The following is a 57671-nucleotide window of genomic DNA, read 5'->3' on the forward strand; positions in this document are numbered from 1 at the left end:
CCTGTCGGTGGCCGCGCGGTTGGCGGAGCAGGGGCGTAAGACCACGCGTCTGCGTGTCTCGCACGCCTTCCACTCGCCCCTCATGCAGCCGATGCTGGACAACTTCCGCACCGTGGCGGAGGGGTTGTCGTACGCGGCGCCCCGGATCCCGGTCGTGTCGAACCTGACCGGCGCCCTGGCGTCGGCCGAGGAACTGTCCTCGCCCGAGTACTGGGTTCGGCATGTCCGTGAGGCGGTCCGGTTCGCGGACGGGGTACGGACGCTGGCCGAGCAGGGCGTGAGCACGTTCCTGGAGCTGGGTCCGGACGGTGTGCTGTCGGCCATGGCCCAGGAATCCGTACCGGACGGCGCCACGACCGTACCGATCCTCCGCAAGGACCGGCCCGAGGAGTCGACCGCGCTCACCGCGCTGGCCCAGCTGTACGTCCGGGGAGTTCCGGCGGACTGGCCGGTGCTCTTCGCGAGGACGGGGGCGCGGCGGGTCGAGTTGCCCACGTACGCCTTCCAGCGCACGTGGTTCTGGCCGGCGGGCCCGCTGGGTGGTTCCGGGGATGTACGGGCCGCGGGTCTCGGTTCCGCCGGGCATCCGCTGCTCGGTGCGGCCGTCGAACTCGCCGAGATCGAGGGCGCGTTGGTGACAGGTCGGCTGTCCGTTCAGTCGCATCCGTGGCTGGCCGATCACGCGGTGATGGGCCGGGTTCTGCTTCCCGGCACTGCTCTGCTTGAGCTGGCGATCCGGGCCGGTGACGAGGTCGGCTGCGACCGCGTGGAAGAACTGACGCTCGCCGCGCCCCTCACCCTGCCCGAGCGTGGTGCGGTGCAGGTGCAGGTCGCGGTCGGTATCCCCGACGAGTCGGGCCGGCGTTCGGTGGGGATCTACTCCCGGCCCGAGGACGGGGCGGACGGATCCTGGACGCAGCACGCCACCGGCGCGCTGACGACCGCCGACGCCAGTGCGGCGGACTCCGGGTTCGACGCGACGGTGTGGCCGCCGACCGGCGCCCATGCTCTGGATGTTGAGGGTTGCTATGAGCGGTTCGAGGAGATCGGGTTCGCGTACGGTCCGGTGTTCCAGGGCCTGCGCGCCGCCTGGCGTCGCGACGGTGAGATCTTCGCCGAGGTGAGTCTTCCGGAGAGTGCGGAGGCTGACGCGGCCAAGTTCGGTCTGCACCCCGCACTGCTCGACGCGTCTCTGCACGCTTCGCTTCTGGCGGGCGACAGTGACGGGGGCGGTGGTGGTCTGCCCTTCTCGTGGGAGGGTGTGTCGCTGCACGCGACGGGTGCTTCGGCGCTGCGGGTGCGGTTGGCTCCGGTCGGTAAGGACGCGATTTCCGTGGCCGCCGCCGACACTTCCGGTCAGCGGTCGTCGTGCTCGGACCGGACGTGCTGGGACTCGCCGACGGATTGGCCGATCGACGGTACGTCGTCCGAGGACGGGGTCGCGGAGTCGGCCCACGCGCTGACCGCCGAGGCCCTGGCCCTGGTCCAGGGCTGGCTGGCTGAGGACCGGTTCGCCGGTTCGCGGCTGGTGTTCGTCACCCGGGGAGCGGTGGCCGTGGACGGCGGCACTGTCGCCGACCTGGCGGCGGCCTCCGTACGGGGTCTGGTGCGATCCGCTCAGACGGAGAACCCGGGCCGCTTCGGACTGCTGGATCTCCCGGCCGACCTGACGTCTCTGTCCGAAGCGAGGAAGGCTCTCGGTTCCGACGAACCGCAGCTGATCGTCCGCGACAGCGCGATCCACGCGGGACGACTGACCCGCGTACCCGCACCCGTGTCCACCGGCGCCGACGCGAGCCAGGCCGCCGGACCGGCCTGGGACAGCGAGGGTACGGTCCTGATCACCGGCGGTACGGGCGGTCTGGGCGGCGTTCTGGCCCGGCATCTCGTCGCCGAGCGCGGTGTGCGCCATCTGCTGCTGGCCAGCAGGCGGGGTACGGACGCACCCGGCGCCGCCGAACTGGTCGCCGAGCTGACCGCGCACGGCGCGCGGGTCACGGTCGCCGCGTGCGACCTCGCCGACCGGTCCGCCGTATCCGGGCTGCTGGCCGGTGTACCGTCCGAACACCCGCTGACCACCGTGGTGCACACGGCGGGTGTGTTGGACGACGGCATCATCGGCTCACTGACCCCCGAGCGTCTGGCCCGGGTGCTGCGGCCGAAGGTGGACGCGGCGTGGCATTTGCATGAGCTGACGCGCGATCTCGGTCTGGCCGCGTTTGTGGTGTTCTCGTCCGTGGCCGGTGTGTTCGGTGGTGCGGGGCAGGGTAACTACGCTGCCGCGCACAGGGTGAAGTTCCCCCGCTGCTCAGGTCGTTGATCCGTACCCGCCGCCGTCGGAGCGCGGTCGCCGGATCGGCCACCGCCACCGCCACCGCCACCGGGCTTCTCGGCCGGCTGGCCGGGCTGTCTCCGTCCGCGCGGCACGAAGCACTGCTGGATCTCGTAAGGAGTCAGGTCGCCCTCGTACTCGGCCATGCCGACGCGGCGGCCGTCAACGCCACCTCTCAATTCCGGGAGTTGGGCTTCGACTCCCTCACGGCCGTGGAGCTGCGGAACCGGCTGAGTACGGTGACGGGTCTGCGGCTGACCGCCACGCTGATCTTCGACTACCCGACCGCGACAGCGCTCGCGGACCATCTCAGGGACGAGCTGTTCGGCACCGAGGCCGAGACCACGATCCCGGTCCGGATGCTGCCGCCCGTGGCCGACGATCCGATCGTGGTCGTGGGCATGAGCTGCCGGTACCCGGGCGGGGTGGCCTCGCCGGAGGATCTGTGGCGGCTGGTCACCGAGGGCACCGACGCGGTCTCCGGCTTCCCGGCCAACCGTGGCTGGGACGTGGACGGGCTGTTCAACCCGGACCCGGACCACGCGGGCACGTCGTACACCCGCTCCGGCGGATTCCTGGAGAACGCGGGCGAGTTCGACCCGGCGTTCTTCGGGATGTCGCCGCGCGAGGCGATGGCGACGGACTCGCAGCAGCGGCTGCTGCTCGAAGCCTCGTGGGAGGCGATCGAGCGGGCCGGCATCGATCCGGTGTCGCTGATGGGCAGTGCGACCGGTGTGTTCGCCGGTGTGATGTACAACGACTACGGCACCACACTGAACGGCAAACAGTTTGAAGGACACCAGGGCCAGGGCAGCGCGGGAAGCGTGGCCTCGGGCCGCGTCTCGTACACCTTCGGGTTCGAGGGTCCGGCGGTGACGGTGGACACGGCGTGCTCGTCGTCGCTGGTCGCGATGCATCTGGCGGCCCAGGCGCTGCGCGGCGGCGAATGCTCGCTGGCGCTCGCCGGCGGTGTGACGGTCATGTCGACCCCGGGCACCTTCGTGGAGTTCTCCCGGCAGCGGGGTCTGTCGCCCGACGGCCGGTGCAAGGCGTTCTCCGAGTCGGCCGATGGTGTGGGCTGGTCGGAGGGTGTCGGCATGCTGGTGCTTGAGCGGCTGTCCGACGCACGGCGCAATGGCCATCAGGTGCTGGCGGTGCTGCGCGGCAGCGCGATCAACCAGGACGGCGCGTCCAACGGACTCACCGCCCCCAACGGTCCTTCGCAGCAGCGCGTGATCCGTCAGGCGCTGGCCAGCGGCGGACTGTCCATGGACGACGTCGATGTGGTGGAGGCGCACGGTACGGGGACGACGCTCGGCCATGTCGACTGGTCGGCGGGCGCGGTGGAACTGCTGACCGAGCAGACGCAGTGGCCGGAGACCGATCGGGTACGGCGTGCGGGTGTCTCGTCCTTCGGGATCAGCGGGACGAACGCGCACGTCATCCTCGAACAGCCCGAGCCGGTGGCCGAGTTCGCGGCCGAGCCGGCCGTGACGGAGGCCGCGGCGCCCGCCGTGGTGCCGTGGGTCCTCTCGGGGAAGACTCCGGAGGCGCTGGCGGCCCAGGCGGCCAGGCTGCTCTCCTCCATCGAGGCGCGGCCGGCGCTGCGGCCGGTGGATGTCGGGTACTCGCTGGCGACGGGACGTTCGGTGTTCGAGCACCGCGCGGTGGTGCTGGCGAGTGATTCCGGCGGCTCCCATGACGTGGTTCGTGCACTGAGCGCCCTGGCGTCCGGTGACGGGGATGCGTCGGCGGTGTCGGGGTCGGTGCTCGGCGGCAGGACTGCGGTGCTGTTCTCGGGTCAGGGCAGCCAGCGGCTCGGTATGGGCCGCGAGCTGTACGCTCGGTTCCCGGTGTTCGCCGAGGCGCTGGACTCCGTACTCACCACGTTGGACGGCGAGTTGGAGCGTCCCCTGCGCGAGGTGATGTGGGGCGAGGACGCCGAATCGCTGAACGACACGGGCTTCACGCAGCCCGCGTTGTTCGCCGTAGAGGTGGCGCTGTTCCGGCTGGTGGAGTCGTGGGGCGTGAAGCCGGACTTCGTGGCGGGTCATTCGATCGGTGAGATCGCTGCCGCGCATGTGGCGGGGGTGTTCTCGCTGGAGGACGCCTGCGCACTGGTCGTGGCGCGGGCGAAGCTGATGCGGGCGCTGCCGGCCGGTGGTGCGATGGTCGCGGTACGGGCGACGGAGGACGAGGTCACCCCGCTGCTGTCGGGCGAGGTGTCGATCGCCGCGGTCAACGGTCCCGCCTCGGTCGTTGTCTCGGGCGATGAGGAAGCGGTCCTGGCCGTGGCGGCGCGGCTGGAGGAGCAGGGCCGGAAGACCACGCGCCTGCGGGTGTCGCATGCCTTCCACTCGCCCCTGATGCAGCCGATGCTGGAGCGATTCCGTGCGGCGGCGGAGCAGTTGTCGTTCGAGGCGCCCCGGATTCCCGTGGTGTCGAACTTGACCGGCGGCCTGGCGTCGGCCGAGGAACTGTCCTCGCCCGAGTACTGGGTTCGGCATGTCCGTGAGGCGGTCCGCTTCGCGGACGGGGTACGGACGCTGGCCGAGCAGGGTGTGACGACGTTCCTGGAGCTGGGCCCGGACGGTGTGCTGTCGGCCATGGCCCAGGAATCCGCGCCGGAAGAGGCGGCGATCGTCCCGATCCTCCGCAAGGACCGGGACGAGGAGCTGACCGCCCTCACCGCGCTGGCTCGCGTACACGCGCACGGTGGTGCGACGGTCGACTGGACCGGGTTCTTCGCGGGGACGGGGGCGCGGCCGGTCGAGTTGCCCACGTACGCCTTCCAGCACCAGTGGTTCTGGCCGGCCGGTTCGCAGTCCGGCGCCGCCGGTGATGTGCGCGCGGCCGGTCTCGGTTCCGCCGGGCATCCGCTGCTGGGCGCGGCCGTCGAACTGGCTGCGAGCCAAGGCGTGTTGTTCACCGGCCGGCTGTCCGTTCAGTCGCATCCGTGGCTGGCTGACCACGCGGTGATGGGCCGGGTTCTGCTTCCCGGCACTGCTCTGCTTGAGCTGGCGATCCGGGCCGGTGACGAGGTCGGCTGCGACCGCGTGGAGGAACTGACGCTCGCCGCGCCCCTCACCCTGCCCGAGCGTGGTGCGGTGCAGGTACAGGTCGCGGTCGGTACGCCCGATGAGTCCGACCGGCGTTCGGTGGGGATCTACTCCCGCCCGGCGGACGCGGCGGACGCACCCTGGACCCAGCACGCCACCGGGTCGCTGGCCGGCCGCTCCGAGGGGGCGGAGACCGGGTTCGACGCGACGGTGTGGCCGCCGACCGGTGCCGAGGCTCTGGATGTTGAGGGTTGCTATGAGCGGTTCGAGGAGATCGGGTTCGCGTACGGTCCGGTGTTCCAGGGTCTGCGGGCGGCCTGGCGGCGTGATGGTGAGATCTTCGCGGAGGTGAGTCTTCCGGAGAGTGCGGAGGGTGACGCGGCCGCGTTCGGTCTGCATCCGGCTCTGCTGGACGCGTCTCTGCACGCTTCGCTTCTGGCGGGCGACAGTGACGGGGGCGGTGGTGGTCTGCCGTTCTCGTGGGAGGGCGTGTCGCTGCACGCGACGGGTGCTTCGGCGCTGCGGGTGCGGTTGGCTCCGGTCGGTAAGGACGCGATTTCCGTGGCCGCCGCCGACACTTCCGGTCAGGACATTCCGGGGTCGGTCGTCGTGCTCGGACCGGACGTGCTGGGACTCGCCGACGGATTGGCCGCCCGGTGCCGGATGTCGTGCTGGTGCCCGTCCTGAGCGAACCGGACGGTGCCGGGGCAGTGGCTGTACCCGACTCGGTACGCGAGGTCGTCTCCCGGGCGCTGGGGCAGCTCCAGCAGTGGCCGGGCGAGGACCGGTTCGCCGGTTCGCGGCTGGTGTTCGTCACCCGGGGAGCGGTGGCCGTGGACGGCGGTGCTGTCGCCGACCTGGCGGCGGCCTCCGTATGGGGTCTGGTGCGGTCCGCGCAGTCGGAGAATCCGGGCTGCTTCGGACTGCTGGATCTCGAACCGGCGGCTGGTGCCGCCGCGTTGACCCCGCTGGCCCGCGCTCTCGGTTCCGAAGAGCCGCAGTTGGTGCTCCGCGGGGGCGAGGTCAGGGCCGCCAGGCTGGACCGCGTACCCCTCCCCGAGCCGGTCGCCCCGACCGATGGGGAGACAGACGGTGAGACAGCAGGCGCGGGAGAGAGCTGGGAGCGGGGCGGCACCGTACTGATCACCGGCGGAACCGGCGGTCTGGGCGCCGTACTGGCCCGGCACCTGGTCGCGGAACGCGGCGTACGCCGGCTGTTGCTGCTCAGCCGGCGCGGTCCCGGCGCGGAGGGAGTGGGAGCCCTCGTCGAGGAGCTGGAGACGCTCGGTGCCGAGGTCACGGCCGCGGCCTGTGATGTCGCCGACCGGGGAGCGCTGGCCGACGTGCTGGCCGCCGTACCCGCCGCCCATCCGGTCTCGGCGGTCGTACACGCCGCCGGCGTGCTGGACGACGGCGTGATCGGTTCGCTGACGCCGGAGCGGCTGGATACGGTTCTGCGGCCGAAGGTGGACGCGGCGTGGCATCTGCATGAGCTGACGCGCGATCTCGGTCTGGCCGCGTTTGTGGTGTTCTCGTCCGTGGCCGGTGTGTTCGGTGGTGCGGGGCAGGGTAACTACGCTGCCGAGGGCGAGATCCCGGCCCTGCTCAGCGGTCTGATCAGGACCCCGTCCCGGCGGTCGGCGACGGCCGCTCCGCGGTCGGCCGAATCGCTCGGGCAGCGGCTGACCGGACTGACCGACGAGGAGCGCCGTGACGTTCTTCTGACGCTGGTCCGCGATCAGGCGGCCGTGGTGCTCGGACACGCGGACGGTACGGCGGTCGGCGCCTCGCGGCAGTTCCAGGAGCTGGGCTTCGACTCCCTGACGGCGGTGGACTTCAGGAACCGGCTGAACGCGGCGACAGGGCTGCGGCTGCCGGCCACCCTGCTGTTCGACTACCCCACCCCGGCCGCGGTCGTGGACCATCTCCACTCCCAGCTGGTGACCGAGGAGGTCACCGGGGCCGGTTCGGTGCTCGCCGTTCTCGACCAGTTGGAGAAGGCGATCACGGAGATGACGGTCGACGCGCAGGAGTTCAAGCACGTCGCCGGACGCATCGAGGTGCTCAGGACGAAGTGGGCGGCGCTGCGGCAGGAGTCGGCGAACGGCTCCGGCGAGTTCGATCTGGAGGCGGCGTCGGACGACGATGTGTTCGCGCTCCTCGACGACGAACTCGGTCTGTCCTGAACCACGGGGGGTCCGGGAGACGGCTCACGTCTCCCGGACCCCCCGAACGACCGGCGAATCGAAGGCGGTTCCTTCACTCACGAGTGGGTTCCGTCACCGATGTCCCTGCAGAGACTAGGGAATTTCCCACTGTCCGTCCTAGTGGAATGGGGTGGTCGGTCACCGGGCCGACACGTGGCGGTCGGTGACGGAGAGAGCGCGAGTCGGGTGATGTGAGTCGTCCGGCCGCTCTGTTGGGTAGGAGTGCCGCATGGAACGTTCGGTCGCGTCGGTGAGATCATGGCGCCCGCGGTGTGTCACGTCCCGTCATGTCCCGCTGTCACCGGCCCGGAGGCCCGGACCGCAGCGCGGTCCGGATCGCTCGGCCCACCCCTAGGAGGATGCAACACGATGACGACGTCCACCGAGGAGAGCCTTTGGGCGCGGTGCTTTCATCCAGCGCCGGCCAGCTCGGAACAACTCTTCTGTTTCCCCCACGCGGGTGGCTCGGCGTCTTTCTACTTCCCGGTCTCCGCTCAACTGTCGTCCGTGGCCGAGGTGTTCTCGGTGCAGTACCCCGGCCGTCAGGACCGGCGCAAGGAGACCAGCCCCGGCGATCTCGGGGTCATGGCCGATCAGATCTACGAGGCGCTGCGCAAGCAGCTCCGCGCCCGGCCGACCACGTTCTTCGGACACAGCATGGGCGCGACGATCGCCTTCGAGGTCGCGCGGCGGTTCGAGGCCGATGGCGGTGAGCTCTCCCATCTGTTCGCCTCCGGCCGGCGCGCCCCGTCGCGCCACCGGGACGAGAGTGTGCACCAGCGCGACGACGACGGCATCGTCGCCGAGCTGAAGCTGCTCTCCGGTACGAATACGGCGCTGCTCGGCGACGAGGAGATCCTGCGGATGATCCTCCCGGCGATCCGCAGTGACTATCAGGCCATTGAGACCTACCGCTGCGATCCAGCGACGAGGGTCCGGGTCCCGATCTCCGCGCTGACCGGCGACAACGATCCGAAGACCACGCTGGACGAGGCCGAGGACTGGCGTGGCCACACCACGGGAGCCTTTGACCTGAAGGTCTACCCCGGCGGGCACTTCTTCCTCAGTTCCCAGGCGCCGGCGGTGATCGCGCTCCTGCGGAAACATCTCTCCGCTCAGGCATAGTCCGCCGATCCCGCTGAGCGACCGATCTCGCTGAGCGACCGACCCGTCTGTGCCGCCCACCCCTGTGATCAGGGGTTCCGAGTGGTCAACATCTCTCGGGTGATCAACACCATCGGGTGGTGTGTGCCCCCTGAAGAGCCCCTCAGCCGTGCATTGGCGCGGTCGCCCTTATCGCTCTGGAAGAATGTCTTCTCGTGCGGTCATCCGGATCATCCGGTTATCCGGACATCCGGGTTTCCGGAGTGGGGTGCTGCCCGGAGTGCGGGGGGCGCTCCGGGCGGGCGCGCCACCAACTCCCGGACGGTGCAGTGGCGTCCAGCGGACAGTAGTGCTTGATCCAGTTCGCGCTGGGTAGTCCCCAAGTGCCGAAACGGGCTTCGTGGGCTTCGTGGGTTGCGGGATCCTGTGATCATGCAACCTCGCGCCGTCGATCGTGGAACGTTCAGCTGTTTTTGCGAGTTGTGCGGGATGCTGCGGGACGCGGCGACGAGTCATCGCGTCTGTTGTGTCCCCCGAGAGGCGAGGAGACCATGATGCTGGACCAGGCCGATCTCTCCGGTTTGTCCAGCACTCTGGTCGGACGCGCCCGTGAGCTGCGGGCGCTGAGCCGCCATGCCGAGGCCGCGCGCGCCGGGCGGGCGGGCCTGGTGATGCTGTCCGGCCCCGCGGGCATCGGCAAGACCAGCCTTCTGCGGGCGTTCCTCAAGAGCGACGCGTGCCGCAACATGGCCGTGCTGTACGGCTCGTGCGGCGAAGTCGCCGCGGGCGCGGGATACGGCGGCGTACGGGAGCTGTTCGGCTCGCTGGGGCTCAGCGGCGAGGACGCCAGGAACTCCCCGCTGCTGCGCGGTCTCGCCCGTCGCGCGCTGCCCGCCCTCACGGCCGGACCGTTCGAGCAGGAGACATTGGGCGCGTCCGCCACCTATCCGGTGCTGCACGGGCTGTACTGGCTCGCGGCGAATCTGATGGTCGACCGCCCGCTCGTGCTCGTACTGGACGATGTGCACTGGTGCGACGAACGCTCCCTGGGCTGGGTGGACTTCCTGCTGCGGCGCGCGGACGATCTGCCGCTGCTGGTGGTGCTCGCCCACCGCAGCGAGGCCGAGCCGGTCGCCCACTCCGCGCTGGCCGACATCGCCGCGCAGCGCCGGCCAGCCCTGATGCGGCTGGCGCCGCTCACGCACGCGGCCGTCGGCGAGATGGCCCGGCAGATCTTCCAGGCACCCGTCGAACCGTCCTTCACCGAGCGCGCCGCCGCCGTCTCCGGCGGCAACCCCCTCACTCTCAGCCGGCTCCTGGGCGAGCTGCGCGCCGAGGGAGTGCAGCCCGACGAGAAGGGCGTACGGAGAGTCGCCGAGGTGGGCGGCCAGGTGATCGCGTCCTCCGTGAGCGCGCTGCTGGACAATCAGCCGCTCTGGGTGCGCGAGGTGGCCCGGGCGATCGCGGTCCTCGGCGAGGAGTCCCCCGATCTGGTCGGCATGCTCGCCGACGTGCCCTCCGCGCTCGTCGCCGAGGGCGTTGTCGCCCTGCGGCGCGCCGAGGTGCTCGCCGCGGACCGGGCTGACCTGGTGCATGACGTGGTGCGCTCGGCCGTACTGGAACCCCTCGGCGCCGAGGCGCTGGCCGGGCTGCGCACCAGAGCCGCCCTGCTGCTGAGTGATGCGGGCCGGCCCGCCGAGGAAGTCGCGGGCCGGCTCATGCTGTTGCCCGCCCTGACCCAGCCGTGGATGCCGGCGGTGCTCCGCGACGCGGCCGTCCAGGCCGAGGGCCGTGGCGCTCCCGAGGCCGCGGTACGCTATCTGCACCGCGTGCTGGAGATGGAGCCGCACAGCGTGCCGGTACGTATCCAGATGGCCACGTCCCTCGCGGAGATCAATCCGGCGGAGGCCATCCGGCTGCTGGAGGAAGCGCTGTCGCTGGCCGATGACCCACGCGCCAGGGCCATGGTCGCCGTGCGGTACGGACTGGTCTGCCTGGCCGTTCAGCGGTCGCCCGCCGGCGTACGGGTCCTCGAAGAGGTCCTGGCGGAGCTGGAAGCCGAGCTGGGCCCGGGCCCGGATCCCGCCGACCGTGAACTGCACACGCTGGTCGAATCGGTCCTGCTGATCGTCGGGGCGGACGAGAAGGCGACCGTCTCCGCGACCCTGGACCGCGCCGCGTTACTGACCGCGCCTCCCGGCGATACGCCCGCCCAGCGCCAGATGCTCGCGATGATGACCGTACTGACCGCGATGGACGGCCGCTCGGCGGAGCTGACGGTCGAACAGGCCCGCCGCGCGCTGAGATCGCCCGGGGCGGAGCTGGAGAGCTGGCCCCTGCTCGCCTCGTCGTTCGCGCTCAGCCTCGCCGACGAGGTCGACGAGGCGCTGGACGCGCTGGACCGCATGCTCCAGCACAGCCAGGACAACGCCGCCGTCTGGACCTTCGTGCTCGCGCTGTCCACCCGCGCTCTGGTGCTGCACGGCGCGGGCGCGTTCCCCGACGCGCTGGCCGACGCGCAGACATCCATCGAGATCATCGGCGAGGAGAGATGGGGTGACGGCGCCGCGCTGCCGCAGATCGCGCTCGCGACGATGCTCGTCGAACGCGGCGAGGCCCAACGGGCCGAGGAAGTGCTCCGCGGTATCAAACGGGGCGGTCTCGACCGGTTCGTCATCGAATACCACTGGTCGCTGATGGCGCGGGCCCGCGCCCGATGGGCGCTCGGCGACCGGGAGGCGGCGCTCGGTCTCTACCTCGAATGCGGCAGATCGCTGGAGGAGTCCCGGTTCAGCAATCCGGCGTTTCTGCCGTGGTGGTCCGAGGCGGCGTGTCTGCTCGCGGTCATGAACCGCGGCGACGAGGCCCGGGAGATGACCGAGTACGGCGGCGAGCTGGCCCAGCGGTGGGGCACCCCCCGCGCCCTCGGACTCGCCGCGCTCGCCCGCGGCGTGATCGCCCCCGGCGGCACGGGCATCGAACCGCTCACCGAAGCGGTCCTCACCCTGGCCGGCTCGCCCGCCAGAGCCGAGCACGCCAAAGCGGAATTCGTCCTCGGCCGCGCCCTGCTGAAGACCGGCGACCAGCGCGGCGCCCGGGAGCATCTGCGGACCGCCACCGACCTCGCCCAGCGCTGCGGGGCCCTCGCGCTCGCCGCCGTCGCCCGCAGGCTGCTGGTCACCGCCGGCGGCCGGATGCGGAAGATGAGCGCCTCACCGCTCGACATGCTCACCGGAATGGAACGCAGGGTGGCCGGCCTCGCCGCGGCGGGCGCCAGCAACCGCTCGATCGCGGAGACCTTGTTCGTGACGGTACGCACCATTGAGACACATCTGACCAGCGTGTACCGGAAACTGGGCGTGAGCGGGCGCACCGAACTGGGCGCCGTTCTGCGCACGCCCGATGTCCCCGATGGGCAACCACCGGGCTGGGTATCCGAATCACGCTGGCGACGCTGAAGCGAACGGGGCGAGGCGGTGCGTGTGACTGGCCGGAACGACAATTGTCTGAGCACGCGGTCCTTGGAGTGGACATACGGACCGGACACCCGTCGAGACGGGGTGGACCTGCTCGAACGCGGTCGCGAGCAGGCGGCGCTGACCTCCCTGCTCACCTCGCTGGGCAGACGACGCGCGGGCATCGTGACCCTGACCGGGAGACCGGGCCACGCACAGAACGCTCTGCTGAGATGGGCCGCCCGGCGCGCCCAGGGCGGCGGACTGGGTGTGCTGCACGCCCAGGCGGCCCCGGCCGAACGTGAGGTGCGCTACGGCGTGATCGCGCAACTCATGACATCGATGGCAGGCCAGGGCCAGGCCGATGGCGGCCCGGCCGGCTGCTCGCTGCGGGAACTGATGGAGCACCGGCAGCCCGGTCCGCTGCCCGGACTCGACGGAACCCTTCACTTCGCACAGACGATGCCTACCCTGCTGGTCATCGAGGACACCCAATGGCTCGATCCCGCCTCCCTGCGCTGGCTGCACGCGCTGGTCCGGCGGCTGACCCCGGACACACCGGTCGCGGTGCTGGCGAGCGGGAGCGGCGTGTCGGCCAAGGGCCGGGACTGGCTCAGCCTGCTGCCCGCCTCCCCGGTCCCCAGCAAGCAGCTCGTGCTGCGCGGACTGACCGAACACGGCGTCGCCACCGTGGTGGAGACGGTCTGCGGCACCCCGGGCGACCAGCGGTTCACCGCGACGGCCGCGGCGGCCACCGAGGGCAACCCCGCCGTACTGCGCGAGGTGCTGCGCCAGTTCACCGACCAGGGCCATGAACCGGTCGCCGCCCGGCTGCCCGAGCTGCGTACGATCACCGCCGCCGTCGTCGGCGACCACGCGACGCGCTCGCTCAACGGCCTGCCCGCCGAAGCCGTGGCGCTGCTGCGGGCGCTGGCCGTCTGCGGCGAGCTGCTCAGCTTCCCCCTCGTCCGCGCGCTGGCCGGGCTGAGGCCCGTACGCGGCCAGGAACTGCACGTGATGCTGGAGGCGGCGGGACTCACCGTTTCCGGAGGAACGAAAACACAGGTACGCCACCCCGCGGTGAAGGCCCGGCTGCTGGAGGACATGGCCACCGAAGAACGGGCCCAGCTGTACTCCCGGGCCGCCGAACTGGCCCACCGTGCCTGGGCGAACGACGAGGACGTCGCGCAGATCCTGCTCCGTACGCCGCCGCTGGGAGCCCCCTGGGTGGTCAGCACGCTGTGCGAGAGCTTCACCGCCGCCCTGAACGCGGAGGACCACGGCCGGGCCGCCGCGTATCTCTCCCGCGCGCTGCGCGAACCGCTGGAGCCGCGCGAGCGCGCCCGGCTCACCCTGGAACTGGCCGCCGCCGAAGCGATGTCGGCGCCCCTGGCGGGGGACCGAAGGCTCGGCGAACTCGTCCGGGGCGGCAGCGGCGCCCCCGAAGGACTGCGCGCCCGCGCCGTCGACCTCGGACTCGCCCGCGGCAACAGCGACTGGGCACGCCGCGCGGCGGCCGAGGCGCTGTGCGACGTCCGGCCCGGCGAACGCGACAGTCTGATCGCGCTGTTCTGGCTCGCCGACGAGTCCCGGGACGACACCGAACCGATGGTGCCCGAGGTGCCCGTACTGCCCGGCCGCCCCTCGACCCCTGTCCAGAGCGGCGTACGCGCCTGGCAGCTCGCCGTACGTGGCGAGGACCTGGAGACGACCAGGACGCTGGCCCGCGCCGCCCTCGCGGGCGACGGCCCCGACACCCCGCTGGTACTGCCCCGGCTCGCCGCCTGCCGGGCGCTGATCCTGACCGATGACCACGAAGAGGCCGCCGCGGAACTGGACGCGCTGCTCACCGTCGTACGGCGCGACCACCGCAGAGCGGCCACCGCGCGGATCCTGACGGCGCGCGCCGAACTGTCCCTGCGCGCCGGCCGGCTCGACGCCGTCGAGCGGGACCTCGACGCCGCCGAACGGGCCCTGCCGATGTCGAGCAGACATCCGCTGATCGCCCCGAGCCTGACGGCCCTGCGTATCTCGACCGCGGTGGAAGCCGGCCGCCAGGAGTGCGCGCGGGCGCTCGCCGCCGCGCCCACGCCGCCCGGGGCGGAGGAGGGCGTGGCCTGGTCCGCCCTGCTCTTCGGCAGGGCGCGCGTCGCCGCCGTCGACGGGCGCTGGACCGATGCGATGGAGCTGGCGAAGGAGAGCGGCCGACGGCTGCTGCGCAGACAGTGGAACAATCCGGCGCTGCTGTGCTGGCGCCCGCAGGCGGCCGAGGCCTGTTACGCCCTCGGCGACCGCGAGGAAGCGGCGCGGCTGAGCCTGGAGGAGCTGAGACTCGCCCGCCGGTGGGGCTCGGCGAGCGCGCTCGGCCTCGCCGAGCTGTGGACCGCCCCGATGACCGGCGCCGGCGGCAGGCCCGTGATCGCCGCCCGTGAGGCGGTCCGCGTCCTGGGCGACTCACCCGCCCGGCTGACCTACGCGTGGGCGCTGGCCCGACTGGCCTCCTGCGAGCTGGAGGAGGGCGACTGCCGGGCCGCCGCGCTCTCCCTCGCCCGGCTCTCCGCGTTCACCACGCCTCATCCGTCGAGCCGGCTGGCAACGGCGGTGCGCGGGCTCACCGAACGGCTGGAGAGGCCGGCCGGACCGGTGCCCCCCGCCCTGCCCCGGGAGTGGACCACGCTCTCGGAGGCCGAACAGCGCACCGCGACCTTCGCCGGACGCGGCCACGGCAACCGCGAGATCGCGGAGCTGCTCTCCGTGAGCAGACGCACCGTCGAGCTGCGGCTGAGCAACACGTACCGAAAGCTGCGTATCACCGGACGCGAGGAACTGTGCGTGCTGGTGCGGAACATGGGAGAGCGGCCGAGCGATGCTTCTTGAGCGGGAGTCCGAACTGTCGCGGGTGGGGGCCGCGTTGAGCGCCGCGGACGAGGGCACCTCATCGGTGATCCTGCTGTGCGGACCACTCGGCATCGGAAGATCCGCCCTGCTGCGCCGACTGCCCGGTGTCGTCTCCGGTACGGACGTACGAGTCCTGCGGGCGAACGCCGCCCCGATGGAGCGGGACTTCGCGTTCGGTGTGGTCCGGCAGTTGCTCGACAGTCTGCTCTCCGGCGCCTCGCAGGCGGACCGCGAGCGCTGGGCGCGCGAACCCGGCCGGGCCTCCGGCCTGATGTTCGGCGCCGACGACACTCCGGCCGGCCGGCCGCTCGCCGAGGACATGCCGATGGGGGAGGCGCCCGACGGCGCGGGCGCCGGGGGCCCGGCCGGCGCCGCGTCCGAGGCGACCCTGCACGGTCCGCGCTCGCTCCTCGCCGACATCAGCGAACACGCCAGGCTGCTCATCCTCGTCGACGACCTCCAGTGGGTGGACATCCCCTCCCTGCGCTGGCTCGCCTACCTCACCAAACGGCTGCGGGGGCTGCGGGTCGTGCTCGTCTGCACGCTCCGGGACGGGGACCAGGGCGCCGGACACGCCCTGGTGCGCGAGATCGCCGCCTCCTCGACCCAGATACTGCGCCCCGCCCCGCTGTCGCGCGACGCCACCCGAGCGGTGATCCGCGAACGGTCCGGCGCACCCGGGGACGAGGAGTACGTACGCGCCTGTCATGAAGTGACCGGCGGCAACCCGCTGTTCCTGATGTCCCTACTGCTGGGCATGGAGGCACGGGGCCACGAGCCGACCGCCGACCACGCCGACCGGGTACGCGCCCTGCGGCCCGCGGGGCTGCGGGAGCGGCTGGCGAGCTATCTGCGGACCCGGCCACGGGCGGTACGGGACACGGCCGCGGCGATCGCCGCCTTCGGCGGTCACGGAGACCCCGAGCTCATCACGGAACTCGCCGGACTGGACGAGATCGGCTTCGGCGCCGCCCGGCGGGCGCTCCGCGAGGCGGGGCTGCTGGCCGACGCGCGCGAACCGCGCTTCATCCACCGCGTCGTCCAGGACGCCATCGAATCCGCGATGACCGTGGCCGAACGGGAACGCTGGCACGCCGCCGCCGCGGACCTGCTCTACCGCAGCGGCCGTCCCGCCGAGCAGGTCGCCGCCCATCTGATGGCCGTCACCACCTTCGGCCGCCCCTGGTCGGTGATGGTGCTGCGTGCCGCGGCCGACACCGCGCTGCGCCGGGGCGCGCCGGAGACCGCCGCCCGTTATCTGCGCCGCGCGCTGCTCGGCCACCGCCCCCAGGACGAGAGCCGGGCCAGACTGCTGGTCGAACTGGCCACCGCGGAGCGCGGGTTCGACCCCGAGGCCTGTCAGCGCCATATCGTCCAGGCGATGCCTCTGCTGACCACGGTCAGGGACCGGGCCGCCGCCGCGCTGCGTATTCCGCCGCCGCTGCTCGGCGCCGTACCCCCCTCCACCGCCGCGCTCCTGCGCGGCGTCAGCGACGAACTCGGCTCGCCCGCCGAACTGGACGGTCAGGCGCGGGAAATGGCCCTGCGGCTCGAAGCCCGGCTCAGGCATTGCGGGCACGAGAACCCGGGGGAGCTGGCCTCGGCCATGGAACGCCTGCGCGAACTGGGGGAGGACCCCCCGCTCGGCTCCGCGGCCGAACGTGAGCTGATGGCCGTGCTCCTCTTCTCCGGCACTCTCACCGGCCGGCTGTCCGCGGCCGAGGCGGCGCGCACGGGCGGCCGCATCCTGGAACGCGAACCGGCCACCTCGGCGGGCGCGCACACCGCGCTGCCGCTGGTCGTCGTCACCCTCTTCGCCGCCGAGTCGGTACAGGACGTGGGCTCGTGGCTGTCGACCGAGCAGCAGACCCGCTGGCAGAACGCGACCGGCGCCGACAGCGTCCTCCTCCTCGCGGAACGGGCGTTCGTCCTCGTCTCGCAGAGCAGGCCCACCCAGGCGCGCGAATATGTCGAGCGTGCCATGGGGTCGGCCGAGACGGACTGGCGCGAGGCCTCCATCATGATCCTCTCCACGGTCGCACTCGAACTGCGTGACCCGGCGCTCAGCGAACGGATCCTCGCCAGGGCCCGCCGGCGCCGGACGGCCGGGCTGGCCCTGACGGCCGCACTCCAGATACTCCAGGCGTCGGTGGACGCCCAGCGGGGACTGCGTTCCAGAGCGCTGGAGAGCCTGCTCGCCTGCGGCCGTCAACTGGACGTCTCCGGCTGGCGGAACTCGGCGCTCTTCCCATGGCGTCCCCACGCCATCGGCCTCTACCAGCGGCTCGGCGACTCCCGGTCCGCGCTGCGGCTCGCCGAGGAGGAACTCGCCTGGGCCACGGCATGGGGAGCACCCGCCGGGCTCGGCCGCGCCCTGCGGCTGAAGGGCTGGCTCCAGGGCGCGCAGGGCGTCCCGCTGCTGCGCGAAGCGGTCGCCGTACTGCGCGACTCGTCCTTCGAACTGGAACTCGCCAGGACACTCGTGTTGTTGGGCCGGCAGCTGGGCGGCGGCCCCGAGGCGGAGGCGGCACTACGGGAGGCGGGCACCCTCGCGGCGGCCTGCGGTGCTCCCTGGCTGGTCGAGCGGGCCGAGCACGGCCTCGGTACGGCCTCCGCGCCGAAGACCGCCGTCCTCACCCGCAGCGAGCGCAGGGTGATCACTCTTGTCGGCCGCGGGCTCACCAACCAGGAAATTGCGGGTGAACTCGGCGTGAGTTCACGTGCCGTCGAGAAACATCTAACGAATTCCTATCGGAAGCTCGGCATCTCGGGCCGGCATGAGCTGGCGGATGCTCTTCCCGCGTAGACTCCCGCGGGTAACTGTTAACAGCATGCTACGCGCCGCTGTGGCCTGTGCGGCGCCTGCGCGGCTTGGTTCGGCCCGGCATGCTACGCGAACCTCAAGAGAACCTCAAACAAGGCTGAATTGAGCGGATGCCTCGCCAATCCGTCCCGCCCGGCATGCCGGGTTTTTCCCACCGTAGACATCGTCATTGCGGACCGAACCTTCCCGGGGTGGGACCACAGCTTTAGCCATGTGAACAGGGGTCTTGTTGACGGGCCACCACAAAGCTACCTACTCTCAATTCAGTAAATGGATAACCCGCCAATGAGGTCACGTGAGACCGACTGCCGGTGTTATCCGACCCGCATAACGATGTTGAGTATTCCCAATGAATCGGGGGGACCCGAAAGGATGGCGGTCTCGTGGCGATTGCTGCACTCGCAGATTCGGCGCAGGTCACAACCAGCGACCTCAAACCCGACCAGAACGGGCACGGACGCGCCCAGCAGTTCGACCAGCCGGGGCTGTGCATGGCCTCGCTCGACCCGGCTCTGACCATCCAGCAGGCGAACGAGGAGTTCTTCCGCCGGTTCGGCGACTCCTCGGCAGGCGTCTGCGGCCGTAGCTTCCGCGATCTGGTGCATCCCAGCGTCCAGCAGCCGCTGATGCGCCAGTTCTCCCGCCTGGTGGAGGGCAAGCGCCAGCGGTTCGCCTCGCATGTGGTGGCCGTGGGACCCGAGGACTCCGCGTTCGCGGGGACGCTGACGGCCGCGGCCGTCAGCGGGGAAACCCCCGACGTGGCCGCGATCCTGGTGCTCATGCGCTCCTCGGAGGGGTCCGAGGACGCGGGCGTGCTGACCAACCAGAAGAAGATCCTCACCGAGATCGACGCGCGCATTCTTGAGGGCATAGCCGCTGGTCTGTCCACGATCCCGCTGGCCTCCCGGCTCTATCTGAGCCGGCAGGGCGTGGAGTACCACGTGACAGGGCTGCTCCGGAAGCTCAGGGTGCCCAACCGGGCCGCGCTGGTCTCCCGGGCCTACTCGATGGGCGTGCTGAACGTCGGCACCTGGCCGCCGAAGGTCGTCGAGGACTTCATCAAGTGACCACGGCGGCGGAGCCGGCCGCCAACGGCTCTGTCCGCCGCGGTTGATACCGCCTATATCGCGGGAATCCGCCGCACCGCGCAGCCACCCGCCGCACCGCGCATCGACCCGCCGGACCGTGACGCCTCGACCGGGCGCCACGGTCCGGCGGGTTTCCGCGTTCTTGTCCGGCTTCCTTCACCGATCCGCTCCGCCGGCTATTTCGCCCGGTATCCGTCGCGCGTTCGGTTGGTCATGCGACCGTAAAATCCCTCTCGCCGAGTCCGCTTGTGCCGTCCCGGTTGTCTGTTTGCCGGGGCATTGCCGAAGACCGCGCCGAAGGCGTGTGCCGCCGCCGCGCGGTGAGTGAACCCGGCGGCGTGGCGATAGTGGAGTTCACATGTATGTGCTATTTCGCGTCGATGGCGTGCGAAAAACGTTTCACTTCGTCTCTACGACAGGTGCCCCGCGCCATGGAGAGTGAGCGGCCCACAGTAATTGTGCTGTGCGGCACATTTCGAAGCCCGATGTTCGAAGGGAATGGTTACCGTGTGGGTTTGGCCACCGCCGCGTGTGGTTTTGCTGACCGATTCGACCGGCGATTCCGGACGGGGCAACTGCGGTCGCGGATACTGTCGGCCGGAATCAGCCGGAAAATGTGGCCGAGAAGTGCCGGGTGCATAGTCGGGCGCCGTGGATTCGCCGGACGGCGCCTTTCCCCTCACGCCCTGCTTTTAATCCCCCGGCCGCAACCGAATCCGGACCGACCGTGGCTGAGCCACGGCCGGTCCGGAAGAGACCTCGATACGAGAGGCGGACACAGGTGCTGTGTGGGGGGCGATCAGACGGATCCTCAGCCGGCGGACGCCTGGTAGAGGCCGCGGCCGGCGCGGTGGGCCCGCGAGGTGCCGACGAGCCGGTCGAGGGTGCTGCGTACCGCGTTGATGCTGCCGGGGGTGCCGTCACGGCCCAGCGCCTGTGCCACATCGCGGGCACGGACGGGGCTGCCGGCGGACGCCGCGAGCACCGCGAGGATCTGCTCGGTCAGTCCGCTCGCCTGCTCGTCCGCCGCGGCGGGGGCGGCCGTCTTCTTCGCCGCACGGGTCTTCGTGGCCGTGGCGGGCGCGGACTTCTTGGCCGGGCTGCTCTTCCGCTCCTTGGGCGCCTGCGACTTCGCCCCGGAACCCCCGCCGGAGGTGCGCGCCGACGCCGACGCGGACTTACGGGACTTGCCCGCCTTGGCGGGTGCGGGCGCCGGCTTCTCCTCGGCGGGTACGGGGGCTTCCTCGGTGGAGGCTTCCTCAGCCGGTGCCTCCGTGGCGGGAGTCTCCGCCACAACGGTCTCCACGACGGGAGCCTGCGCGGCGGGAGCCGCTACGGCCGACGGTTCCTCGGTCCGCTGCTCCGGCACGGTCTCCAGCGCCTGGGGGGCATGGGTGAGTGCCTGCAGGGCGCCCAGGGCGGTACGTACCGACTCCAGGCGCTCGGTGACGCCGGCCAGTTCCCGTTCGAGTGACTGCTGCTGTGTTTCCAGCTGCGGCAGTTCATCGCGCAGGAGCGCCGTCGTGGTTTCGATGCTGTCCGGTGTGTTGGACGGGGATGTCATGGTGAAGCCCTCTCGTTCCGTGTCACCGCTGTTGTTGCCCCCGTTGGTGACCGCTGGAGAGCAGACTAGGCTCTGTTGCGTTGTGACTGGTAACGGATGAGCGCCGTACGGCCCGGGGTTCGGGGTGTCGAGCCCGTGCGCCGAGGTGTGAAACGGCCGCCTCGGCAGCCCAACTCCCCCTTGACGCAAGGGTGGTGTGAGACCGAGGAGCGAAGCGCCCGCCGAGAAGATGCCGTGGGAATTGGTTCCGCGGCCAGGCAGTGTGGCCGCACGTGGAACCCGGCGGTCGGTCGGAGCCGGGGGCCTCGGCGGCCGGGAGCCGCACAGCCCTGGAACGCGTGCGACATCCGCGCGTAACAGAACGGCAGCTCGAAAGACAAGCGTTGGTGTTACGGTCGGGGACACGCGGTCGCTGCTGCCCGCCGGTCTGCTTCCCTCGCTCGACAAGGCCGGTCGTACAGGAGACTTGTGTCCGCACCGCTTTTCCCCCGCCCCTCTGCCTCCACCGGGCGGTCCATGCCCGCATGGCTCACGCACCCCCTGGGCTGGCGCTCCGCGCCCATCCCGTGGACCGCCGCGCTCCGCGGCGCCCTGAGCGCCGGACCGCTGCTGGCGCTCGGCCTGCTGACCGGACACCTGAGCCAGGCGGTCCTCGCCGGGCTCGGCGCGATGCTCGCCGGTGTCAACGACCGGCCGGGTACGCGGCGTACCGGCGTGGTCCACATCGGTCTGCCCGCCGTCGGCGGCGCCCTCGGACTGCTGTGCGGGGGACTGCTCGCCGACGCCGGGAGCCGCTGGAGCGCCGTACCCGCGCTCTTCGCGGTGGGCTGGCTCTCCGGCGCGCTGAGTGTGACCGGCCCGGTGTGGTCGGCGGCGGCCATGCAGTGTCTGGTCACCGCGGCGATCGGCGCGGGGATGCCGATACCGGGCCCCGCGTGGCTCAAGGCCGTCTGCTATCTGGGCGGCGCGGCCTGGCTCCTGCTGCTCCGGTTCCTGCTGCGCGCCCCGCGCCACATCCTGCGGCGCGGCGCCCGCCGCGAGGGGGAACGCGAAGCCGTCGCCGCGGTCTTCGACGCGCTCGCCGACGCCCTCCACGCCCTCGGCGGACCCGACGCGGAGCCCGCCCGAAGGCGGCTGATCGCCGCACAGCACCGCGCGGACGAGTCGCTGCGCCTGATGCGGCTGCTGCCCTTCCCCAGGCCCTTCCCCAGGCCCTTCCCCGGGGCCTTCCCCGGCCGGCGCGAGGGCCGCGGCTCCGCCCAGGCGTACCGGATAACGGAGCGCTTCGCCGCCGCCACCGCCCTGTGCGAGGCCGGGATCGCGCTGCTGTGGGAGGGCAGGCCGCTGCCCCGGCAAGTGGCGGACGCACCGCGCCTGCTGGCCGCCGCCGTACGTACCGACTCCGCCCCCGGCGCGCTGGCGAGCCCCGTCTCCGACACGGTCCAGCGCGGCGCGTTCGACCGGGCGCTGCTGGCCGCCGCGGTGACCTTCGACCGTACGGCGCCGGGGCGGACGCCCGTACCGTACGAGCCGACGCGTCCGCCGCGCCCCCCGCGTCCGTCCCTGAACACGCGCGGCGCCCGCCGGGCGCTGAAGGAGCTGACCGCGCCCGGCTCGCTCCGTACGCTCGGCCGCGCGTTCGCCCCCGCCAGGCGCGAGAACGCGCTGCGCGTGGCGCTCTGCGTCGCGGCCAGCGCCGCCGTCGCGCTCAGCCTCCATCAGACCCACTGGTACTGGCTCCCGGCCACCGCGGCGTTTCTGGTGAAGCCCGATCTGGGGCCGCTCTTCTCCCGTGTGGTCAACCGCGTCGCCGGCACCGCCACCGGCGTGCTCGTCTTCACGGTCCTCACCCTGGCCATGGCGGGACTCGGCGGCCTGTGGTGGCTGGTCGCCGTGGTCGTGGCGGGCGGTGCGCTCATCCCGGTCGCCACGCGCCACTTCGGCTTCCAGACCGCGGTGGTGACGCTGCTCGTCCTCTCCTTCGTATACGCGGTGGGTGACACCGAGGCGACCGCCGCCCGGCTGCTGGACACGGCACTCGCCTGCGGGATCGTGCTGCTCGTCGGCCACCTTCCGCATCTGACGGACCCGCGTGTGCGGGTCGGCCACCGCTTCGCCGTCGCGCTGCGCCGCACGGAGCGGTATCTGCGGCACGTACTCGACGACCCCGGGACCGCACCCGCCACCTCCGTACCCGCCACCTCCGTACCCGCCACGTCCGCGGGCGCTTCGGGCACAGTGGCGGCGCCCCGTGGCGGAGACGCGACGGGCATCGCGCTGCGGTACGCGGCGTACCGGGCGCTCTCCGAGGCGCGGGCCGCCGCGGAGACGGCCGCGGCCGAGTTGCCGGGGCCCCACCGCGCACACCGTCACGACTGGCTGGCCGTCATGGCGCGCGCGGAGCGCATCGTCGACGCCGCCACCGTCTGCGCCGTACGCGTCGAGCAGGGGGTGCCCCGGCCCACGCCCACCGAGGCGCGGTGGGTGACCGGAGCGCTGGCCGCGATGGCGGACGCGCTGGAGGGCGGCCGGGATACCCCGATGCCCGTGCTGCCCCCGGTCCCGAAGGACTGCCGTTCGCTGCGCGATGTGATGACCGAGCTGCACGGCATCCAGTCCCTGACCACCGTCGCCTGAGACGGCGCCGGTCATCACCACCCCGGCAGGCGGACGCGTCCTGTCCCGTACGGTCTCGTACGAACCCGTCCCGTGACACCGTTCACACCGTCATGCCGTCATGCCGTCAGGTGACGGTGACGGCCGGGACGGCGGCCGACCGTGGCTGTTTGCGCCGGGTGAGCGGCTTCTCGATGAGGTAGTGGGAGGCCGTGGCGGCGGCGAAGCTGGCGGCGACCGTGGCGGTCGCGTGCCACGCGGCGTCCACGCCCAGATCGGAGACCAGCCGGCTGAGCGGGTAGTGCCACAGATAGAGGCCGTAGCTGAGGTTGCGGCCGACCCAGACGAGCGGGGCCAGGGACAGTCCCCGGGAGAGCCAGGTACGCGGCTGGAGTTCCAGCGCCGCCACCACCGTCGCCGACAGCACGGCGGTCACCAGGAAGCCGACGGTGTACCAGGGCATCGTCCAGGCGCTGGCGCCGGTCATCGGTACGTACCAGACGATCAGCGCCAGGACCCCCAGCGCGGGCCAGGCCAGCCGCGCCGACCATCGCCGCAGCGCGGCCAGCCGCGGGTCGTCCGTATGCAGCCGGGCCACCAGGACCGCGAGGACCGCACCGGCCAGCAGCTGGTCCGCGCGGGTGTCGACGCCGTTGTAGATGCGGTGCGCCGCCGTCGGGTTCCACAGGATGAAGCGCCAGACCAGTGGCAGCAGACACAGCGCCGTGGCGCAGAGCAGCACGGTCCGCGCGCCGACCCGCCGCAGGAGCAGCACCAGAACGGGCGGCCAGAACAGGTAGAACTGCTCCTCCACACTCAGCGACCAGGTGTGGGACAGCAGAGAGGTGTCGCTCGAATAGGTGCCGGGCTGGGCGGCCCTGACGATATTCATCAGGAAGGTGGCGGCCAGCACGATCGCCGCCCACGCGCCGTCGAAACTCGGCAGCCGCGTGGTGAGCGCAAGGACGGCGCACACCGCGCAGACCGCCAGCAGGGCGGGGACCAGTCGCAGCCAGCGCCGCCAGTAGAAGGACCGCATGGCGACGTCGCCGGTACGGGCGAACTCGGCCAGCAGCAGCCGCGTGATGACGAAGCCGCTGATGGTGAAGAAGACATCCACCCCCAGGGCGCCGCCCGGCAGCAGGCCCGGTTCCAGGTGGTAGACGATGACCACCCCGACGGCCAGCGCCCGCAGCCCGTCCACGCCCCGGACCCGTCCGTCGGCCCGCAGCGCGGAGGGGAACCCGCGCCCGCCCCTGACGAGCCGGCCCTCGACCCGTCGTGGGAGGAGAGCCAGAGCGACACCGGGCCGGGCGGCGTGGTGTCCGGCCCGGTCGGGTAGGTGTACGGCAGCGGTGCCCGCGCTGCCTCGTGCGTCCGCGGTGGGTGGGGTGTCCATTCAGTGCCCGTGCCCAGGATGCGGCGGCGCACGCGACAGTTAACGGAAATCTCAGAAACACCACACGTCCGCCGCGCACCGGCGTGAAAGCCCGGTGTCGAAGGGAGCGGCTACTTCAGCGGCTCGGCGAAGAGCGGGACGACCTTCTCCAGCGCGTACGCCACCGAGAACACCGAGTCCGTCGAGAAGGCCGCACTGAGGGTCTCGTCGTCGAACACCACCGAACGGCCCGCCTTGACGGAGGGGACGGCCCGGTACAGCGGGTCGTCGGCGATCTTCGAGGCGGGGATCCCGATGGGGGTCATCACCGTCAGATCGGCGTCGAGCAGATCGAGGTTCTCGCGGGAGACATCGATGTAGAACGACGCGCCTGCCTTGGCGTCGACCTCCGGGTTGTTCTTGAAGCCGAGGCGCTCGACGAAGTCGACGCGGCCCGTGCCGTGCACATACGCGCCGAACCCGTCGCTGGTCCGGGAGCCGAGGGTGATGGTCTTGTTCTTGAACTCGGGGTGGGCGGCGGCCGAGTCCTGGAACTTCTTCTCGGTCTCGGAGATGAGCGCCTCGCCCTTCCCGGGAACACCGAGGGCGGTCGCGACCATCTCGGTCTGCTCGCGCCACGAGATCTTGTACTGGTCGCCGCCCTTCGGGACGCCGACGGTGGGCGCGATCTTGCTGAGCGTGTCGTAACGGGACTGATCGCCGCTGGACTTGGTGTCCAGGATCAGATCGGGCTTGAGGGCCGCGATCTTCTCGAACTCCGGCTCCAGTGTGCCGATCATCCGGGGGCTCTTCTTGTAGAGGCCCTTCGCCCAGGGGCCGACCCCGTCGCCGCCGAACGCCAGCCAGTCGCTGGCTCCGACGGGCTGACCGCCGAGCGAGAGCACGGCCTCGGCGTCGCCCCAGCCCAGCGCGACGACGCGCTCGGGCCGCTGCTTCAGGGTGATGTCGCCGAACTTGGTCGCGACGGTGGCGGGGAAGGCACCGTCCTCGGCACCGGACGCGGCCTCCGGTGAGGCGCTGCCGGAGTCCGATGTGGTGCCGCAGGCCGTCAACCCCACGACGAGGGCGGCGAGTACGGCCCACAGCGCGACGGAAGCCGGCCGGGAGCGGTGTGCGGGGGGAGCGGAGGGGTTCTTTCGCGATGCCATGGATTTAGGTTAGCCTACCCTAAATCATGCCTGAACCGGGGTGATGTGATGACGCCCGATCGGTACGATCATGGGCGTGCCCGAGGCGGGGTCCTCGGCGACCGAACAGCGCATCCCGAACACCTCCGTGACCAGCTCCGCCGTCACGATCTCCGTGGGCGCGCCCTCCGCCACGATCCGCCCGTCCTTCATCGCGACCAGCTGGTCGGCGTACCGGCAGGCCAGATTCAGATCGTGCAGGACGACCGCGATGGTCGTGCCGTACTCACGGTTCAGATCGGTCAGCAGGTCCAGTACATCGAGCTGGTGGCTGATGTCGAGGAACGTCGTCGGCTCGTCCAGCAGCAGGATGTCCGTACGCTGGGAGAGCGCCATCGCGATCCACACCCGCTGCCGCTGGCCACCGGACAGCTCGTCGACCGGCCGCCCGGCGAGCTCCAGCACATCGGTGGCGAGCAGCGCCCGCGCCACGGCCGTGTCGTCCTCGGCCGTCCAGCGGCGGAACCACCCCTGGTGCGGATAGCGGCCGCGGCCCACCAGATCGCTCACGGTGATGCCGTCCGGCGCGACCGGGCTCTGCGGCAGGATGCCGAGCACCGACGCCACTTCCTTGGTCGGCATCTCCTGGATGCTCCTGCCGTCCAGGAGCACACTGCCCGAGGACGGCGCCAGCAGCCGGGCCATCGAACGCAACAGGGTGGACTTACCGCAGGCGTTCGGGCCGACGATCATGGTGATCGCGCCGGGCGGTATGTCCAGACTCAGCCCGCTGACGACCTCGCGGCCGTCGTAGCCGAGCCGGACGTCCCGCGCCGCCAGCGTGTGTTCCGCACCCATGCGCAGATCCTTCCGTTCCATCGGTCAGCCGCCCTTCCCCACACGGTTCGAGCGCGCCAGCAGCCACAGCAGATACGGGGCACCGATCATGCTCGTCACCACGCCCACCGGGAACTGCACGGAGCCCAGCAGATGTTGTGCCGCGAAGTCCGCGACGCTCACGATCAGCGCCCCCGTCAGCGCGGCGGGCAGCAGCGCGGCGCCCTGGCGCGGCAGCAGCCGGCGTGCGATCGGCGCGGACAGGAAGGCCACGAAACCCACCGGGCCCGCCGCGGCCGTCGCCACCCCCGCGAGTGCCACCGCGCAGCCGATCAGCGCCGGCCGGCCGCGCTCCACCCGGGTGCCGAGGCCCCGCGCGGTGTCGTCCCCGAGCTGCATCGCCGGCAATGAGCGCGCCGCCAGGAAGGTCAGCGGTACGAGCACCACCATGGCCCCCAGCAGCGGCCACATCTGCTCCCAGGACCGGCCGTTGAGGCTGCCCGTCAGCCACGCGAGGGCCTTCTGCGCCTCGGTCACCGCCGAGCTGGTCAGCAGATACGAGACCAGGCTGGACAACCCCGCCCCGACGCCGACACCGACCAGCACGAGCCGGTATCCGGCGACGCCTTCGCGCCAGGCCAGTGCGTAGATCGCCACCGCGGTCAGCAGCGCTCCCGCCAGGGCGCAGACCGAGAGCGGGAAACCGCTGACGCCGAAGACCGCACTGGCCAGCACACCCGCGGCGCTCGCGCCCCAGGTGATACCGATCATGTCGGGGCTGGCCAGCGGGTTGCGCAGCAGCGTCTGGAACACCGCCCCGGACAGCCCGAACGCCGCCCCCACCAGCAGACCGGTCAGCGCGCGCGGCAGCCGCAGCTCGATGATGACGAACCGGGAACCTGCGTCGCCCCCGCCGGCCAGGGTGGCGACGACCTCGCGGAGCGGTACGACGAAATCGCCCACGGACAGCGCCAGACACAGCGCGGCGAACGCGGCGGCCAGCAAAGCGGCGGAGACGGCGGTGGCACGGGCCCGGCCCGCCCGGCGGACCAGGGCGACCTCCCGTACGGCACCGGCCAGCCGCTCCTCCGTGAGCGCACCGCCCGGGGGTCGTATCTCTCCGGCCGTGTCACCCGTCACGTCCGACGCCAACTCCCTCACAGCTCCACCAGATTGCGGCGGCGCACCAGCATCACGAAGGGCACCGCACCGATGGCGGCCGTCACGATCCCCACCTGTACCTCGCCGGGTGAGGCGATGACCCGCCCCACGATGTCCGAGACCAGCACCAGAACGGGCGCCAGAAGCAGGCTGTACGGCAGGATCCAGCGGTAGTCCGGGCCCGTGACGACCCGCGCGGCATGCGGGACGAGGAGGCCGACGAAGCCGATGGGCCCGGCGATCGCGGTGGCCGCGCCGCACAGCAGCACCACAGCCGCGGCCGACGCCAGCCGGGCCGCCCCCACGCGCTGCCCCAGCGCCCGCGCGAGGTCGTCACCGAGCGAGAGGGCGTTCAGCCGTGGACCGAGCGCCAGCGCGAACACGGCGCCCACACCGATGAACGGCAGCGCCTGCCAGAGCACGTGGGGATCCCTGTCGGCGAGCGAGCCGACCTGCCAGAAGCGGAACTGATCGAAGGTCTGACGGTCCGTCAGCAGCATGGCGGTGGTCAGCGAACCGAGTACGGCGCTGGTCGCCGCGCCGGCGAGAGCGAGCTTCACGGGCGTGGCGCCCTCCCGGCCGAGCGAGCCGATGCCATAGACCAGCAAGGCAGCGCCGAGCGCACCGAGAAACCCGAACCAGATGTACCGCGACGGCTCCGTCAGCCCGAGCACACCGATCGCGAACACCACGACCACCGACGCACCCGCGTTGATCCCGAGGATGCCCGGGTCGGCCAGCGGATTACGGGCCACCCCCTGCATCACCGCCCCGGCCAGGCCCAGCGCCGCGCCCGCCAGCAGACCGGCGACCGTACGCGGAATACGTACCTCCCGCACGATCAGCTGCCCCTTGTCGGACAGATCGGGATCGAGCAGCGCACGGACCACATCGCCCGCGCCGGCGTCTCCCGAACCGACCACCAGACTCGCCCAGGTCGCCACCGCGAGCACACCCGCCGTCAGCAGCAGACCCACGGCGAGCAGCGGACGGCTCCGGACCGCACGACCGGCTTTCCCGGTCTCCACGCCGGTCAGCGAGTCCGCCGTCACGCCCCGCGGGCCTTCGAACCGATCGTGCCCTCGCGCATGTGTGCCGCCCTCACTGCCTCTCCGCGACCGGCTGTCCACCGGGCGGAACCTCACCATCCAAAAAGTAAGGTGACCCTAACATTGAAGCGCGGGCGTGCGCGCACCCCTCCGGGAGAGCTCACTCACGGCGCGCGTACGGGCTCTCCGGCCGCGGATGCGCGGGCTCACCGGGGCGGCTGATACAGCTCGGTCAGAAGGGTGACGGCGGCGTCCGTCGCCGGGTGGGGGTCGTGCCGGGGCCAGATGAGCCGGACCACGATCGGCGGCGCGTCGCGCAGCGGCCGGAAGACGATCCCATGGCGTCGGTACTGGCTGACGGTGCTCTGCGGGGTGATGCCGATGCTGCGGCCGGTGGCGATCAACGCCAGCCAGTCGTCGATGTCCTGGGTGAACTCCACCGTCGGCCGGGCGCCGTCCGGCCAGAGACCGGCCGTGGTGGTGCCGGTGCGCCGGTCGACGAGGATCGTCCGCTCCCGGACTTCGTCCAGCCCGAGGGAGCGGCGCTTGGCCCAGGGGTCGTCGGCGGCCAGGGGCGCGTCAGGCCGATCCGCGCCGCACCAGTTCGGTGGGGAGAATCACCGTGGACGTGTCCTCCCCGCCGATCTGCGCGAGCAGCACCCGCACCATCTCCGAGCTGATCCGGTCCCACGGCTGCCGGATCGTGGTGAGAGCGGGCCGGGTGTCCAGCGCCGCCGGTGAGTCGTCGAACCCGCCCACCGCCACATCGTCGGGCACCCGGCGGCCCGCGTCCCGCAGCGCGCTCAGCACGCCCTGAGCCATCAGGTCGGACGCGACGAACACCGCGTCCATGTCCGGTGCCCGACGCAGCAGTTCGGCGGCGCACGACTCGCCGCTCGCCCTGCTGTAGTCCCCGGTGGCGACCAGCCGTTCATCGGCCTCGATACCGGCCTCGGCGAGCACGTCCCGGTACCCGGCGAGCCGTTCGGTGCCGCCCGGGGTGTCGAGCGGACCGGTCACCGTGGCGATCCGCCGGCGTCCGCTCCGTACGAGATGGCGCACCATCTCCCGCGCGCCGTCCCGGTCGTCGGCCGCGACATAGCTGACCCGCGAGCTCTGTCCCAGCGGCTTGCCGCAGGCCACCAGCGGGACGCGCGCCGCGCGCAGTTGCTCGGCGACCGGGTCCCCGGAGTGACTGGACACCAGCAGCACACCGTCCACATGGCCGGCCGTGATGTACCGCGTGATCCTGCGCCGTTCGTCCTTCGTACCCGCGATCATCAGCAGCAGCGGAATGTCGTGGTCGGCCAGCGCCTGCGTACAACCGCGCAGCAGCACATTGAAGTTGGGGTCCTCGAAGAAGCGCTCCTGCGGTTCGGTGAGCAGAAAGGCGACCGAGTCGGACCGGCCCGTGATCAGACTGCGCGCGTGCCGGTTGACCACGTAACCGGTCTTGCGGATCGCGGCGTTGACCGCCTCCTCCGCTGCCGGGCTCACATAGTGGCCGCCGTTGAGCACGCGCGAGACGGTGCCCCGTGAGACACCCGCCTCCCGTGCCACGTCATGGATCGTGGGCGGCTTGCGCCGGCCGTTGCTGCCCGTGCGGCTCATACGTGTCGTTCTCTCATGATCGTGCCTGTCGCGTCAGGACTTTACGGCCCCGGACAGCAGATCCAGGCTCCAGAACCGCTGGATGACCAGGAACAGCGCGATCAGCGGCAGCACCGCGAGCAGAGCACCGGTGATCACCAGAGTGTAGAGGGCGGGGGTGTTGGAGCCCTGCTGGAGCAGGGTGTACAGACCCAGGGTGACGGGGAACTTCTGGTCGTCGCCGAGCATGATGTACGGGAGCAGGAAGTTGTTCCACACGGCGACGAACTGGAAGAGGAACACCGTCACCAGACCCGGCACCATCATCGGCAGCGCCACCGACCGGAAGATCCGCCACTCGCCGCCGCCGTCCATCCGCCCCGCCTCCACCACATCGGGCGGCACGGCCGCCGCCGCGTAGATCCGGGCGAGATAGACCCCGTACGGCGAGAGGATCAGCGGGAGCAGCACGGACAGATAGCTGTCCGCCATATCGGCCTTCGCCATCAGCAGATACTGCGGTACGGCCAGGATGACCGGCGGCATCAGTACGCCCGCCAGCAGGACGTTGAAGAGGGTCTCGCGGCCCCGGAAGCGGTAGACCGCCAGCGCGTAGCCGCTCAGCGCGGACACCGCGGTCGACAGCAGGGCGCCGAACCCCGCGTAGAAGAGGGAGTTGAGCATCCACCGCCAGTACACCCCGTCGCGGTACGCGGACAGGTCGGCGACATTGTCGGTGAAGCCGGTGCCGGGCAGGAAGGTGAAGGTGGAGAACAGCTCACGGCCGGACTTCGTCGCCGCCACCACGACCCAGGCCACGGGCAGCAGGCAGTACAGGGCGCCGACCAGCAGCGCCACGGTCGGCACCCAGGCGATACGGCGGGTGGCGGGAGCGGTCACTGGGTCTCTCCCCGGTTCGAACGGGAGCCCACGGTCTTGAGGAAGCCGAAGGACAGTACGAGGGTGATGACGGCGATGACCACCGAGGTGGCCGCCGCCGAATAGATGTCGTTCTTGACGAAGGCGTCCTGATAGACCTTCATCAGCGGGGACCAGGTGGTGGACAGCGAGTTGGTCAGCGGCTTGAGCGTCGTCGGCTCGCTGAACACCTGGAGCGTCGCGATGATCGAGAAGAAGAAGGTCAGCACCAGCGAGGGCGCGACGATCGGGATCTTGATCCGCAGGGCCGTCTGGAGCTGCGAGGCGCCGTCGAGCCTGGCCGCCTCGTAGATCTCCACGGGGATCGAGCGCAACGACGTATAGATGACGATCATGTTGAAGCCGGTGCCGCCCCACAGCGCGATATTGGCCAGCGCCACATAGAGCGGCCCGCCGTCCAGCAGATCGGGCGCCGGCAGACCCGCCCTGTCGAGCAGATAGTGGAACGGGCTGACGTCCGGCAGATAGAGGAAGCCCCACATCAGCGCGGCGATCACCCCGGGGACGGCGTACGGCAGGAAGATCGCGAGCCGCGAGAAACCGCCGAGCCGGGTGCGCTCGGCGTCCAGCATCAGCGCCAGTACGAGCGCGAGCCCCAGCATCGACGGCACGACGATCGCGCCGTAGCCCAGCACGCGCAGCGCACTGGAGAGCAGCTCGGAGTCGGAGAGCGCGGCGGTGTAGTTGGAGAGCCCCGCCCACACCTCCTGTCGCGCTCCCGAGCCCAGCCCGAGCCCCTTGACCTCGACCTTTCGCAGGCTCAGATAGAGGGCGTAACCGATGGGCAGGGCGAAGAAGAGCGCGAACAGCGCGACGGCGGGCAGGAGAAAGGCGTACGGGGCGCCCCGCACCCGCCACCTGCCGGGACGCGGCCCACCGCGACGGAGGTCCGTGGCCATCAGCCGGTGACCTCGAAGCCCTGCTTCTTCAGGTCGGCGACGGTGTCCCGCTGTATGACGCCGAGGGCCGCGCCGAAGTCCGACTTGTTCTTGGCCGCCGAGGCGAAGGAGTCACGGAACGCGGTGTACGCGACATTCACATTCGGCCCCCATGCGGAGGGCGCGGTGGTCTTCGCGATCTCGGCCGCCTGTGCGTAGAAGTCCGGCTGGTTGGGGAAGAAGCCGGGGGCCGCGCTGAGCGCGCCGCCCGTCTGCGCGGCGGTGGCGGCCGGATAGATCCCGCCCTCCTTCACCAGCGCGGCCAGTGCCCGGCTGTCCGTGTTCAGCCAGGCGGCGAACCGCGCGGCGGCCTTCTTGTGGCCCGAGTCGTTGGTGACACCGGTGGAGGAGCCGCCCCAGCTGCCGGTCCTGTGCTCTCCCGCGTTCCACTGCGGCAGCGGGGCCATCGCCCACTTCCCCTTGGTGTCCGGCGCCGCGGTGGTCAGAGTGCCGGGCGCCCATACCGCGCTCACCCAGGCGAGTTGCTTGCCCGTGTTGAGCGCCTTGTTCCAGGAGGGCGTGTACATGGGCTGGTTGTCGATGGCGCCTTCCTTGACCAGACCACCCCAGAAGTCCGCGACCTTCGCCGTCGCGGCGTCGGCTATCCCGACCTTCCAGGTCTCGCCCTGAGTCGTCCACCACCTGGCGCCCGCCTGCTGCGCCAGACCGGCGAAGAGCCCCGCGTCATTGCTGGAGAAGGTGGTCAGCGCCTTGGAGGGGTCCTTCTTCTTCAGGGCGCGGGCGGCGTCGGCGAACTCGTCCCAGGTGGTGGGCACCGTCAGCCCGTACTCCTTGAAGAGGTCCTCGCGGTAGTAGAACATCATCGGCCCGGAGTCCTGCGGGACCGCGTAGACGGCGTCCGTGCCGAGCGTCGTCTGCTGCCAGACGCCCGGGGCGAACTGGCCCTTGGCGTCGCCGACTTCCGAGGAGATGTCCGCCAGTACGTCATTGCTGACGAGCGTCGGGAGCGCCTGGTACTCGGCCTGCACCAGGTCAGGGGCCTTCTTCGCCTTGGCCGCGGTGATGATTTTGGTGACCAGATCGTCCCCGGACGCCTGCTTCTTCACGGTGACCGTGACGCCGGTCTTCTTGCCCTCCGTCGTGTTCCAGATGTCGGCGACCTTGTCCATGCCGGGCGCCCAGGCCCAGTAGGTGAGCGAGACGGGACCGTCCGACCCGGACTCCGCGTCGTCTCCGTCGCCCGAGCCGCAGGCGGCGAGGGCGGTGGCGCCGAGCGCGAGGGTGAGGCATGTGGCCATGAGGCGTCCGCGCGTGGTGAATTGCATGGTGTTTCTCCCCTGACGATGGTCCCCGACCTGGCTGCGGCGGACCGGTCGTGCTCTGTGAGCGTTCACAGTAGAGAAACGTCCCGGACACTTGTCAATGGTTGTTCCTGTGCGGTTATGTTGGATCTGCGTCGCCGCCCATGTGTGTGCACGTTCCCACAACCCGTTCCCACACCTGCGTTCCTCAGCGCACGCAGCACAGGAGGCATTTCCATGCCGGACACCGCACCCGAGGGTCTCGAAGGGCTCGCGTTCGGCGGGGACTACAACCCCGAACAGTGGCCGGAGGAGGTCTGGCAGGAGGACGTCCGCCTCATGCGCGAGGCCGGCGTCAACCTGGTGAGTCTCGGCATCTTCTCCTGGGCCCTGCTGGAGCCCGAGCCCGGCCGCTACGACTTCGACTGGCTCGACCGGATCATCGGCCTCCTGCATGAACACGGCATCCGTATCGACCTGGCCACCCCCACCGTCGCCCCGCCCGCCTGGTTCTACCGCGCCCACCCCGACGCGCTCCCCGTCAGCCGGGAGGGCACGCGGTACGCGTTCGGCTCACGCGGCGCGATCTGCCACAGCTCACCGGCGTACCGCGCCGCCGCCGCGGCCATCACCGAACAACTCGCCCGCCGCTACGGCAGCCATCCCGCGCTGGCGCTCTGGCACGTCCACAACGAGTACGGCGTCCCTGTCAGCGCCTGCTACTGCGAGAACTGCGCGGTCCACTTCCGCCGCTGGCTCGGCGCCACGTACTCCACGGTCGACGCCGTCAACGAGGCGTGGGGGACCGCCTTCTGGGGCCAGCGCTACGGCTCGTTCGACGAGATCGAACCGCCCCGCGCCACCCCCACCGTCTGCAACCCCGCCCAGCGCCTCGACTACGCCCGCTTCGCCGACGCCACCATGCGGGAGAACTTCGTACGGGAGCGCGACCTGCTGCACCGGCACTCCCCGGGCATCCCCGTCACCACCAACTTCATGACCGCGCTCAGCCAGTGCGACTCCGTCGACTACTGGGCCTGGGGACGCGAGGTCGACCTCGTCACCAACGACCACTACCTCATCACCGACGGCCGGCGGACCCATGTGAACCTCGCCATGGCCGCAGACCTCACCCGCTCCGTGGCGGGCGGCGCCCCCTGGCTGCTGCTCGAACACTCCACCAGCGGCGTCAACTGGCAGCCGCGCAACCCGGCCAAGGCGCCCGGCCAGATGGCCAGGAACAGCCTCGCCCATGTGGCCCGGGGCTCCGACGGCGCGATGTTCTTCCAGTGGCGCCAGTCCCGGCGCGGCGCCGAGAAGTTCCACTCCTCGATGCTGCCGCACGCGGGCACCGACAGCCGCGTCTGGCGCGAGGTCGTCGGACTCGGCGCCGCGCTGGGGGGCCTGGCGACGGTACGCGGTACGAGGACGGCAGCCGACGCCGCCCTGGTCTGGGACTGGCAGTCCTGGTGGGCGCAGCGCCTCGAATGGCGCCCGAGCGAGGACCACGACGCCCGCGAACGGGCCGACACCTTCTACGAGGCGCTCTACGACCGCCATCTCACCGTCGACTTCGCCCACCCGGAAGCCGATCTGTCGGGCTACCCCCTCGTCGTGGTGCCCGCCCTCTATCTCGCCGGCGAGGCCACGGGACGCAACCTCCGTACGTACGTCGAGAACGGCGGCACGCTCGTCGTCTCGTACTTCTCCGGAATCGTCGACCAGCACGACGCCGTCCACCCCGGCGCCCATCCCGGCGTCCTGCGCGAGGTCCTCGGCCTCACCGTCGAGGAGTTCTCGCCCCTCGGCGAGGGCGAACGGGTCCGGCTCACCGCGGCCGACGGCGCGGAGCTGACCGGTGACGTCTGGAGCGAGTTCGTGGTCCCGCGCGGCGCCGAGACCGTCTGGACCTACGCCGACGGGCTCGCCGCGGGGCGTCCCGCCATCACCCGGCACCGGCTGGGCCGGGGTACGGCCTGGTACGTCTCCACGCGGCTGGACTCCGGCGCGCTCGACACGATCCTCGACGCCGCCGCCGAGGACGCGGGCATCGCGCCGCGCACCGGCCTGCCGCGCGACATCGAGGTCGTACGCCGCACCGGCGAGGGCGGCGACTACCTCTTCGCCGTCAACCACACCGGCACGGACACCAAGGTGCCACTGCCCGCGCACGGCACCGAACTCCTCACCGGCGAAAGGGCGGCGGGCCGGCTCGGCCTGCCCGCCGGAGCGGTACGTGTCGTGAAGCTCGACGACTGAGCCCCGTCACCCATCGAAGGGACATCGACGATGCACCTCGCACCTCGCACCTGGACCTGGCGCTCGCCACGCGCCGCCGCCGCGCTCTGCGTGCTGGGCGCCCTGCTCCTCACCGTCCTGCCCGCCCAGCGGGCACACGCCGCCGACAGCCTCGGCAACGCCGGATTCGAGGCCGACCCCACCGGCACCACCACCCCGGCCGGCTGGAGCACTTACTCGGCCACCGGCCAGAACACCGCCTCCTTCAGCGAGAACGGCGGCTACAGCGGCAGCCGCCGGCTCACCCACTGGTCGGCCTCGGCCTACAAGATCGAGACGTATCAGTATCTGACGGGACTGGCCGCTGGTACGTACACACTCAGCGCCCGGGTCCGCTCCAGCGGCGGCCAGAGCGCCGCCTATATCGCCCTGCGCAACTGCGGCGGCGCCGAACAGCGCACCGACCTGCCGCCCACGCCGAACGGCGAGTGGATCCGTATCGTCACCTCGGTACGGGTGAGCGGCGGGAACTGCACCGTCAGCCTCAACTCCGACGCCCACGCGGGGGAGTGGGCCAACTTCGACGATCTCACCTTCACGTCCGGCGCCACGGGTCTGGCCGTCAAGGGCGGCGACCTCTCGACGCTCGCGAAGAACGAGGCGTTCGGCGCCACCTACCGCGCCGCCGACGGCACGAGCGCGGACGCCCTGCGGATCCTGCGCGGGTCGGGGATGAACTACGTACGGCTCAAGGTCTGGGTGAACCCGGCCGACGGCTACAACAACAAGGCACGGATCCTGGCGATGGCGAAGCGGGCCAAGGCCGAGGGCATGAAGCTCCTGATCGACTTCCACTACTCGGACCGCTGGGCCGACCCGGGGCAGCAGAACAAGCCGGCCGCCTGGGCCTCCCACACGTACAGCCAGTTGCGCACCGACGTCTACGACCACACCTTCGATGTGCTGAACGCCCTCAAGGCCCAGGGCACCACCGCCGACATGGTGCAGATCGGCAACGAGATCAACGGCGGCATGCTGTGGCCGGAGGGCTCCACCGACAACTGGACCCAGCTCGCCGGACTGCTCACCTCCGGGGCCCAGGCGGCGAAGGCCGTCTCCTCCACCACCCAGGTCGCCCTGCATCTGGCCAAGGGCGGTGACAACGCGGGCACCCGCTGGTGGTTCGACCAGGCGGTCGCGCGCCAGGTGCCGTTCGATGTCATCGCGCTGTCGTACTACGGCTACTGGCACGGCCCGCTCTCCGGCCTTCAGGCCAATCTGGACGATGTGGCCGCGCGGTACGGGAAGCCGGTGCTCGTGGCCGAGACTGCCTACGCCCACACACTCGCCAACGGTGACTTCCTGGAGAACAACGTGTCCTCCACGAGCCAGCTGCCGGCCGGCTATCCGGCGACTCCGGCCGGCCAGGCGGCCAATCTGCGCGATGTCATGAACGTCGTCGAGGCGGTCCCGGGTGGTCGTGGTCTGGGCGTCGTCTACTGGGAGCCGGCCTGGACCGCGGTGAACGGGAGCGGCTGGGACCCCCAGGACCCCTCCTCGGGCAACGCGTGGGAGAACCAGGCGCTCTTCGGATACGACACGCGACTGCTGCCCGCCGCGGGGTGGTTCGCACACCGGTAGAACCGGCGGGGGCCGAGCGCCGGACGGCATCTACCATGGTGGCCGTGACCGTGATTGATGCCGAGGAAGTCCGCCGTATCGCGCTGTCCCTCCCACAGACAGTGGAGAAGGAGGCGTGGAGCATGCCCACGTTCCGTGTCGCCGGGAAGATGTTCGTCACGGTCCCGGACGATCAGACGTCGTTCGCCGTACGCTGCCCCCGGTACGAGCGGACGGAGCTGATCGCGGCCGAGCCGGAGAAGTTCTGGGTGCCGCCGCACGAGGCGAGTTCCGCGTGGGTGCGGGTACGGCTGAGCGCGCTGGAGGATCTGGACGAGCTGCGCGACATCCTCGTGGACTCCTGGAGGCAGGCCGCGCCGGACCGTCTCGTGGAAGCGTTCCCCACCCCGGAACCCGGTACGGGAACGGACACCGGGACCGGGACCGAGAAGGACTGAGTCACACAGGCTGGGCCGCACAACGCCGCACAACAAGAACGCCCCCTCCGTCGGAGGGGGCGTCGTGCTGCTCGATCACGTCGGCCGGGGCCGGCGGCGGGATTCGTACCCGCGAACTGAGAAAACCATAGCCCGCGATCGCCGCTCAGTGGTGAAGTTCGACGGACAGACCGGCCGACACGGGGGTGAATTCACCCATTCGGCCGAGCGGCGGGCGGTATTGATGCCGGTGGGGCCCGGGACGTAGGTTCCGATCCGTGGGACGGACGGGATCGACGGGGTAGAGGGGGCCGGGGTGGAGAAGTCCGGGATATCGGTCGCGGAAGACGCGAAAGACGCGGGAAACGCGGAAGACGCGCAGGTCGTGGTCGTCGGGGGCGGACCGGTCGGCATGCTGCTCGCCGCCGAGTTGGGGGCGTACGGCATCGACACCGTGGTCCTCGAAGTCCGTGCCGCCACATCGGACCGGCCCAGGGCCACCACCGTGCACGCGCGGACGGTGCAGTCCCTGGCGCGGCGCGGCTACTTTCCGGCGCCCGACGCGGCGGCGGACGGCACCGTCTCGCGGCCGTTCCATTTCGCCGGCCTGCCGGGGCTCCGTATCACCGCCCCCGCGTCCGAACCCGAGCCTCTCCTGAAGGAATCCCAGGCGGCTCTGGAGCGGTCCTTCGAGGCGGGGGCCCGAGCGGTCGGGGTGCGGGTATTACGTGAGCACCGGGTGACCGGGGTGCGGCAGAGCCCCGAGGGCGTGGAGGTCATGGCCGAAGGACCGGAAGGCGTACGGGTGTTCCGCGCCGCGTACCTGGTGGGAGCCGACGGTTCACACGGCGCGGTCCGTACATGGGCGGGCATCCCGGCGGAGACTCGCCCCGCGACGGTGTCCGCGCTGATGGGGCTGGTCCGCTTCACGGGGGAGCGGATCCCGCCGCTCGGCTGGCACCGTACCCGCCGAGGCTGGATCGTCACCAAGACCATGGCGGACGGGCGCACTCTGGTCCGTACGCTCGACTGGACGGGCGGGCCCGGCGACCGCAACACCCCGGTCACGCCGGCCGAGTTGCGCGATCGGGTGTCGTGGATCGCCGGATACGACGTGGAGATGGCGGCCCCGAGCCGGCTGAGCCGGTTCAGTGACTTCGCGCGGCTGGCGGACAGATACCGCGCCGGGCGGGTGCTGCTCGTCGGTGACGCGGCGCATGTGCACTTCCCCATCGGCGGACAGGGCCTGAGCACCGGTCTGCTGGACGCGCTCAACCTGGGCTGGAAGCTGGCGTTCACCGTGCGGGGCACCGCGGGCGCCGGTCTGCTCGACACGTATCACCACGAACGCGGGCCCGCCGCCCGCCGGGTCATCGACAACACCCGCGTCCAGGTCGCCCTGATGCGTCCCGGCCCCGAACTCGACCCGCTGCGCGCGTTGTTCGCCGGGCTGCTCACGGGCGACGAGGAGAAGGAGGGAGACAGCGGGGACGGAGGCAAGGACGGGGCTCGGCATCTCAGCGACATGATCAGCGGGCAGGACACAGTGGTCGCGCCCAGGCCGGGCCGTTCCTCGCGGTGGGAGGGACGGTTCCTGTGGAACACCGCGCTGGTGACGGAGGCGGGCCCGGCGGAGGTGATCGGGCTGCTGCGCGGCGGCCGGCCGCTGCTTCTGCTGTTCGGCGAGCGGGGCCTTCCGTACGCGGCCGAGGCCCGCGGCTGGGCCCATGTCCTCCGGGTGGTGCGGGCCGAGCCCGTACCGGCGCTGCCCTGCGACGCCTTGCTGGTACGCCCCGACGGCTATGTCGCCTGGTCCCCGGACGACGGTGCTCCGGGCGCTGCTTCGGACGGTGCTCCGAGCGGCGCGGCTGCGGACGGTGCGGGTCTGGGCGAGGCGCTGCGCGACTGGTTCGGCGGGCCGAGGTGAGCGCCCGCGTCGGACGGCCGTACTCCGTCAGCCGGTGGCCGGTTCCCGTTCGGTGGCCGGGCGTGGAGGGTCCTCCGTGTCGTCCTCGATCTCCGCGATGACGGCCCCGCCCCGCTGGGTGGTCAGATCCACGGAGGTGAGGACGGAGGAGAGAGCGATATTGGGCAGCAGATGGCGCAGCCACGCGGAGACACGGTTGTTGAGATCCTGATAGCCGGTGAGCGCCTGGGACATGGCCTGGATGCCGGCGAAGGAGCCCACGATGACATCGGCCGTCTCGGCGGGCTTCACATGGGGGAGCAGCTCGCCCTGTTCCCGTGCCTTCTCCAGCAACCCGCCAATGACACGGCTCCAGTTGAGAAAGGGGCCGGTGCGGTCGAGTCCGTGTGCCTGCTGGTCGAGGGAGAGTCGCACCCCGGCGCGGACCATGGGGTTGGTCTGGAGCCGGTGGGCGTGGAGTGTGATGACATCGACGGCTTCCTGGATCTTGCAGGCGCGCGCGGGGACCGTCAGCCGCTGGTCCTGTTCGCTCAGTACGCCGAGAGCGAGGTCTTCCTTGGACGGGAAATGGAAGTAGAGCGCGCCCTTGGTCATGCCCGCGGTGGTGAGGATCTCCGTGATGGTGGCTGCCTGGTATCCGCGTTCTTCGAATACCTTCGCCGCCGCTGTCAGGATGGTCTGACGGGTACGGATGGCGCGGTCCTGTCTGGCCATGCCTCCACCTCCCACGCACAGGGTTCATAAACTGTTCGACAGTGTGAAACAAACCGTCGAGTCCGTATCTTACAGAGCGTGGTTCGCGGGAGGTCGGGCCGGAAACGCGGCGGGCTGTACGGCGGGTCCTGACCGAGCCCTGGCCGGGCCCTGTGACGCGGAGAGCGACGTGGGGGAGAGGGACCGGCCGGCGCCTCGGGGGACGACGTCAGTGACCCGGAAGCGGTGCGGTCATCACGGTGGAGGTGAAGACGGGTAAGCCGTTCTGGTGGCCGGTGACCAGGACCGTGCGCGCGTCGCCGGAAGCGATGTGGTGCGCTTCGATCAGGCAGGGGCTGTCCAGCTCGGCGTAGCGCGTGAACTCGCTGTGGATGCCGGTGGGCAGAAGGGGCGAGGTGGCCAGGGCGGAGGCCGCGCCCTGGCGGGCGGCCTCGATGAGGACCATGCCCGGTATGTGGTCGACGGGGTGGTCGAAGAGTGTGGGATGGCGGGTGTCCACTCTCAGCTGCCACTGGTGCGGCGCGTCGGTGGGGGAGAGGACCACATCCGCGGGCGACATCCGTCCCACACTCCGCGGCGAGACCGGTGCGGTGAGGGGGAGTTGGGGCCGGTCGTCACAGCGTGTGCGGTCGCCGCGGAGGCGGCGGTAGACCTCGGGAGTGGTGCAGGTGTAGGAGGCGCTGCCCGTGGCGGCGATCTCTCCGTCACGGCTCAGCACGGCCTCGTACCGCAGCCCCGCCAGCTTTTTCCCGCGCCACCGCACCTCGGTGCACGTGATGTCGATGTCGAGTCCGGCGGGAGCGCCGCTGATGCGCAGGTGCTCGGGCCGGACCGTGAACGCGAGGTCCCGCATGAGGAACTGATGGGTGAGCGGGACATCGAACTCGGCGTGCGCCAGAAGAGAACCGACCTGCCGGATTGTTTCCGTCGCCAGCAGGGGATCGTAATGCGTACCGTCGATCGGGGCGAAGAAGCTGTGGCCGCGGGGCCACTGCGCGGTCACTCCGAAGCGGGTGTCGTCTCTTCGCTCCCAGCCGGTGAGCAGGACCTCGGCCACGGCGGCGCGATGGACGAACTCCTTCGGAACGGTCGTGGTGAGGGAGGGAAAACGGGACAGTGCCCGCCCGATGGCCGAGGCCCTTCCGTCCCCTTCGGGGAGGTGGCTGATGGGTCCGTGCTTCACCTGGAATGTGCTCGCGGACATATGTCCTCCACAGAGGCGCGGCGGCGAGGGGTGATGGGTGCACCCTCGCCGAGTGAAGATACATACCAGCCGGTTTCATTTCTAGGCCCTGATCCGTCGCCGGATTGCCCCATAAAAAACAGCACGGACGGTTTCATATTGACAAAGGGTCGGTGCTGATTTTGAATCGACGAGCGTCGGCAAGCGCGCCCTTGAGGGGCTTCCGGACGCGCCGGGCGCACTGGTCTCAGCACTGGTCTCATTCGCATCCGCAGGGGAGACGGCGTGGACATCGACGTACTGGGCACGCTGGCCGCACGGGAGAACGGAATCTCGATCACGCCCACCGCCCCCAAGCCCCGGCAGGTCCTGGCACTGCTGGCGCTGCACGCCGACCGGGTGGTGCCCGTGGCCGCGCTGATCGAGGAGTTGTGGGCGGGGGAGCCGCCGCGCAGTGCCCGCACCACTCTCCAGACGTATGTGCTGCAACTGCGCGCGCTCATCGCGACGGCCCTGGAACGTGACGCGGAGGCTTCGGGGGAGGGCGAACGGCGCACCGCCAAGGACGTGTTGGTCACGCTGCCGGGCGGCTATCTCCTGAACAGCGGTGGCGGCACCAGCGATGTCCGTGAGTTCGACCGGCTCGCCGGGATGGGGTACCGGGCGATGGACGCCGGTGATTTCCCGGACGCGGCACGGCAGTTGCGTGCGGCGCTCGCCCTCTGGACCGGGGCGGCCTTCGCCGGTGTGCAGGGCGGTGCGCAGCTGGACATGGAGGCCAGACGTCTGGAGGAGAGCCGGCTCTGCGCGCTCGACCAGCGCATCGAGGCCGATCTGCGGCTCGGCCGCCACCGGGAACTGCTCGCCGAACTCACCGTGCTCGTCGGCCGGTTCCCCAGTCATGAGAATCTGCACGGCCAGTTCATGCTGGCGCTCCACCGTTCAGGGCGCCGCGGCGAGGCGCTGGATGTCTACCAGCGCCTGCGCGCCACCCTCGTACGGGAGTTGGGCCTGGAGCCCTCCGGCGCGCTGCGTCGGCTTCAGCATTCGATCCTGGTCTCCGCCCCCGAGGTCACGGCCGCTCCCGAGACCCCCGGCGAGCACCTCGCCCACGTCGGCTGAGAGTACGTGCCAGGTAGTGCGCCACAACTGAGTGATCTGCGCCACATTCGGATCGATTGTGGATTGAAGTCGACGCGGGAGTGATTGGCGGCGGCTCGGTCCGCGCCGTCGCGTCGACGCAGGTCGGAGCCTGCCTGACGGTGTTCGACCGCTCACGCGGTGTGGCGCATGGGGCGGATGAGATGGTGCCTGCATGTAAGGGGACGATCGCTTTCCGTATTTTTTCTTGGGTGTCGCGTTGCACGTTTGACCACCCCGGTCCGAAAAGCTGCTTCTTGAGGACATCGAAGTCCTCCAGCACCAGCGGGGGTTCGAGGGTGCTGCTCAGTAGAAGAAGGACATGCCGTGACGCCCAACGACGTCTTCGCCCTGCTGGTGCTCGCCACCGCCGTGCGCGTCTTCGCCTCGGACCTGCGCTACCTGACGCGGCGTCTGCTGCGCGCCGGGGTGCGGGTGGGAGCCGCCGCGCTGATAGAGGACCACCACCGCGGTGCTCCCCGTGCTCCCCGGACCGAAGTGCTCACGCCCGCCGCCCATGACGAGGAGGCCCAGCCGTGAACACCGATCTCCCGTCGCCGGACGACCACGGCGAATATCTGGCCGAGGTGCGGTACACCCTGCCGCCCGCCCTGGAAGCCTTCCACGATCTGTATGTCAAGGCGTATCTGAACTACGCCCACGCCATGCTCGGCGACAAGGCCGCCGCCGTCGCGGTGGTACGCCGCTGCTTCTCCCATCTGGCCCTCAACTGGGAGCGCGTCATGCGGGCGGAGAGCCCGGAGGCGTACGCGTGGGCGCTGCTGAAGGCGCGGGTGGACACCCATCTGCGGCTGGCCGGCCTGGACCCCCAGCTGGTGGAGACCGCCGCGTTCCAGCGCACCGCCCGCGCGGTGCTGGAGTCGGTGCGGTGCAAGTTCGAGGTGATGGAGACCTCGCTCGGCCTCTACACCGCCATCGCCTCGCTGCCCGAGCGGCAGTACGACGTGATCGTGCTGCTGTACGTACTGGGCTACCCCTCGTACCGGGTCGCCCGCATCATGGGCGTGGAGCGCGACACCGTCCGTTCCCATCGGCGGCTGGCCAAACGGCGTATCGCCCAGAAACTCGGTCTGCCCCTGTACGCGGACGCCGGCAAGGAGAAGGAGTGAACCCCATGCAGCCCCCGCGCGGCATCGACGAAGTCCTGGAAGACGCTGTGATCCCCGACGCGTTCGCCGAGTACGACCTCGCCGCCTCCAAGGCACAGATCGCCCGTGATGTCGCCGACACCCTCATGTTCGACAGCCCCGTCGCCCGTAGCGCCGGTATCGCCCGTCCCGACCCGGCGGCTCCGGCCGGCTTCTTCCCGACCGTCCACGATCAGGCGGGCAAGGATCTGCACGCCCTGTCGGCCGAGGCGCTGCACGGCATCGACGCGGCCGGGCAGCTGGCCAGGCTCGCCAACTCCCGCCGAATCGACCCCGACGGCGCGCTGCACTTCGCCTGCCTGCTGAATCTGGCCGGATGGCACGAAGGCGCCCAGTTCTGGTGGCAGTTCGCGGCCGGCGCGGGCAACCCCACGGCCGCCTACTGCCTCTATCTCCTCCACCTCGGCAGAGGTGAGCGACGCGACGCCGCGCACTGGGCGGATCAGGCCGCCGATCTCGACTCCGGGCTCGTGGCGCTCCCGGCGGGGCGGCTCAGCGTCTGCTATCCCACCACACACCACCGGCGCCCGCCCAGCCCCGCGCTGCGCGCGGCCGTACAGCGTCTGACGATCGAGGAGGACGAGGAGTTCGGCAGCGTTCCCCACCCCGACCCGCATCTCGCGGAGCAGATCGGGGAACTCGCCGACGCGTTGTGAGCGTGGTCGTCCCCGTCAGGGCCGAGCCCGACCCGGCAGGGAGCGCAGCCAGTCGGTCAGCAGCCGGTTGACCTCGTCGGCCCGCTCCTGCTGCACCCAGTGCCCGCAGCCGTCGAGGATGTGCGAGGAGACCAGACCGGGGAGCGTGGTGGGGTACGCCTTGATCGCGTCGGCCAGCCAGGTTGTGGACGCGTCGAGCGCACCGCCGATGAACAGCGACGGCTGAGTGATCGGCGCCCCGTCCCACGCGGCGAGATCCTCCCAGTCCCGGTCCATGTTGCGGTAGCGGTTGAGTGCGCCGGTCAGCCCCGTCCGCTCGAACTCGTGCGCGTAGACGTCAAGATCGGCCTCGCCGAGCCACGAGGGCAGGGAGGCGTCGGGGAAGCGGTCCGAAAGCTTCCCGCCCGGCGGGACGAAGTGCGGGTCACCGCCGTCGGCCGGGGGAACCGCGTCGCCCGACAGCACGCCGTAGAACCCCGCCAGCCAGCCGCGGACGTCGCGCTCGATCTCCGCCTCCGCCCGGCCGGGCCGCTGGAAGTAGCTCACATAGAACTCTTCGGGGCCGCCCATCATGGCGAAGGCGTCCGTCGGCCGGAAACCGTTGCGGGGCGCGTAGGGAACGCTGAGCAGCCCCACGGCGGTGAAGACATCGGGCCTGAGCAGCGCCGTGTTGGCGGCGATGGTCGAGCCCCAGTCATGGCCGACGACGACCGCGGTCTCCTCACCGAGCGCCCGCACGACACCGACGTTGTCGGCGACATGGGCGAGCATCCGGTACGCCTCGATGTCGCGGGGCTTCGAGGAGCGCCCGTAGCCCCGGACATCGATGGCCACCGCCCGGAACCCGGCCGCGGCGAGCACCGGCAGCTGGTGGCGCCAGGAGTACCACGACTCCGGGAACCCATGGACCAGCAGGACCAGGGGACCGGTGCCCTGCTCCACCAAATGGATCCGGCCGCCCGGAACATCCACCGACCGGTGGGTCGCGTCCGGTACCTGAGCGGGCTGAGTCATGCGTCCTCCTTGAGCTGTCCTGCGTCGGTCGTGCGACGGCGTACCACGGCGGGTCGGCTGTCAGTCAGCGCCCCGCCGTGACGAGCACCGCCGCCCCGACCATGTCGCCGCGGCCACACCCCGGGCAAGTACTTTTGCCGACTCGGCAAACCGGCTCGGCGACGTTCTCTACGGTGTGCCCGCGGACGCCGCACGCAGCAGAAGCCCCGGCGCCGGCGTGTGTCAGATCTTCCCGGTCCCCGCACCCGCCGTGACAGAGGCGACGACGCTCGACGCCGGTTCGGCCGTGTAGCTGTACGGCGGCGTGGTGAAGGAGCCCGTCTGGGAGACCTCGGTGGCGGCGCCCCCGAGGTCGTTTCCGCGCAGCACCGCGTAGCCGTCCACATCGCTGCTGCGGTTCGTGGTCACCGCGACCTTCGTGTCGCGGAAGACATTGTTCTCGACCAGCATCTGCGCCCCCATCCGGGAGTGGCAGGCGGTGTCGGCACCCTGGACGTAGTTGTCGTAGAAGTGGCCGGTGCCGAAGCGGAGACTCGGGATGCGCGAGTAGACGTTGCTGAACTGGTTGTGGTGGTACGTGACGCGCAAGTGCCCGGTGTCCTCACCGCTGTTGTTGTCGCTGTGTCCGACGAGCGAGCCCTTGAAGTGGTCCTTGAAGGTGTTCCAGGACACCGTGACATGGTCGGACGCGTGCGAGATGTCCAGTAGCCCGTCGTAGTAGTCCTTGTCGTGGTCGCGGTCCGCCGAGAAGGCGTTGTGATCGATCCACACCTTCGTGGACTTCTGTACGGTGACGCCGTCCGCGGGTGCGACGGGCTTGCTGATCCGGAGATTACGGATGATGACGTTGGTCGATTCCTTGATACGCAGCCCGCCACCCGTGAAGCCGGACGCCGAACCCACCCCCAGCACCGTGGTGTTGGAGCCGATGTCGACCTGGCCGCTGAGCGTGATCAGCCCGGAGACCCGGACGACCTTCGCGGAGTCATTCGCGACGGCGGACGTGAACGCGGCGAGCGTGCTGACCGTGACGGGCGTCGCGTTGCCGCCGCCGGTGGTGCCCGCACCGAAGCCGATGGGCGCGCTCTCCGCCGCGACGGCGGACTGCTGCGGTATCGCGCCCAGGGCGGCGACGGCGACGGTGGAGGCGAACAGGGCCGCCAGGCGGCGCCGGCTGATGATCGTGGACATGCGGGTGTGTCCCTTCGAGGGCAAGGAGGGGGAACGGGCGCCGGGCGCCCGGGCGTTCGCCTTCTTGTCGCCGTCGAGGAAGGAAAGGTTGCCGGTCGGAGGGACAAGGGCGGTAACCGGCGGAGGTCAGCCCCCGGCAGCGGAGCCGGCCGCGTCCGCGGAATCGGCCGGGTCGGCCGAGTCGTCGACCGGAGTGATCGGCAGGCACACCTGGAACCGAGTATGGCCCGGCCGCGAGTCCACCCTGATGTCGCCATGGTGCTTGTTGACGACGATGCGGTAGGAGATGTCCAGGCCCAGGCCGGTCCCCTCGCCCACCGACTTCGTGGAGAAGAACGGCTCGAAGATCCGTGGCCTGACCTCAGGGGGAATACCGCCCCCGGTGTCCGTCACCTCCACGAACAGCCGGTCGCCCTCCCTCCTCGTACCCAGCGTGAGCGTGCCCTCGCCGTCCATGGCGTCGACCGCGTTGTCGATCAGATTCGTCCACACCTGGTTCAGCTCGGCGCCGAACGCCGGGACCGGCGGCAGCGTACGGTCGTACTCCTTCACCACCCGGATCCCGGCGGGGATCTTCGCCCGCATCATCGTCAGCGTGGCGTCAAGCAGCGCGTGCACATCCACGACCTGATGGGGCGCCCGGTCCAGCTGGGAGTACTGCTTGGCCGCCCCGACCAGGTCCGAGACCCGGGTCACGGCGTCATCGATCTCCCCCATCAGCAGTTCGGTGTCGATGGTGTACGCGAGCCAGCGCACCGCCGAGTCCAGATGGTCCTCGCCCACCGCCTCGGCGGCCGTCGCCAGCCAGGGCACATTGACGCCCCCGGAGACCAGGACGGGCGCGATATCCCAAGGGTTGGCCACTCCGTGCTCATCGAGCCAGTCCGTGAGTTCGTCCTCGGCGTCCGAGGCGTCCAGCGCCGACAGGGGGGTTGCCGCCGCGGCCTGCTTGACCGCCGCGTCCTGGATCTCCACCAGCCCGCGCAGCCGGGTGCCGTCCAGCCGGCCGTCCGCGATCAGGGCGAGTTTGTGCCGCATACCGGCCACCCGCTCGCGCAGCGCCTCGGTGGCCCGTACCGCCGCCGCGGCCGGATTGTTGAGTTCATGGGTGAGACCGGCGGACAGCGCACCCAGCGCGACCAACCGCTCCCGTTCGCCCAGGATCGTGTCCGCCGCGCGCGACCCGAAGAAGAGCCCCTCCAGCAGATGGAGCGCCATCGGGAACCAGGAGCGTATAGCTGAGGCGAACTCATCGGCCGGCAGCACGAAGAACTCCGCGTCGCTGACGGCCCGCAGAGTGTTCGGATAGACCTGGTCGACGCGGTCACCGAGATACGCCTGCGTCGCCCCGCTGTAGACACCGCGCTGGTCGGTCCTGGTGACCTCGATGTCGTCGCCGTGCAGCCGTCGGCTGAGCGTCACGGCACCGCTGAGCAGCACGAAGAAGCAGGTGGCCGGCTCACCCTCGTTATAGACGGCGCTTCCGCCCGTCCGCTGCTCCACTCTCCCGCGCTCCGACAGCCAGGCCAGCTGGTTCTCGTCGAGCGCCTCGAACAGGAACAGGGTGCGTAGTTCCGCCGGCGTCATACGGTTCGAAGCGCTCACTGTGACTCCAAGTAGCGGTGGACCAGGGAAATGGCCATCGCGCCGTCACCGACGGCGGAGGCGACACGTTTGAGCGACGCGGCACGGACATCACCGGCCGCGAACACCCCCGGCACGCTGGACTCCAGGTGGTACGGGTCGCGCGGCAGTGGCCAGTTGGCCGGCCGCCGCCCGTCGGCCACCAGATCGGGGCCGGTGATCACAAACCCCCGCTCGTCCCGCTCGACCACGCCCTCCAGCCACTCCGTACGCGGCTCGGCGCCGATGAAGACGAACAGCCAGGACGCGTCGACCGAGTCCGTCGCCCCCGACCGGACGTCCCGCAGCGTGAGCTGCTGCAAGTGGCCGTCGCCCTTCCCGCCGACCGCCTCGGTCCAGGGGTGGACGACGATATGGTCGACGCCGTTGATCTGATCGATCAGATAGCTGGACATCGAGCTGGTCAGATCGGCGCCCCTGATCAGCAGATGCACCCGCCGCGCGTAGCGGGAGAGATACACGGCCGCCTGCCCCGCCGAGTTGGCGCCGCCCACCAGGTAGACCTCCTCGCCCGAGCAGGTGGACGCCTCGGTGACGGTGGACCCGTAGAAGACACCCGTCCCCGTGAACTCGTCCAGGCTGGAGGTCGCCAGCCGGCGGTACGAGACGCCGGTGGCGAGCACCACCGTATGGGCGGTGATGGCGCTGCCCTGCCCGAACCGCACCACCCGGCCCGATCCGGCCGCCTCCAGCCCGACGACCTCGCGGGCACTGAGGATCTCGGCGCCGAACTTCAGCGCCTGGCGGCGGGCCCGGTCGGTCAGCTGGGCCCCGGAGACGCCGTCGGGGAACCCGAGGTAGTTCTCGATCCTGCTGCTCTGGCCCGCCTGCCCGCCGGTCGCCTCGCGCTCGACCAGCACCGTACGCAGCCCCTCGGACGCGCCGTACACAGCGGCGCCGAGCCCGGCCGGTCCGCCGCCGACCACCACGAGATCGTAGAAGTCCGAGGTGGGGGTGGTGCTCAGTCCGACATGCGCGGCGAGCTCCTTCTCGGCCGGTGCCACCAGCGACGTGCCGTCGGCGGTGACCACGAGCGGCACATCGCTGGGGGCCACTCCGGCGGCGGCCAGCAGCCGGGAGCCCTCGGGCTCGTCGGCGGGCAGCCAGCGGTACGGCACCAGATTGCGGGCGAGGAAGTCGCGTACGGCGAAGGACGGAGCGGACCAGCGGTGCCCCACCACCCGGGTTTCGGTGATCCCCGGATCCGGGGTGGTCGCCCAGACGTCCAGCAGTTCGTCGATCACCGGGTACAGATGCTCCTCCGGCGGGTTCCACGGCTTGAGGAGGTAGTGATCCAGATCAACGACATTGATCGCGTCAATGGCCGCGCCCGTATCCGCGTACGCGGTCAGCAGCACCCGCCGCGCCAGCGGGAAGAGGTCCATAGCCGCTTCGAGGAACTCGATGCCGTTCATCTGCGGCATCCGGTAGTCGGCGAGCATCACCGCGAGCCGTTCGCCGCGCAGCTTGATCTCGCGCAGCGCCTCCAGCGCCTCCGCCCCGGAGACGGCGCGTACGACCCGGTACTGATCGCCGTACCTGCGCCGGATATCGCGGGCGACCGCTCTGGAGACCGCTGGATCGTCATCGACGGTCAAGATCGTCGGGTTCGCCATGCCATCACCATCGCCTGAGGACGAAACGGCCTTCAGACAATCAGTCTACGAGCGCCCGCCCGCTCCGCCTCCAGACGCACTGCCCGCGGATGCACGGCGGCCCCACAGCGCCGTCCCGTACGCGCGTGCCGCTCAGCCGAGCCGCTCGATGATCGTGGCGTTCGCCAGCCCTCCGGCCTCGCACATCGTCTGGAGGCCGAACCGCCCGCCGGTCTGTTCCAGGACGGAGAGCAGCGTCGTCATCAGCCGCGCCCCGCTCGCCCCGAGCGGATGGCCGATCGCCGTGGCGCCGCCGTTCACATTCACCTTGCGCGGATCGGCACCGGTCTCGGCCAGCCAGGCCAGGACGACGCTGGTGAACGCCTCATTGACCTCGAAGGCGTCGATGTCGTCCAGGGAGAGGCCGGAACGGCGCAGCGCCTTCTCGGTGGCCGGGATGATGCCGGTCAGCATCAGGACGGGGTCGTCACCGGTGACCGCGAAGGTGTGGAGCCGGGCGCGCGGGCGCAGCCCCAGGCGGGCGGCGATCTCTGCGCTGGTGATCAGCACGGCGGCTGCCCCGTCGTTGATCGGCGACGAGTTACCGGCGGTGACCTGCCAGCCGATCGACGGGAACCGCTCGGCCCAGTACTCACTGCGGAAGGCCGGTCGGAGCGCGCTCAGCACCTCCGTGGTGGTGCCCGGGCGGACCGATTCGTCGCGGGTCGCCTCGACCGGCGCGCCGTCGACGCCCGTGGTCTTGACCGGCGCCACCTCCGCGTCGAACAGGCCCGCGCTCCAGGCGGCCGCCGCGCGTCGATGGCTCTCGGCGGCGAAGGCGTCCAGCCGCGTACGGGAAAGTCCCCAGCGGGCCGCGATGAGCTCGGCGCTGATGCCCTGCGGGACGAGCCCTTCCGGATAGCGCTCGGCGACGGCGGCACCGAAGGGATCCTGGCCGGCGGTCTGGCTGCCGATGGGGACGCGGCTCATGGACTCGACACCGGACGCGACGACGACGTCGTACGCCCCGCTGATCACTCCCTGAGCGGCGAAGTGGACGGCCTGCTGGCTGCTGCCGCACTGCCGGTCGACCGTGACCGCGGGAACGGACTCCGGAAGTCCGGCCGCGAGCGCCGCCCAGCGGGCGGTGTTCATGCTCTGCGGCCCGATCTGGCCGACCGCCCCGCTGATCACGTCGTCGATCAGCCCGGGATCGATGCCCGTACGGTCGATCAGAGCGCGAAGCGCGTGGGCGTGCAGGTCCACGGGGTGCAGGCCGGACAGGACGCCGCCCGGCTTGCCCTTCCCCAGGGGAGTGCGGACCGCGTCAACGATGACAGCTTCGTTCATGACTCTCCCTGCCGTTCTTCCTGCCGCGCTCCGCCCCCGGCCGGGTTCCGGTCGGGCCCCTGGCCCGGGCGCCGTGTGGTGATCGTGGCGACGGCGGACGTCTCGCCGATGGCGACGTCATGGCCTTCCGCGCACCGCACGCGCGGTGCGACCTCGGCGCCGCAGCCGGTGTGCGTCCAGGTGATGCCACCGCTCGCGTCCGCCAGATAGGAGTCGCCCCAGTTCATCAACGAGGCGAGGACGGGAAAGAGCGCGCGCCCCATGTCGGTGAGGACGTACTCGTGCCGGGTGCGCTGTCCCGCCTCCCGATAGGGGACGCGTGCGAAGACGCCGATGTCGACGAGTGCGCGCAGCCTATTGGCCGTCACGGTCTCCGTGATTCCGGCGCGGCGCGCCAGTTCGTCGAACCGCCGGCCGCCGTAGAACCCCTCGCGTACGAGGAGCATCGCCGACCGGGTCCCAACGACACCCAGTGCCCGTTCCAGGGGGCACCATCCATCACTGCCCTCTCGTTCCCGGCCGGCCAGGAGACCGGTCAGCGCCACCGCTTCGGACATCTCGGACGTCATGGCTCCAGGCTACTCCCTGGCTACACCTATGTGTAGTCAGATAATGTTCGCCGCCGCGGCGGCGCCGGCAGCCCCGGCGATGCGACCCGGCAGGCGACGCGCGCGCCTCCACATCCGGCGCGCCGGGTTCCGCGAAAATGCCGCCATGCCAGGATCTTTCCTCTCCGCACCGGCCCCCGCTCCCGCGACGGCGTCAGTGCCAAGGCCCCCGCGTCGGCGCCTCTCCGTTCTCCTGCTCCTCACCGTCCTCGCGACGCTGAGCGCGGCCCTCTTCTCCGCTCCCGCCGCCCTGGCGGCCGGAGCGCCTCACCCCCTCCACGCGCCGGTCGCTTCCGTGGCCGCCCCCGACCGCGCACCCGCGTTCGCGCCGTGCACCAGCACGGATCCGGTGGTGTGCCGGATCCGGGAGATGACCCCGGAGGAGCGCGAAGAAGCGCGCGAGGTCCGGATCCAGTACCACCACCTCCTGGACCGGATGCGGCAGGTGGCGGACGAGATGCGCGCGGCGGGCGCGTCCGACGAGGACATCGCCAGGGTGATGGTGGACATGCGCAATGACGCCAAGGACATCACCCGCGCCGGAATGTCCCCGGAAGCGGTCAGGCTCCTGGAGGAGCGCAACATGAAGAAGTACGGCAACCCCCTGGGGCCGACGGCGGATCAGCTGTACGCCAAGTACGGCAGCTGGGCCGAGGTCATCGACGCCGCGACCCGGACCAGCCCCGAAGTCGACCGTGAACTCGGCCTGGAGCCGCACAACTGATGAGCTCTCACATAGTTCTCCTCCAGGACTACGACCGGCACGACCGGGTATGGGCGCTGGACCTCCGGTCGGGCGAAGTCTCGCCCGCCTCCGGCCGCTGCCACGGCTTCGTGCGGCTACAGATGCCTCAACATCCCGGCCCGGCGCGGGAGGACCGCGAAGCCGCGGCCCTCTTCGCCGAGGCCGGAACGCTGTGGTTCCAGTACGGTGACCGCCGCTGGGACTGCGCCTCGGTGACGGTCCGGCACTCCGGATCACCGGACGGCACCCGGCGCTTCACGGTCACCGGCCCGCACGGCATCGCTCTCGACCTTCTCTATACGGCGCCGGTCCCGGAGCCGTTCGACCCGTCCTACGACGCGATCGACGCCCTGGAGGACGACTTCCTCCACTGGGTCGCCCAACGCCTCGCCACTGCCGGCCGCCGCCACAATCTGCTCGCGCACTACCTGAACGGCTTCCTCCCCGCCTGACCCCGGGCGCGGAGGGAGCCGTTCCCCGTACCGGGCGGTCGGGCGACAGATGGGGCTCGTGGGGCTGGTGAGAGGCCCGGTTACGGTGGGGGCAGGACATGGCTCCGAGATGTCAGCTGTCCGTTGATGTCCGGGGGTTGCGGGGGAGGGTCGATGAGGTTCTGTTTTGTGGTGGAGGAGCAGTACCGGTTCGACGGCATGCCGGTGGAGGTGATCCGTCAGCTCGGTGCGTGGGGGCACCGGGTGGACGTGGTGCGGCCGGGCACGTCACTGCTGCGGTTGTCCGAGGTCGTACGCGCGGGCGGGCATGACGCGTGGGTACTGAAGACGGTGTCCGGGGGCCCGGGACTGGCGTTGCTGGAGGCCGCCGCGGCGGTCGGGCTGACGACGGTGAACGACGCGCGGTCGATCCGTGGCGTACGGGACAAGGTGGCGGCGGCGGTGGTCGGCCGCGGCCGGGGACTTCCGGTTCCCGAGACATACGCCGTCGCGCGCCCCGAGTTGCTGGCGGAGCTTCCCGCGGCGGCGTTTCCGTTGGTGGTCAAGCCCGCCGAGGGGAGTTCGGGAAGGGGGGTGCGGCTGGTGCGGTCGCCGGACCGGCTGGCGGCGGTGAGCGCCGGGCTGTCGGGGGAGGGGATGCTGATAGCCCAGCCGTACATACCCAACTCGGGCGTCGATCTGAAGGTGTACGGGGTGGGTGGCGAACTGTTCGCGACGGAACGGTCCTCACCGCTTCATCCCGGGCAGCCTCAGCGGGAGCGGTCCGTGCCGTTGCCGGCGGAGGTGGCGAGGACGGTCGCCGAGGCCGGTGAGGTCTACGGGCTCGATCTGTTCGGCGTGGATGTGCTGCTGGGCCCGGACGGTCCGGTCATCGTCGATGTGAACGATTTCCCGAGCTTCCGGCGCGTGCCGGACGCGGTGGCGCGCGTCGCGCGTGCGGTGCTTGAGCTGGCGCGTACGGGAGGCACTGCCCCTGGCGCGGCGGCAGTTGGCCCGTTCCCGCTGCCGGAGCCGGTGTCCGAGTCGGCTCCGGTGTCGGTACCGGAGCCCGTTTCGCTCCTGACGTCCGCCGGGGTTCCGTTCCGGATACCCGCGACAGCGGGTGAGGCCGGATGAGGATCGGCCTGATCACGCCCCGGCCCGATCACCCGGTGCTCGCCGCCACGACCGCGCTGCTGACCCCCCGCCACCAGGTGGAGTCGATCGACCCGGAGTCAGAGGGCGACGGCGCGCAAGAGGGTACGGCCGTTCCGGGCCCGCTCGCCGACGTCTATCTGCTGAAGGCACGGACACCGCGGGCGCTGGCCCTGGCCAGATCCTTCGAGGAGCGCGGGGCCCCGGTGCTGAACTCGGCGGCGGCGACCGCGCTGTGCCAGGACCGTACGGAGATGGCCGGCCTGGCCCGGCGCGCCGGGCTGCCGTTCGCGGCCACCCGGACCGTGGCGAGCCTGGCAGGACTCGCCGACGAGCGGGACCTGCCGTATCCGCTGGTGGTCAAGAGCCGGCACAGCCGACGCCACGACCTCGTCACCCGGGTCGACAACGCCGCGCAACTGCGCGGACTGCGCTCCACCTGGGCCCAGGAGCCCGTAGTGGTCCAGGAGTTCACCGCGAACAGAGGCTGGGACCACAAGCTCTGGGTGATCGATGGCCGGGTCTTCGCCGCCCTGCGCCGCTCTGAATTGGCCGAGGAAGGGCGGGGCCCGACGCTCCCCCTCGAACTCGGCGACCTGCCCCGCGGCTGGCAGGACTTGGTGCGCACGGTCGGTGCCGTATTCGCGCTGGAGGTGTACGGCGTCGATGTGATCGACGCGGGCGACGGCACCCCGCTGATCGTGGACATCAACGCGTTTCCCGGAATACGCGGCCAGAAGGGCGCCCCGGAAGCCCTCGCGGCGCTGGCGCTCCGGGCGGCCCGGCGGCCGTAACACCAGGACCGTCGGCGTGATCAGCGCCTCACCCGCTGTCCGTATCGCCTGCGCCCCGCGAGTCCGGACGGCGGCGGGCGCTCTCCAGCCGGCGGGCACGGTGGCTGGCGACGTTCAGCCGGTTGCCGCACACCTCGGGCATGCAGTAACGACGGCGCCCGGCCTTGCTGGTGTCGACGAACATCCCCTCGCAGACCGGCGAGGCGCAGCGGCGGAACCGGTCATGGCTCAAGGTCCGCAGGGCGCCCAGCAGTCCGGTGCCCATGAGAACGGCCAGCTCGTCGGCGACGGACGTGTCCGGTGAGGTCGCGACGTACCACTGCCAGGGGTCCTCGGCGTCGCGGTACAGGGACGGACCGATGCCGCCCCGCCTGACCAGCGCGCTCGCGGCCTCGACGACATGCTCCTCGGCGTCGGCCTCAAGAATGGCGCGGATCTCCCCGAAACACCGCTGAGGAGAACACCATGGACACCGCTCCCTTCCTGGCCTACCTCGACGGACGCCACGTCCGCTGGCAGCTGACGCTCGACCAGTGCGTCGACAACGCGGGCGACGATCCGCGCGCCCGGCTGCTCGCCGTCTTCGACGCCCTGCGGTCGTGGGCGGCCTCCTCGCCGGGCTTCCGCAGCTGCGCGCTCGTCAACGCGATGGTCGAGCTGGCCGACCCGCAGCACCCGGCCCGCTCCGTGACCGCGGCACACAAGCGGGCGCTGCGCGCCAGGATGCTGGAGCTCGCCGAGGCGACGGGTGCGCCCGATCCCTGCCTGCTCGTGGACCAACTTCTGCTGGTCTACGAGGGAGCGATCGCCGGACACGCCGTGGGCAGCGTCGAGAAGGCCGAGGACAAGGCCCACATCACGGCCCGCCGGCTGATCGCCGCCGCCACTCCGCACCCCTTGGACACCTTCTGGGCCGGCCCCGAGCCCACGTCGCGGTAGCGCTGTGCGGGGAATGCGCCGGGTCGGCTGGCATCATCGGGCGCATGGCACTGATCGAGGTCGTACAGGGTGACATCACGCGCCAGGACGTGGACGCCATCGTCAACGCGGCGAATCAGTCGCTGATGGGCGGAGGCGGCGTGGACGGCGCGATCCACCGGGCGGCCGGGCGGCGGCTGGCCGAGGCGGGCGCCGCGATCGGGCCGTGCCGGCCGGGCGACGCGATGGCGACCCCCGCCTTCGACCTCGACCCACCGGTCACGCATGTGATCCATACCGTCGGTCCGGTCTGGAGGGGCGGACAACACGGCGAGGCCGAGACCCTCGCCTCCTGCTATCGCCGCTGCCTTGAGGTCGCCGACGAACTGGGCGTCAGGACCCTCGCCATTCCGGCCATCTCCACCGGTGTGTACGGGTTTCCGGCGGAGCGGGCGGCGCGGATCGCCGTCGCCACCGTCGGATCCACGCCAACCTCCGTCGAGCTGATCCGGCTCGTCGCGTTCGACCGAGGGACACACGCTCTGCTGACAGCCGCTCTCGCGGAATAGCGGGCCGCCGCCCCCGGAACCGGATCCGGCACTTCCCGTACGGTCCGGTCCACGCCAGGCTGGGGCCGGCACGAGTCATCAGCGAGAGGAGCCGACGGCAATGACGTTCGACGTGGCAGCGGTACGCGCGTCCTATCCCGCACTCGACGACGGAACGGCCTATCTCGACGGCGCGGCCGGCACGCAGGTGCCGACCACCGTCATCGACGCGATCACGGCCGCGTACCGGTCCGGGATCGGCAATGTGGGCGGCTCGTTCGCGGCCAGTCGGCGCGCGGGGGAGATCGTCTCCGACTGCCGCCGGGCGGTCGCCGATCTGGTCGGCGGGGTCCCCGAGGGCATTGTCCTGGGCCCCAACACCACGTCGCTCATCTACCGCTTCTCCCAGGCTCTCGGCTCGACCTGGCGGCGCGGTGACGAGATCGTGGTCTCCCGGCTCGACCACGACGCGAACATCCGGCCGTGGCTCCAGGCGGCGGCCCGCGCGGGCGTGGTCGTACGGTGGGCCGAGGTCGACCCGGCGACCGGCGAACTGCCGGTGGAGCAGTACGACACGCTGCTCGGCGACCGTACCCGCCTGGTGGCGGTGACGGCGGCCAGCAACATCCTCGGCACCCGCCCCGATGTCGCGGCCATCACCGCCAAGGCGCACGCGGTCGGCGCCCTGACATATGTGGACGGGGTCCACGCCACCCCGCACGGCCCCGTCGATGTCACGGCGCTGGGCGCGGACTTCTACGCGACGAGCGCCTACAAGTGGTCCGGTCCGCATATCGGCGCGGTGGCCGCGGACCCGCGGCTGCTGGAGTCGCTGAGCCCGGACAAGCTGGTCTGTTCGCCGGTCGCCGTGCCGTCCCGGTTCGAGACAGGCACGGCGCCCTTCGCGGACCTGGCCGGGGTCACGGCCGCCGTCGACCATCTGGCAGCCCTGGCCGGCCCCGGTTCGGGAGACCGGCGCGAGCGGCTGCTCCGGTCGATGTCCGCCGTGGAGTCGTCCGAGCGGGAGCTGTTCGCCGTGATGCGGCGGGGGCTGGCCGAACTTCCCGGCGTCACGCTCTACGGCGAGCCCGCGCACCGGACCGCGACCGCCTACTTCCGGGTGGCGGGCCGCACACCGAGAGAGG

The 57671-nt window shown here is 71.0% G+C and carries 41 protein-coding genes and 2 pseudogenes (1 of these 43 running past the window's edge); 23 read left to right on the forward strand and 20 right to left on the reverse strand.

Going from position 1 to position 57671, the window contains the following annotated elements:
* The 7 genes and pseudogenes from IF11_RS43405 to IF11_RS0114775 all read left to right on the forward strand — a co-directional run.
* A partial coding sequence (locus tag IF11_RS43405) for an SDR family NAD(P)-dependent oxidoreductase (RefSeq protein ID WP_483316182.1) occupies nucleotides 1–2320 on the forward strand: 2320 nt, incomplete at its 5' end.
* A gap of 170 nt (nucleotides 2321–2490) precedes the next feature.
* Nucleotides 2491–7307: pseudogene (locus IF11_RS43410) on the forward strand (SDR family NAD(P)-dependent oxidoreductase); the annotation flags it as partial.
* Nucleotides 7308–7967: 660 nt separating this feature from the next.
* Nucleotides 7968–8723, forward strand: coding sequence for a thioesterase II family protein (locus tag IF11_RS0114755; protein WP_030352033.1), 756 nt, complete (start codon nucleotides 7968–7970; stop codon nucleotides 8721–8723).
* A 530-nt stretch (nucleotides 8724–9253) separates the two neighbouring features.
* Nucleotides 9254–12160, forward strand: coding sequence for an AAA family ATPase (locus IF11_RS0114760; RefSeq protein WP_030352034.1), 2907 nt, complete (start codon nucleotides 9254–9256; stop codon nucleotides 12158–12160).
* Between the two features lie 63 nt (nucleotides 12161–12223).
* Nucleotides 12224–15034, forward strand: coding sequence for an AAA family ATPase (locus IF11_RS0114765; RefSeq protein ID WP_240627924.1), 2811 nt, complete (start codon nucleotides 12224–12226; stop codon nucleotides 15032–15034).
* Entirely contained in the window at nucleotides 15024–17861 is a 2838-nt protein-coding gene (locus IF11_RS0114770; protein WP_030352036.1) for an ATP-binding protein, read from the forward strand. Before IF11_RS0114765 ends, IF11_RS0114770 begins: the two co-directional genes overlap by 11 nt.
* 503 nt (nucleotides 17862–18364) lie before the next feature.
* On the forward strand, nucleotides 18365–18946 hold the full coding sequence (locus tag IF11_RS0114775; protein ID WP_338119915.1) for a LuxR C-terminal-related transcriptional regulator: 582 nt from the start codon (nucleotides 18365–18367) through the stop codon (nucleotides 18944–18946).
* Nucleotides 18947–19778: 832 nt separating this feature from the next.
* Here the strand turns inward: IF11_RS0114775 and IF11_RS0114780 are convergent.
* The gene (locus tag IF11_RS0114780; RefSeq protein WP_030352038.1) at nucleotides 19779–20531 is read right to left on the reverse strand and encodes a hypothetical protein; all 753 of its coding nucleotides are present in this window, start codon (nucleotides 20529–20531) and stop codon (nucleotides 19779–19781) included.
* Nucleotides 20532–21047: 516 nt separating this feature from the next.
* On the opposite strand from IF11_RS0114780, the gene IF11_RS0114785 reads away from it, so the two are divergent.
* Nucleotides 21048–23168 (forward strand): FUSC family protein, encoded by a 2121-nt coding sequence (locus tag IF11_RS0114785; RefSeq protein WP_037727787.1) that lies wholly within the window; start codon nucleotides 21048–21050, stop codon nucleotides 23166–23168.
* Nucleotides 23169–23274: 106 nt separating this feature from the next.
* Here the strand turns inward: IF11_RS0114785 and IF11_RS0114790 are convergent, their stop codons facing one another.
* The 10 genes and pseudogenes from IF11_RS0114790 to IF11_RS0114835 all read right to left on the reverse strand — a co-directional run bounded on the left by IF11_RS0114790 (nucleotide 23275) and on the right by IF11_RS0114835 (nucleotide 33473).
* Entirely contained in the window at nucleotides 23275–24546 is a 1272-nt protein-coding gene (locus tag IF11_RS0114790) for an acyltransferase family protein (RefSeq protein WP_078490689.1), read from the reverse strand.
* 110 nt (nucleotides 24547–24656) lie between these two features.
* Nucleotides 24657–25694: an iron-siderophore ABC transporter substrate-binding protein gene (locus tag IF11_RS0114795; RefSeq protein WP_030352041.1), complete on the reverse strand. Its 1038-nt coding sequence runs from the start codon at nucleotides 25692–25694 to the stop codon at nucleotides 24657–24659.
* Nucleotides 25695–25718: 24 nt separating this feature from the next.
* Nucleotides 25719–26531 (reverse strand): ABC transporter ATP-binding protein, encoded by an 813-nt coding sequence (locus IF11_RS0114800; RefSeq protein ID WP_030352042.1) that lies wholly within the window; start codon nucleotides 26529–26531, stop codon nucleotides 25719–25721.
* A gap of 24 nt (nucleotides 26532–26555) precedes the next feature.
* Nucleotides 26556–27650: a FecCD family ABC transporter permease gene (locus IF11_RS0114805; protein WP_240627682.1), complete on the reverse strand. Its 1095-nt coding sequence runs from the start codon at nucleotides 27648–27650 to the stop codon at nucleotides 26556–26558.
* A gap of 17 nt (nucleotides 27651–27667) precedes the next feature.
* Nucleotides 27668–28723, reverse strand: coding sequence for a FecCD family ABC transporter permease (locus tag IF11_RS0114810; protein ID WP_240627681.1), 1056 nt, complete (start codon nucleotides 28721–28723; stop codon nucleotides 27668–27670).
* A gap of 203 nt (nucleotides 28724–28926) precedes the next feature.
* Nucleotides 28927–29292: pseudogene (locus IF11_RS0114815) on the reverse strand (LysR substrate-binding domain-containing protein); the annotation flags it as partial.
* A gap of 7 nt (nucleotides 29293–29299) precedes the next feature.
* Complete coding sequence (locus tag IF11_RS0114820) at nucleotides 29300–30331, reverse strand: LacI family DNA-binding transcriptional regulator (protein ID WP_030352046.1); 1032 nt, start codon at nucleotides 30329–30331, stop codon at nucleotides 29300–29302.
* 33 nt (nucleotides 30332–30364) lie between these two features.
* Nucleotides 30365–31210 (reverse strand): carbohydrate ABC transporter permease, encoded by an 846-nt coding sequence (locus IF11_RS0114825; protein WP_030352047.1) that lies wholly within the window; start codon nucleotides 31208–31210, stop codon nucleotides 30365–30367.
* Nucleotides 31207–32148, reverse strand: a complete 942-nt coding sequence (locus IF11_RS0114830; protein ID WP_051745916.1) for a carbohydrate ABC transporter permease — start codon at nucleotides 32146–32148, stop codon at nucleotides 31207–31209. Before IF11_RS0114830 ends, IF11_RS0114825 begins: the two co-directional genes overlap by 4 nt.
* Entirely contained in the window at nucleotides 32148–33473 is a 1326-nt protein-coding gene (locus IF11_RS0114835; protein ID WP_030352049.1) for an ABC transporter substrate-binding protein, read from the reverse strand. The genes IF11_RS0114830 and IF11_RS0114835 overlap by 1 nt, the downstream gene beginning before the upstream one ends.
* Before the next feature lie 213 nt (nucleotides 33474–33686).
* Here IF11_RS0114835 and IF11_RS0114840 point away from each other — a divergent pair, with 213 nt between their 5' ends.
* From IF11_RS0114840 to IF11_RS0114855, 4 genes are all read left to right on the forward strand, one after another.
* Nucleotides 33687–35708: a beta-galactosidase gene (locus IF11_RS0114840; RefSeq protein WP_030352050.1), complete on the forward strand. Its 2022-nt coding sequence runs from the start codon at nucleotides 33687–33689 to the stop codon at nucleotides 35706–35708.
* A gap of 30 nt (nucleotides 35709–35738) precedes the next feature.
* Complete coding sequence (locus tag IF11_RS0114845; protein WP_030352051.1) at nucleotides 35739–37328, forward strand: glycoside hydrolase family 53 protein; 1590 nt, start codon at nucleotides 35739–35741, stop codon at nucleotides 37326–37328.
* Nucleotides 37329–37363: 35 nt separating this feature from the next.
* Nucleotides 37364–37765, forward strand: coding sequence for an MmcQ/YjbR family DNA-binding protein (locus tag IF11_RS36610; protein WP_051745918.1), 402 nt, complete (start codon nucleotides 37364–37366; stop codon nucleotides 37763–37765).
* Between the two features lie 295 nt (nucleotides 37766–38060).
* Entirely contained in the window at nucleotides 38061–39671 is a 1611-nt protein-coding gene (locus IF11_RS0114855) for an FAD-dependent monooxygenase (RefSeq protein WP_240627680.1), read from the forward strand.
* A gap of 27 nt (nucleotides 39672–39698) precedes the next feature.
* On the opposite strand, the gene IF11_RS0114860 is transcribed toward IF11_RS0114855, so the two are convergent.
* Nucleotides 39699–40385 carry a ScbR family autoregulator-binding transcription factor gene (locus tag IF11_RS0114860; protein ID WP_030352054.1) on the reverse strand — a complete coding sequence of 229 codons (687 nt, stop codon included), beginning with the start codon at nucleotides 40383–40385 and terminating at the stop codon, nucleotides 39699–39701.
* A 208-nt stretch (nucleotides 40386–40593) separates the two neighbouring features.
* On the reverse strand, nucleotides 40594–41589 hold the full coding sequence (locus IF11_RS0114865) for a ScbA/BarX family gamma-butyrolactone biosynthesis protein (protein ID WP_037727788.1): 996 nt from the start codon (nucleotides 41587–41589) through the stop codon (nucleotides 40594–40596).
* A 264-nt stretch (nucleotides 41590–41853) separates the two neighbouring features.
* Here IF11_RS0114865 and IF11_RS0114870 point away from each other — a divergent pair, with 264 nt between their 5' ends.
* From IF11_RS0114870 to IF11_RS41590, 4 genes are all read left to right on the forward strand, one after another.
* Nucleotides 41854–42690 carry an AfsR/SARP family transcriptional regulator gene (locus IF11_RS0114870; protein WP_030352056.1) on the forward strand — a complete coding sequence of 279 codons (837 nt, stop codon included), beginning with the start codon at nucleotides 41854–41856 and terminating at the stop codon, nucleotides 42688–42690.
* 345 nt (nucleotides 42691–43035) lie between these two features.
* On the forward strand, nucleotides 43036–43248 hold the full coding sequence (locus tag IF11_RS0114875; RefSeq protein ID WP_030352057.1) for a hypothetical protein: 213 nt from the start codon (nucleotides 43036–43038) through the stop codon (nucleotides 43246–43248).
* Nucleotides 43245–43838: a sigma-70 family RNA polymerase sigma factor gene (locus IF11_RS0114880; protein ID WP_051745920.1), complete on the forward strand. Its 594-nt coding sequence runs from the start codon at nucleotides 43245–43247 to the stop codon at nucleotides 43836–43838. Before IF11_RS0114875 ends, IF11_RS0114880 begins: the two co-directional genes overlap by 4 nt.
* A gap of 5 nt (nucleotides 43839–43843) precedes the next feature.
* Complete coding sequence (locus IF11_RS41590; protein ID WP_051745921.1) at nucleotides 43844–44533, forward strand: hypothetical protein; 690 nt, start codon at nucleotides 43844–43846, stop codon at nucleotides 44531–44533.
* Between the two features lie 15 nt (nucleotides 44534–44548).
* Here IF11_RS41590 and IF11_RS0114890 read toward each other — a convergent pair whose 3' ends face one another.
* The 6 genes from IF11_RS0114890 to IF11_RS0114915 form a co-directional block, all read right to left on the reverse strand.
* Complete coding sequence (locus IF11_RS0114890) at nucleotides 44549–45547, reverse strand: alpha/beta fold hydrolase (RefSeq protein WP_030352060.1); 999 nt, start codon at nucleotides 45545–45547, stop codon at nucleotides 44549–44551.
* 222 nt (nucleotides 45548–45769) lie between these two features.
* A complete protein-coding gene (locus tag IF11_RS0114895; protein WP_051745923.1) occupies nucleotides 45770–46738 on the reverse strand; it encodes a pectate lyase family protein in 969 nt (322 codons plus the stop codon).
* Between the two features lie 126 nt (nucleotides 46739–46864).
* On the reverse strand, nucleotides 46865–48325 hold the full coding sequence (locus tag IF11_RS0114900) for an ATP-binding protein (protein WP_030352062.1): 1461 nt from the start codon (nucleotides 48323–48325) through the stop codon (nucleotides 46865–46867).
* Nucleotides 48326–48339: 14 nt separating this feature from the next.
* Complete coding sequence (locus IF11_RS0114905) at nucleotides 48340–49998, reverse strand: NAD(P)/FAD-dependent oxidoreductase (RefSeq protein ID WP_030352063.1); 1659 nt, start codon at nucleotides 49996–49998, stop codon at nucleotides 48340–48342.
* A gap of 132 nt (nucleotides 49999–50130) precedes the next feature.
* A complete protein-coding gene (locus tag IF11_RS0114910; RefSeq protein WP_030352064.1) occupies nucleotides 50131–51327 on the reverse strand; it encodes a thiolase family protein in 1197 nt (398 codons plus the stop codon).
* Nucleotides 51324–51896, reverse strand: coding sequence for a winged helix-turn-helix transcriptional regulator (locus IF11_RS0114915; protein ID WP_063759165.1), 573 nt, complete (start codon nucleotides 51894–51896; stop codon nucleotides 51324–51326). The genes IF11_RS0114910 and IF11_RS0114915 overlap by 4 nt, the downstream gene beginning before the upstream one ends.
* A gap of 145 nt (nucleotides 51897–52041) precedes the next feature.
* Between IF11_RS0114915 and IF11_RS0114920 the strand changes: the two genes are divergently transcribed.
* The 4 genes from IF11_RS0114920 to IF11_RS0114935 all read left to right on the forward strand — a co-directional run bounded on the left by IF11_RS0114920 (nucleotide 52042) and on the right by IF11_RS0114935 (nucleotide 55060).
* Nucleotides 52042–52659: a hypothetical protein gene (locus tag IF11_RS0114920; protein ID WP_030352066.1), complete on the forward strand. Its 618-nt coding sequence runs from the start codon at nucleotides 52042–52044 to the stop codon at nucleotides 52657–52659.
* A complete protein-coding gene (locus IF11_RS0114925) occupies nucleotides 52659–53132 on the forward strand; it encodes a hypothetical protein (protein WP_030352067.1) in 474 nt (157 codons plus the stop codon). The genes IF11_RS0114920 and IF11_RS0114925 overlap by 1 nt, the downstream gene beginning before the upstream one ends.
* Nucleotides 53133–53285: 153 nt before the next feature.
* Nucleotides 53286–54248: an ATP-grasp domain-containing protein gene (locus tag IF11_RS0114930; RefSeq protein WP_037727790.1), complete on the forward strand. Its 963-nt coding sequence runs from the start codon at nucleotides 53286–53288 to the stop codon at nucleotides 54246–54248.
* Complete coding sequence (locus IF11_RS0114935; protein WP_030352069.1) at nucleotides 54245–55060, forward strand: ATP-grasp domain-containing protein; 816 nt, start codon at nucleotides 54245–54247, stop codon at nucleotides 55058–55060. The genes IF11_RS0114930 and IF11_RS0114935 overlap by 4 nt, the downstream gene beginning before the upstream one ends.
* Nucleotides 55061–55088: 28 nt before the next feature.
* Here IF11_RS0114935 and IF11_RS41595 read toward each other — a convergent pair whose 3' ends face one another.
* Complete coding sequence (locus IF11_RS41595; RefSeq protein ID WP_206300657.1) at nucleotides 55089–55325, reverse strand: CGNR zinc finger domain-containing protein; 237 nt, start codon at nucleotides 55323–55325, stop codon at nucleotides 55089–55091.
* A gap of 200 nt (nucleotides 55326–55525) precedes the next feature.
* On the opposite strand from IF11_RS41595, the gene IF11_RS36615 reads away from it, so the two are divergent.
* The 3 genes from IF11_RS36615 to IF11_RS0114955 all read left to right on the forward strand — a co-directional run.
* The gene (locus IF11_RS36615; protein WP_051745927.1) at nucleotides 55526–55999 is read left to right on the forward strand and encodes a hypothetical protein; all 474 of its coding nucleotides are present in this window, start codon (nucleotides 55526–55528) and stop codon (nucleotides 55997–55999) included.
* A gap of 44 nt (nucleotides 56000–56043) precedes the next feature.
* Nucleotides 56044–56547, forward strand: coding sequence for an O-acetyl-ADP-ribose deacetylase (locus tag IF11_RS0114950; protein WP_030352072.1), 504 nt, complete (start codon nucleotides 56044–56046; stop codon nucleotides 56545–56547).
* 100 nt (nucleotides 56548–56647) lie between these two features.
* Nucleotides 56648–57671: the 5' portion of a cysteine desulfurase-like protein gene (locus IF11_RS0114955; RefSeq protein WP_030352073.1), read on the forward strand. 197 nt of this gene lie beyond the right edge of the window; 1024 of the gene's 1221 nt are visible here — the first part of the coding sequence; its start codon is at nucleotides 56648–56650; its stop codon lies beyond the right edge, outside the window.

Origin of the sequence: Streptomyces scopuliridis RB72 (genome assembly GCF_000718095.1) — a bacterium.
GTDB lineage: Bacteria > Actinomycetota > Actinomycetes > Streptomycetales > Streptomycetaceae > Streptomyces > Streptomyces scopuliridis.

Excerpts from the sequence above, each read along its gene's own strand:
- IF11_RS0114930 (WP_037727790.1), top strand. The coding sequence starts at position 53,286 with ATGAGGTTCTGTTTTGTGGTGGAGGAGCAGTACCGGTTCGACGGCATG.
- IF11_RS0114755 (WP_030352033.1), top strand. The coding sequence starts at position 7,968 with ATGACGACGTCCACCGAGGAGAGCCTTTGGGCGCGGTGCTTTCATCCA.
- IF11_RS0114950 (WP_030352072.1), top strand. The coding sequence starts at position 56,044 with ATGGCACTGATCGAGGTCGTACAGGGTGACATCACGCGCCAGGACGTG.
- IF11_RS0114890 (WP_030352060.1), bottom strand. The coding sequence starts at position 45,547 with ATGACTCAGCCCGCTCAGGTACCGGACGCGACCCACCGGTCGGTGGAT.
- IF11_RS0114920 (WP_030352066.1), top strand. The coding sequence starts at position 52,042 with ATGCCAGGATCTTTCCTCTCCGCACCGGCCCCCGCTCCCGCGACGGCG.
- IF11_RS0114910 (WP_030352064.1), bottom strand. The coding sequence starts at position 51,327 with ATGAACGAAGCTGTCATCGTTGACGCGGTCCGCACTCCCCTGGGGAAG.
- IF11_RS0114790 (WP_078490689.1), bottom strand. The coding sequence starts at position 24,546 with ATGGACACCCCACCCACCGCGGACGCACGAGGCAGCGCGGGCACCGCT.
- IF11_RS0114830 (WP_051745916.1), bottom strand. The coding sequence starts at position 32,148 with ATGGCCACGGACCTCCGTCGCGGTGGGCCGCGTCCCGGCAGGTGGCGG.
- IF11_RS0114900 (WP_030352062.1), bottom strand. The coding sequence starts at position 48,325 with ATGACGCCGGCGGAACTACGCACCCTGTTCCTGTTCGAGGCGCTCGAC.
- IF11_RS0114800 (WP_030352042.1), bottom strand. The coding sequence starts at position 26,531 with ATGGGTGCGGAACACACGCTGGCGGCGCGGGACGTCCGGCTCGGCTAC.
- IF11_RS41590 (WP_051745921.1), top strand. The coding sequence starts at position 43,844 with ATGCAGCCCCCGCGCGGCATCGACGAAGTCCTGGAAGACGCTGTGATC.
- IF11_RS0114820 (WP_030352046.1), bottom strand. The coding sequence starts at position 30,331 with ATGAGCCGCACGGGCAGCAACGGCCGGCGCAAGCCGCCCACGATCCAT.
- IF11_RS0114865 (WP_037727788.1), bottom strand. The coding sequence starts at position 41,589 with ATGTCCGCGAGCACATTCCAGGTGAAGCACGGACCCATCAGCCACCTC.
- IF11_RS0114780 (WP_030352038.1), bottom strand. The coding sequence starts at position 20,531 with ATGACATCCCCGTCCAACACACCGGACAGCATCGAAACCACGACGGCG.
- IF11_RS0114770 (WP_030352036.1), top strand. The coding sequence starts at position 15,024 with ATGCTTCTTGAGCGGGAGTCCGAACTGTCGCGGGTGGGGGCCGCGTTG.
- IF11_RS0114835 (WP_030352049.1), bottom strand. The coding sequence starts at position 33,473 with ATGCAATTCACCACGCGCGGACGCCTCATGGCCACATGCCTCACCCTC.
- IF11_RS36615 (WP_051745927.1), top strand. The coding sequence starts at position 55,526 with ATGGACACCGCTCCCTTCCTGGCCTACCTCGACGGACGCCACGTCCGC.
- IF11_RS0114760 (WP_030352034.1), top strand. The coding sequence starts at position 9,254 with ATGATGCTGGACCAGGCCGATCTCTCCGGTTTGTCCAGCACTCTGGTC.
- IF11_RS0114905 (WP_030352063.1), bottom strand. The coding sequence starts at position 49,998 with ATGGCGAACCCGACGATCTTGACCGTCGATGACGATCCAGCGGTCTCC.
- IF11_RS0114785 (WP_037727787.1), top strand. The coding sequence starts at position 21,048 with ATGCCCGCATGGCTCACGCACCCCCTGGGCTGGCGCTCCGCGCCCATC.
- IF11_RS0114840 (WP_030352050.1), top strand. The coding sequence starts at position 33,687 with ATGCCGGACACCGCACCCGAGGGTCTCGAAGGGCTCGCGTTCGGCGGG.
- IF11_RS0114795 (WP_030352041.1), bottom strand. The coding sequence starts at position 25,694 with ATGGCATCGCGAAAGAACCCCTCCGCTCCCCCCGCACACCGCTCCCGG.
- IF11_RS41595 (WP_206300657.1), bottom strand. The coding sequence starts at position 55,325 with ATGGGCACCGGACTGCTGGGCGCCCTGCGGACCTTGAGCCATGACCGG.
- IF11_RS0114915 (WP_063759165.1), bottom strand. The coding sequence starts at position 51,896 with ATGACGTCCGAGATGTCCGAAGCGGTGGCGCTGACCGGTCTCCTGGCC.
- IF11_RS0114925 (WP_030352067.1), top strand. The coding sequence starts at position 52,659 with ATGAGCTCTCACATAGTTCTCCTCCAGGACTACGACCGGCACGACCGG.
- IF11_RS0114845 (WP_030352051.1), top strand. The coding sequence starts at position 35,739 with ATGCACCTCGCACCTCGCACCTGGACCTGGCGCTCGCCACGCGCCGCC.
- IF11_RS0114935 (WP_030352069.1), top strand. The coding sequence starts at position 54,245 with ATGAGGATCGGCCTGATCACGCCCCGGCCCGATCACCCGGTGCTCGCC.
- IF11_RS0114895 (WP_051745923.1), bottom strand. The coding sequence starts at position 46,738 with ATGTCCACGATCATCAGCCGGCGCCGCCTGGCGGCCCTGTTCGCCTCC.
- IF11_RS36610 (WP_051745918.1), top strand. The coding sequence starts at position 37,364 with ATGGTGGCCGTGACCGTGATTGATGCCGAGGAAGTCCGCCGTATCGCG.
- IF11_RS0114860 (WP_030352054.1), bottom strand. The coding sequence starts at position 40,385 with ATGGCCAGACAGGACCGCGCCATCCGTACCCGTCAGACCATCCTGACA.